The organism is Kribbella sp. NPDC056861, assembly GCF_040687575.1.
Classification (GTDB): Bacteria; Actinomycetota; Actinomycetes; order Propionibacteriales; family Kribbellaceae; genus Kribbella.
This window is the reverse complement of record NZ_JBFBNQ010000010.1, coordinates 111,985-169,354: the sequence shown is the minus strand read 5'-3', so window position 1 is coordinate 169,354 and position 57,370 is coordinate 111,985. Positions and strand designations below refer to the sequence as shown.

Sequence of the window (57,370 nt, the reverse complement as noted above, 5' to 3'; positions counted from 1 at the left end):
ACTGCCCTCGGTGCGGGCATCAGCTCTTCGCGGACCCGCGCTATGTGTCGTGGTGCGAGAAGTGCGACTGGAACGTCGACCCCCAACCCGGTCGTGCGGAGTCCCGAGCCCAGTTGGCGGCTCGAACTGGATCGGCGAGTGGCCGCCGAGTTGTCTCGCGAACTGGAGCGCGGCGCGATCCACCCTCCGGACCGGTCGCCGGCTCGAGCCGCCGCCTTCTTCCTCGCCCTCGTGGTCTTCGTGATTCCAGTACTGGGCCTGGCCGGTGTGGCGGCTCTGCTCATCTTCCTTCGCCCGTTGTGGTGGAGCATCCTGCTCGCGGGCATCGTCCTGTTCGTCACCGCGGCGTTTCGCCCCCGCGTCACGCATCTCCCCGCCGCGGCGCAACAGGTCTCCCGCCACCAGGCTCCCCGGCTGTACGACGTACTGGATGAGCTGACCGCCTTGCTTGGCGCGCGACGCCTGACTGCTGTCGCCGTGACCACTGAGCCGGTCATCTCCGTGATCCGGGTCGGCTGGCGCTTCCGTCGGGTGCTGCTGATCGGTATCCCGCTGTGGGCCGGGATGGACGCCCAGCAAAGGATCGCTGCGGTCGCTCACGAGATCTGCGACGACAAAGGCGCCCTGCACCAGACCGTACTGCGCGGCGCGCGTCACCTTCTCGATGAGCTGAGCCGATCGTTCACCGCGGGCCCTCTCGACGAGGTCCGGTACGACGTGGTCCGCCGGGCGAGCGGCGCCGACCTCGTCATCGTGGGAAGCACCGAGGACCAGGTCGTCCACTATTACCTGACCAAGGCGGCACATCTCGCCTTCGGACCGCCCGTCCGGGCCTATCACCGGTTGCTGGACCGACTCGACCAGGCCGGCCACCAGCGCACGGAGTACCTGATCGATCGCCAGGTTGCCCAGACCGCAGGCTCCGAGGCCGCAGCAGGAGCGCTGGAACGCGCCCTGATCGCCGACACCGTCTACCGAGCCCTGGAACGCGCGACTCGGTTCGACTCTGGCGTCGAGCCGCTGGAAGTGGTTCGTCGAAGCGCTGCCGACATTCCTCCCCACGAGCTGGCCCGGCGAATCCGGGTGAGCCGGCTCGGCAACACCCGCAGCGACGCGCACCATCCGCCGACCCACCTCCGCACCAAACTCCTCCGCCAACTCCCCGCCCCGGCGACCATCACCCTGACCGCCGCGGACCACGCAACTCTTGATCGAGAACTTGCTCCGGCTTTCACCGCCGCGGTCGGGGAGTTCGCGGTATTGGTTGCCGAAAGCTCCTAAATTCTCCGCTGCGTGTGGGGTAGGCCCGGACGGGGTACCAGGCCCGCATGTTCCCAGCAGAGAACCTCCGCGACTGGCAGGGCGAGAATGTCATTGACAACGAAGGTAAGAAGATCGGGGAGCTGGAGGCGGTCTATGTCGACACCGCCACCGACGTCCCCGCCTTCGTGACGGTCAAGATCGGCATCATCGGACGGTCCCGGCTGGCGTTCGTGCCCGTCGACGGCGCCACGGTGACCCCGAAGGCGGTCCGGGTGCGCTACCCGAAGAAGCTGGTCCACGACGCTCCCTCGATCGACACCGACGGCGAGCTGACCGGCGCGGAGGAGCCGCGGGTCTTCGCCCACTACGAGCTGCCCTACACCGCCACGTCGGAGGGCGAACGGCGTCTCGGCCGCCGCTGACTCGATTGATGACGGGGTACCGGCAGGTTTCCACTCCCCATCGTGAGGAACACCTGCCGTGAATGCCACCGAAGCCAGCGGTCCCGATGTCGTCGACGTCCTGACCGCCGACCACCGCGAGGCCGAGGAGCTGATCGCTGAGATCCTCGCCAGTCCGGACAGCAACCGGCAGCGAGACCTGGCCGACCAGTTGATCGCCGAGCTGATCCGGCACTCGGTCGCCGAGGAGATGTTCGTCTACCCCGCGATGCGCAAACACCTGCCGGACGGCGACAGCGCGGTCGACCACGACGTGGCGAAGCACAAGGAACTCGAGCTGTTGATGAAGCAGCTCGAGGGCGCTGACGCCGGCCAGCCGGACTTCCTCGGTCTGATCTCCCAGATCCAGGCGGTGCTGGCCGACCACGTCCGCGACGAGGAGAACGAGCAATTCCCGCAACTACGCGCGCATCTGCCGCAGCACGACCTGCTCAGCCTCGCCGAGCGCGTCGACCTGGCCAAGCAGGTCGCCCCGACCCGCCCTCACCCGGCCGCCCCGAACAGCGAGCTGTTCCACAAGCTCGTCGGCCCCGGGGTCGGCCTGGTCGACCGCCTCCGCGACCGCCTCACGGACCGCCCGACCTGACCCTCCGCGAGCTCACGCAGTACTGCGATCGCCCGGTAGTCCGCGGCATCGCGACACGACTCAGATCACCGAACGACCGGCGGCCAGCCGCTAATCTGCCGGAGAGGAATCGACCTGGCTGCCGGAGGACCACCGTGGCGAAGAAGCAAGCCGACCCGTTGCCGCAACACACAGTCGAGGAGATCCGCGCCGCGTGCGAGGCTCCCCTTCCCCCAGGCGTGGCGATGGTCCTGCTCAAGAAGACCGTCACCGGCCTGCAGATCCACGACGGCGGCGTCTCGGTCCTCGACCGCCCTGACCGCCCCTGGCGTCAGCTGCCGCCGGTGACGAAGGTGTCCCGCGGCGCGTTCATCCGCAGCCGCATCAGGCTTCGCTTCGCCGACGGCACCAAGGCCACGATCCGCCCGTACAAGCCGAAGTTCCGCTGCCTCCTCGAGACAGGCAAACGCGACAGCCTGAACCTCACCTCCACCAGCAGCGGCGATTCCCGCAGCAGCGACTCACCCCTGGACGCGATCGCCGCCGTCTTCGTCATCCTGGCGGCGCTGGTGCTGTTCCCGATCTCACTGTTCATGCTGGCCCGCGAACTACTCGGCGTCTCCGCCCGGGCCCAACAGGCAGCCGTATTGCTACCTCAACTTCAGGCCATCGCCCAGCCCAAGTAGCCCGCCGCCCGAACCTGAGGCACCCACATCTCCGCCGGTCAGTCGGTGGGGTCGGGTGGGGTGGGGAGGGTGCGGGCCAGGAAGTCGCGGAAGGCGCCTGCTGCCGGGGTGAGGGGGCGGTCGTCGAGGACTATCAGGCCGATGGATGGGTGGGTGAGGTGGGAGACGGGGTAGATCTCGACCGGGGGGCCGGGGGCGTGGGCCGCGGAGGCTGCGACTAGGGCGACGCCGAGACCGGCGGCGACGAGTTCGCGGATGCTGGCGGGGCTGTAGGTCTCGAACTCGATGCGCGGGACGAAGCCTGCGGCGGCAGCAGCCTTGGTGAGGATGTCGTGCAGCCCGCTGCCGGTCGGGAGGCAGACGAAGCTCTCGTTGCGGGCCGCGGCGAGGCTGCCGGCGGGGTCGCTGAGTCTGTGGCCCGGTGGGCTGACCAGGACCAGGCTCTCCTCGACCAGCGGTCTGGCGATGTACCGCGATGGCAGGTCGGCGTGGATCGGGCCGAGGACGACGTCGAGTTCGCCGTTGTCGAGGGCCTCGAGCAGGATCTCCATCAGGCCGGACCGCAGCGACAGGCCGAGGCCGGGGTAGCGGCGGCGGAAGTCGGCCAGCTGGATCGCCAGCTGGAGGGTGCCCATCACTTGGGTGGCGCCGATGCGCACCCGGCCCCGGAGTACGGAGGAGAGCTGCTCGAGCTCCGCGCGGGCGCCGTCCAGCTCGTCGAGAACGCGCCGGGTGCGGGCCCAGAACAACTCCCCGGCGTGGGTGAGGGAAACCCGCCGGGTACTGCGCTCGAGCAGCACGGTGCCGAGTTCGGTCTCGAGCCGCCGGATCTGCGCAGAGATCGCCGGCTGGGCTATGTGAAGACTCTCCGCCGCGCGGGTGAAGCCGCCCTGACGGACGACCGCGTCGAAGTAGACCAGCTGGCGTAGCTCCATCCATTCATCGTGGATCACGATAGATCGCAGCGCAAACCGGTCTTGGACTTATGTCTCGGCAGCCAGCACCGTTGACCCATGCAGCAAAGACACTTGGGACGTAGGGGATTCACGGCCGGGGCGCTGGGACTGGGATGCATGGGGTTCTCCCAGGGCTACGGACCGGCCGACGACGGGGAGTCGATCAAGGCACTGCACAGGGCGGTCGAGCTGGGGGTCGACCTGCTGGACACGGCGATGAGCTACGGCCAAGGGCACAACGAGCAGGTGGTCGCGCGGGCCCTGGCCGAGTTGGCCAACCGGGGGGAGGTGAAGGTGGCGACCAAGTTCGGCATCGTCCGGACCGAGCAGGGCGTCTCGCTCGACGGGCGCCCCGAGCACGTCCGCGGCTACTGCGACGCGTCGCTGGAACGCCTCGGTGTCGACGTCATCGATCTGTACTACCTGCACCGGGTCGATCCCGAGGTGCCGATCGGCGAGACCGTCCAGGCGATGGCCGAGCTGATCGACGCCGGCAAGGTCCGGTACCTCGGCGTCTCCGAGGTGACCGCGGAACAACTGCGGGCGGCCGACGCTGTCCACCCGATCACGGCGGTCCAGTTCGAGTGGTCGATGCTGTGGCGCGAGCCCGAGCTCGACATCATCCCGGCCGCCCGGGAACTCGGCGTCGGTCTGGTGCCTTACAGCCCGCTCGGACGAGGCCTGCTCACCGCCACCCTCGACCGCGACACCGTCGGCAGCAGCGACTTCCGGCGGACCGATCCGCGGTTCCTGGACGACAACCTCGAACGCAATCTGCGGCAGATCGAGGCGCTGCGCACGGTGGCCGACAGCCTGTCGATCACGCCCGGGCAGCTCGCGCTCGCGTGGCTGCTGGCCCAGGGGGACGACGTGGTCCCCATCCCGGGCACCCGCCGGCTCGACCGGATCACCGAGAACGCCGCCGCCGCGGAGATCGAGCTCAGCCCGGCCGAACTGGACCGGCTCGACCTGGCCGTCCGGCCGGACGCGTGGGCGGGGGACCGGCGCTCGTTCGCCGTACCGGCCACGACTCGCACCACCACCTGACCACCACCTCACACACGGCGGAGCCCGCCCGCCCGCCGGATCGATCATGACGACCAAGGGGAAGGCATCAATGATCACCGTTACCGCCGAACAGCGCGTCCAGCCCGGCAAAGAGGCGAAACTCGACGCCCTGATGGCCGGCCTGATGGACAACATCGCCCAGCACGAACCCGGCTGCACCCGCTTCGACTACGTGGTCGACGGGACCGACCCGACCCGGCGGCTCTGCATCGAGACCTACCGCGACGAGGTCGCCTTCGCCCAGCACGGCGCCAGCCAGTACCTCGCCGACTTCATCCCCGAACTGCTCGACTGCCTGGTCGAGCCACCGACGGTGGTCAAGTTCGGCGACCGGTTCGCGCCGACGGTCGAGCCGAGCTTCTTCCACACCGGCATCGTGGTTCCTGATCTGGACAAGGCGATCGCGTACTACGCGGACACCTTCGACCTGCGGTTCACCGAGCCCGGGGTGTTCAGCATCCCGCGCCTGGAGGACCCCGACCCGCACCCCTTCGAGCTCACCGCTGTGCTGTCGCGGACCGAGCCGCCGTACCTCGAGCTGATCCAGGCGAACGGCGACGGCATCGTCTCCGCGGACAAGTGCGGCCAGATCCTGTACCACGCGTACTGGGAGCCGGACATGGACGCGCGACTCGACTGGCTGCGCACCAGCGGCCCGGGGGTCGACGCGGTCTTCCGGATGGAGGAGGGCTCGACCCCGTTCTCGATGATCACCTCGCCCGATCCGTTCGGCAACCGGATCGAGTACGTCGGCACCGACGCCGTCGACCCGCTCACCGAGTGGGCCCGGACCGGCGTCCTGCCCGGAGGGGTCGGGGCCTGATGACCACACCATTGCCACCGGCAACGATACCGGACCGGGTGGCGAGCCGGCGCCGGCTGATCACCTTCCTGGGCATCTCGGCCGGCAACTTCCTGGTCCTGCTGGACACCTCGATCCTCAACGTCGCCCTGCCCGACGTGCAGCAGGACCTGCACGCCGCCGGCTCATTGCTGCCCTGGGCATCTGTTGCCTACACGGTGGTCTTCGCGGGCGTGCTGCTGGCGTCGGGAGCGGTCTCGGACCGCTTCGGCGCCGGCCGGCTCTACCGCTACTCGCTGATCGCCTTCGCCGTGATCTCGCTGCTCTGTGCGGCGGCGCCGAACATCGGAGCGTTGATCGGTGGCCGCGCGCTGCTGGGGATCGCGGCGGCCGGGATGGTCCCGGCGTCACTGGCGTTGCTGGTCGCGATGTTCCCCGAGCCTGCGGTCCGGGCGAAGATGATCGGCACCTGGGCCGCCGTCACCAGCAGCGGACTGCTCGCCGGTCCGTTGCTCGGCGGTCTGCTGGTGACGCTGGGCGGCTGGCGACTCGTGTTCCTCGTCAACCCGCCCATCGCGGTGCTGTCCCTGGTGCTGGTGCTCGGGGTGGCGAACGTCGTACCGCCGAAGGTCCGGCCGCTGGACCGGCCCGGGGTGACCTTGTCCGTTGTCCTGCTGGGTTGCCTGACCTTCGGGTTGATCGACGGCGGCACCAACGGGTGGGGTCGCCCGGCGCCACTGATCAGTCTCGCGCTGGCCGTCGTGGCGGTCATCGTGCTGGTCCAGGTCGAACGGCGAGCCGAACACCCGGTGCTGCCGCCGGCCCTGTTGGCCCGGGCCCAGGTGCGGCTCGACATCGTCGCGGCGACCGCGGCGACGCTGGTGTTCTACGGAATGCTCTTCATGCTGACCCTCTGGTACCAGCGGGAGCGGGGTTTCAGCGCGCTCGACACCGGTCTGGCCTTCGTGCCGATGACGCTGCCGATGTGCGTGCTGCCGATGGTGACCGGCCGGCTGATCGCGACCTTCGGCGCCCGGCGGCTGATCATCTTCGGGCTCAGCTGTGACGTCCTCGCCGGGCTGCTGCTGACCGGGGTCGGCGTGCACTCCTCGCTGCTCTGGATCGTCGTCGCGGAGATCGCCCTGGTCCTCGCCAGTACGACGGCGATCCCGGCGGCGACGGCCGACATGTCGGTGGCCGCGCCCACGGAGTACGCCGCCTCGGCACAAGGCGCTCTGAACGCCTCCCGGCAGGCCGGTGCCGCCTTGGGGGTGGCGGTCCTCGGCCCACTCACCTCGCTGCGTACGGCGGGCGTGATCCTCGCGGCACTGGCCCTGGTCGCCGTTTCGCTCTCGATCCCCGTCCGACGCCAGCAACAGTCGTGAACCTGGATCTGCTGCGGACGTTCCTCGCCGTTCACCGGGTCGGCTCGCTGACCAGGGCAGCCGCGCACCTCGGGCTGTCCCAGCCGACCGTGACGGTCCAGGTCAGGACCCTGGAGGAGAAGCTCGGGAAGCAGTTGTTCGTCAGACGCGCCGGCGGTGTCACACCGACCGGCGTGGCTGACGAACTGGCCGGTCAGCTGGGACGGCATCTGGACGCGCTCGACGAGGTGGTCGACCGGCTGCTGGTGACCGACTCCGGCAACCAGACGCTCCAGTTCGGCGGGCCACCCGACCTGACCACGGCGAAGGTGATCCCCGCGCTGGCCGGGCTGATCGAGCGCGGGCTGCGGGTACGGACCTCGTTCGGCCCACCGGATCAGCTGATCGAAGGCCTGGTGGCCGGCCGGCACGATCTCGTGGTCTCAACGGCCCGGCCACGGCAGGGCGGGCTCACGGTCGAGCCGTTCTTCGAGGAGGAGTTCGTGCTGGTCGCCGGCGCCTGCTGGGCGGCACAGTTGCCGGACGATGTCACCGCCGAGGGCGGCGCCGCGCTGGACCAACTGCCGTTGGTGTCAATCGGGGAGGGTCTGCCGATCGTCGGGCGGTACTGGACGACCGCCTTCAACCGCCAGCCACGGATGCGGCCGGCCGTCGTCGTACCGGATCTGCATGCGGCCCTGGCGGCGGTGACCGCCGGCGCGGGCGTGAGTGTGTTGCCCACCTACCTGGTGGCGGACGCGATCCGGTCGGAGCAGTTGGTGCGGCTCTACGATCCGGTGATCCCGCCGAGGAACATGCTGTACCTGGTCAACCGGACGGGACCGTGTCAACCACAGGTGAAGGTCGCGTGGCGTCATCTGATGACGGAGGCGAAGTTCTGGTAGGAGTAGCCATCGGGTTGCGGACAACCCGATGGCTACTTGCGGTTCAGCCGCCGAGCAGCTCGAGCGCAGCCTCCGCCACACCCTTGGCGGAGGCCGGGTTCTGTCCGGTGACGAGGCGCTCGCTGACCACGACACAGGGCTCGAAGTTCGGCTTCTTGAGGTGCTTGCCGCCGCGCTCCTCGAGCTTGTCCTGGAGCAGGAACGGGACGACCGCCGTCATCCCGACCGCGTCCTCCTCGTCGTTGGTGAAGCCGGCGAACTCCTTGCCGTCGACCAGGTACCGGCCGTTCGACAGCGTGATGTTCACCAGCCCGGCCGGCCCGTGGCAGACCGCGGCGACCACGCCGCCGGTCTCGTAGATCTCGCGGGCGAGGTCACTGAGGTCGGTCTGGTCCGGGAAGTCCCACATGGTGCCGTGGCCGCCGACGTACAGGACGGCCGCGAAGTCACCGGCCTTCACCTCGGCCGGGGTCGGTGTGGTCTGCAACTTCTGCTGGACGGCGGCGTCGGCGAGGAAGGCGTTCTGGACCTCGTCGGCCGGGTCGTGGCCGATCATCGGCGGCTTGCCACCGGCGATCGAGACGAAGTCGACCTGGTAGCCGGCCGCGGTGAACACCTGCCACGGGTGGGCGGCCTCGGGCAGGTAGTAGCCGGTCGGGCCACCGTGCTCACCGAGGTGGTCCTGGCTGGTCAGCGCGAGCAGCACGCGCTGCGGAAGATTCGGCATTAGTTACTCCTCATAGGCATGGGACAGCTCCCGACGGAGTCTAGGAAATCGTTGTGTTAATCACCAATACAATTCCTGATGGAAAGTCATCGAAAACCTGATCGCCATTATTGTGCGTACATTTCGGGACGTACCAGGCAAATGCAATCCACGACCACTGTGACCTCGCCCACAGATAATCTTCGGGGCACTGAGATATCTGTTGACCCGTCAGGCGGTCTATGGTTTCTTGAGTCGGGCCGAGTCGCAAGGCCCACCACCTCGGGGGAGGGCGCATCTGGACAAAAGCAAACATTTCCAGAAATTTCGAATCACCGTCGAAGCGACGCCGGAGACCACAATTCCGGCGCCCTGCTGCTGCATTCCCACTGCCCTGTGGGGCCGACCATGTGAGGTGTTCGTGACTGCATCATCGAGTATCGAGAGGATCGCGCCGGCGCTCGGCGCCGGACCGGAACCGGTCCGGTTCGAAGCCGGCAAGGAAGACATCCGGGAGCTCAAGCGGCTGGTCCGCCGGGGTGGCCGGCCGCTGAACGAACAGTTCGACGTAGACCTGCACCTGAACGAGATCATCCCCAAGCCCTGGGGGTACGAGTACCGCGCCTACGTCGACGACTTCTTCGACTTCTGGGCGCTGCACATCGACGCACCGCACGGCACGTCGATGCACGTCCACCCGCGCAAGCTGACCTATCTGCTGTGCCTTGGTGGGCAAGGCGTCACGACCGGACTCCGGCAGGAGGTCCCGGTCCGGGCGGGAACGATCATGCGGATCGCCGGCGGCGCCTTCCACGGCACCCGCAACACCGGCGACGAGCCGCTCGAGCTGATCGAGATCGAGGTGCCGCGGAACAAGTTCGACCTGCTCCGGCTGCGCGACGACTACGACCGGACCGGCAAGTCCTACGAGTCCGAGGCGATCGAGCGGCCCGAACACCCGATGCGCCGGGTGCCGCAGCAGGCCAACGCGCACCTGCGGGGCAGTACTCCGGACGGGCGCTTCGGCTTCGAGATCCGGACCGGGATGGATGTGTTCTACCGGCGCCGGCCGGCCGATCTGTTCTACGTGCCGTTGTGCGTGTCCGGCGTGGTGCGGCTGGACGTGGAGATTCTCACCAATACCAGCAGTGAAGTGGTACGTCCGGATGTCGAACTGCCGTACCTGTGCATTTCCCGACTTGCTTGACACCTGTTCACGGAGAGGTTCACACAAATGTCACACAGCGCGGTCATCATTACCGGTCCGGGATTCCAGGACCATGACGTGGTCTACACCTACTACCGGCTGATCGAAGAGGGCTGGGAGGTGGCGGTGGCCACCAAAGAGGGTGATCCGGTGATCGGGAAATACGGCGTTCCGTTACCGATGGACAAGACCGCCAAACCGCTCATCGCGTTCGACGACCTGGCCGACGGCGAATGGGACGCGGTGATTCTCACCGGCGGTCACGAGGCGCCCGACCGGATTCGGCAGGACCATCGGGTGCTCGACTTCGTCGCCGGGATGGACAACGCCGGAAAGGTGGTCGCCGGGCTCTGTCACGGTCCGTGGATCATGGTCAGCGCGGGCGTCCTCAAGGGCCGCACCGCGTGTGCCTACATCGGGCTGCGCGACGACGTGATCAACGCCGGCGCGACCGTCGTGGACAGCGACGTGATCGTCGACGGCAACATCATCACCTGCTCGTACTACGCCTACGTGGGCGCCTTCATGCGGGCCGTCTTCGAGACCGTCGAGAAGCCGGCGGCCTAGCGGTCCGATGCTGATCCTCGACTTCGACGGCGTCATCTGCGACGCGTTGGAGGAGTGCGCGCTGGTCACCTGGTTCGGACTTCGGGACCGGGTCCCGCCAGAGCCCGGTCCGGTCCTGCTGGACCAGGTGCCCGCCGCGTTCGTTCAGCGATTCGCCCATATCCGCAACTACTCGCGGCTGCTCGACCACTTCGCGGTGGCCGGATCGCCGGCCGCGGACGAGGTCCGGACGCAGGCCGACTTCGATCGGCTGTTCGCCTCCCTGGACCAGCGCGCGGTCGCCGAGTTCGTCACTCGCGCGACGGCCGTCCGCAACCGGCTCCGGGAGACCGAGCCCGACTTCTGGCTCGGTCTGCACACCCTGTACGACGGTGTGCCGCAACTGCTCAGGCGGCACGCGGGCAAGGTCGCCGTGGTGACGGCGAAGGACGAACCCTCGGTCTGGGAGATCCTGCGCCGCCATCGGCTGGACCGCACGGTGACGGCCGTCATCGGGGACTGTTCGCGCAAACCGGAGGCCGTCCGCAGACTCGCGCGGCAGGCCGGGGTCGCGCCGGCCGACGTGATCTTCATCGACGACAACCTGACCAACGCGGCGCGGGTTCGTAGTACCGGAGCGCAGGTGTTCTGGGCGCAATGGGGCTATCAGATCCCGGAGCACCGGGCCGAGGCAACGAGACAGGGCATTCGCTCGCTCGAGCTGTCCGAGCTCGGCTCCGTCCAGCTGGCCGCTTCCCAACCATCGAGACTTCGACAGATCGGAACCACTATGACGATGACCAAACCGGAGCTCCTCCGCCGCAACGGCCGGACCCGGACCAGCACGCCCGAACCCGAGCCCGAGACCCCGCTGATCCGCTCGATCGGCGTCCTGGCCTACGACAAGGTGAGCGAGCAGGACTGCCTGACCCCCTTGGAGATCTTCAAGGGCGCGGCGATGGTGGTCAGCGGCGCCATCTCGCCGTGGGAGCGGGAGACCGCCCCGGAGAGCCTCGAAGTACAACTCGTTGCCGTCACCCCGGGCGTCATCACCATGCAGATGGGCACCCAGGTCGTGCCGGACGCCGCCCTGGACGACACCCGCACCTACGACCTGCTCTACGTACCGGGCGGAGTCGGCTCCGGGGAGATGGCCAAGAACGAACGCGTCCTGGAGCTGGTCCGCCGGCACCACGACGAAGGGAAGGTCGTCGCCGCCAACTGCTCGGGAGTCGGGGTGCTGGCCCGGGCCGGCATCCTCGGCGGGAACCCGATCACCTGCGTCGCCGCGGTGGCCCGCGGACTGCGTGGCGAGGGCTACAACGTGCCGACCAGCCGGCGGATGTGGATCGGCAGCCCGGAGGAGCGGATCTGGACGGCCACCGGCTCGTACGGCGTCAACGGGAGCGCGGTCGCGATCGTCGCGCACTACCTCGGCCGGGAGGTCGGCACCATCGTCTCGATGATGTTCGACACCCTGAGCGGCCTCGGTGAGGTCATCTTCGAACCGGTCGGACCGGAGTTCTACGAACACCCCGAGCTGGAGAAGTCGTTCCAGGACCTCTTCGAGGACATGTTGCTGCCCGCCAGCTGAGCAACGCCGTGCCGTGCCTCCCGGCGCGGCACGGCACCACCCTCTTGCCACTCCGACCAGTGAGGTAGCCCGATGTCCCAGTCAGCCTTCTCTCCGACCCAGCGCCAGCCGGCCGCGGCCCGCGACCTGCACTGGATCCGCGGCGCGCTGCAGAGCGCCGTCTCGATCGAACACGCGACGATGCCGCTGTACTCCGCGGCGATGTACTCACTCGAGGTGCAGAACTATCCGGCGTACAACACGCTGCGGTCGGTGCTGATGGAGGAGATGCTCCACATGGCCGCGGCCTGCAACGCACTGGCCGCCATCGGCGGGTCGCCGCGGATCAGGCAGCTCGACCCGACCGCCATCCATACCGGCTTGGCCGGCACGGTCGCGCCGGGGCTGACCGCGAGGTTCGCGCGGTTGTCCCGCAAACAGCTCGACACCTTCATGCGGATCGAGTCGCCGGTGGAGCTGCTGCCGGCCGACCAGCAGGCTCTCAGGTATCCGACGATCGGCAGCTTCTACACCGAGATCAAGGCGGCGATCGAGGCGAACGTGGATCTCGTCGCCGGCGCGATCCGCGGTGGGCGGGTCGCCAACCAGGTCGGCGGGAACCTCGGCTATGCCGTGATCGACCCCAAGGGCAGCGACCCGGTCGGCCAGATCCTCGCCAGTCTCGACCTGATCATGGACCAGGGCGAGGGATTCGGCGCCAGCACGCTGTCGTCCGGAGCCGGTTCGCAGGACGAGCTGTCGCACTACGCGCGGTTCGCCGAGCTGAGGTTCGGCCGGACGTACTCCGGTCCCGACGACCCGGAGCTCGACACCATCACGGCGGAAGGGCAACGCCGCTACTTCCGGGGTGCCAAGATCGCCTGGCCGACGGTCATCAACTCCCTCGCCGTACCGGCCGACGGCTATGCCGCGATCCTGCGGCTCGACCCGAACGGTGTCGACGTACTACGTGAGCTGCGGGCCTTCGACGCGGCGTACACCCGGATGCTGGCCGCCCTCGACGACGCCTGGAACGGTCCGGCTGACCAGTCGTGGCCGAGTCTCGGCCGGGCGGTCTTCGAGATGAACGAGCTGCGGGTGATCTCCTGCTTCAACATCCTCCGGCAGCAGGTGCCGCCCGCGGTGGTGGCGAAGCTCGATGAGCTGTATCCGCTGGAGGCGGCTGAACTGCGGTCCCTGTCTGACTTCTCGGAACCCCTGTACTACGGACCGCGGTTCCTCAACACCAGCCTGAACCGGGGCCGGTGAGCGATGGGGCAGCGAGCGCTCTTCGTTCTCACCAGCCACGGAGAACTCGGGGACACCGGCCGGCCGACGGGCTTTCATCTCGGTGAGACCTCGCTGCCTTGGCAGGAGCTGACGGCGGCCGGCCATCGGATCGACCTGGCCTCGGTCGAGGGCGGCCGGCCACCGATGGTCGGCCACGATCCGGAACAGCCTTCGGAGGTTGCGTTCCTGGCCGATCCGCTGGTCCAGGTTGCCCTCGGCACCACGATCCCGGCCGATGAAGTTGATCCAGGCAACTATCGCCTGGTGTACTTCGTCGGCGGTCACGGCGGGATGTGGGACTTCCACGGCAATTCGGTGCTGCACACGATCGCCAGGTCGGTCTACGAGGCCGGGGGAGTGGTCGCGGCGATCTGCCACGGGCCCGCCGTACTGGTTGATCTCGAGCTGAGCGACGGCAGCCGACTGGTTACCGGCAAGTGGGTCACCTCGTTCCCGGAGGTCGACGAGGCAGCGCGGGGGCTGGATATCGTGGTGCCGTTCAGTCTGCAGGGTGCGCTGGAGGACAGCGGTGCCTTCTACAGCTCAGGGCCGGACAAGACGGCACACGTCGTCACCGACGGCCGGCTGATCACCGGCCAGAACCCAGCCTCGGCCGCCAAGCTGGCGAGATGCCTGGTGGACGTCTGGAACCGATGATGTCAATCGAGCAGCGGACCCGCCCAGCGCCAGTCGCGCTGTGCTCCCGGGTCCAGATACTCGACCCGCTGCACGTCCTCGTCGTGGTCGCCGTCCCTCGCCCAGGCGAGCGCTGCGGCGTGGTCGTCGAAGTCGCCCTCTTCGACGACGTTGCCCATGGCGTCCAAAAACCGGTAGGAGGTCATGTCCCGGATTCTCCTCTCCGCGCGCAGTGGGTCAAGATGGTTCGTGACCTACGACCCGAGTGACACCTTCGTGCACGTGCGGGGCGCCAGCGAGCACAACCTGCGCGACGTCGACGTCGACATCCCCCGCGATGCCATGGTCGCCTTCACCGGCGTCTCCGGATCCGGCAAGTCGTCGCTCGCGTTCGGCACCCTGTACGCCGAGGCGCAACGCCGGTACTTCGAGTCGGTCGCGCCGTACGCCCGTCGGCTGCTACAACAGGTGGGTGCGCCACACGTGCAGGAGATCACCGGACTCCCGCCGGCCGTCGCCCTCCAGCAGCGGCGTGGTGCGCCGAGCTCCCGGTCGACGGTCGGCACGATCACGACGCTGTCCAACCTGCTACGGATGCTCTACTCACGATCGGGGACCTACCCGCCTGGTGCCGCGCACCTGGCCGCCGAGGCCTTCTCGCCGAACACCGCCGCCGGCGCCTGCCCGCGCTGCCATGGGCTGGGCGTCGTACACGACGTGGCCGAGGACCTCCTCGTCCCGGACCCGTCGCTGAGCATCCGCGAGGGTGCGATCGCGGCCTGGCCCGGCGCGTGGCAGGGCGCCAACCTCCGCAGCATCGTGAGTGGTCTCGACATCGATATCGACAAGCCGTGGAGCAGGCTCAGGAAGAAGGACCGGAACTGGCTGCTCTACACCGACGAGCAGCCGTCGGTACTGATCAAGCCACAGCGTGACCGGGTCGACCACAGCTACTACGGGAAGTTCTGGGGCGCCCGCAAGCACGTCATGCACGTGCTCGCGGACTCCACCAGCGAGCGGATGCGCGAACGGGCGCTGCGGTTCGTGCGGAGCGTGCCCTGTCCTGAGTGTCAGGGCAGCGGACTGCGGCCAGAGGCACTCGCGGTCACCGTGGCCGGCTGCTCGATCGCCGAGGTCAACGCGATGTCGTTCGCCGAAGTGGTCACCGTACTGCGGCCCGTCGCCGAGCTGCCCGAGGAGACCAACGAGGTGGCGGTGCGGATCTGCGCCGACCTGGTCGCGCGCGTCGAGGTACTGCTCGACCTCGGCCTGGGCTACCTCAGCCTAGGGCGCTCCTCGACGACGCTGTCGCCCGGCGAGGCCCAGCGCCTGCGCATCGCGACCCAACTGCGGTCCGGCCTGTTCGGGGTCGTGTACGTGCTGGACGAGCCCTCGGCCGGACTGCATCCCGCCGATGCCGAGCCGCTGCTGGACGTGCTGGCCCGGCTCAAGGCGTCGGGCAACTCGCTCTTCGTGGTCGAGCACGACATGGACGTCGTACGACGTGCCGACTGGGTCATCGACATCGGGCCGGGCGCGGGGGAGGGCGGTGGCCGGGTGCTCTACAGCGGGCCGGTGGCCGGCCTGGAGGACGTCGAGGAGTCGGCCACGAGCAAGTACCTGTTCGGGCGCGCCGAGACCCTCGACCACACCCCACGGGCCCCGCACGGCTACCTGCACCTGCGCGGCGTCTCCCGCCACAACCTCACCGACGTCTCGGTCGACATCCCGCTCTGCGTGCTGACTGCGGTCACCGGCGTCTCGGGGTCGGGAAAGTCGACGCTGGTCACGCAGGTGCTCGCCGAGCTGGTACGCCGCCACCTGGGCCTGGCGCCCGATGACCCCGAACAGGCCGACCTCGAGATCGACGTGGAGGACGCGTCGGGACTCGAGTCGTTCGACCGTCTCGTCGTGGTCGACCAGCGCCCGATCGGGCGTACGCCGCGGTCGAACCTGGCGACGTACACGGGAATGTTCGACGCGGTGCGCAAGCTGTTCGCGGCGACGGACGAGGCGAAGGCCCGCGGCTACGGCGGCGGCCGGTTCTCGTTCAACGTCGCCGAAGGCCGGTGCGAGACCTGTCAGGGCGAGGGATTCGTGGCCGTCGAGCTGATGTTCCTGCCGGGGACCTATGCGGCGTGCCCGACCTGTCATGGCTCTCGCTACAACGCCGAGACGCTGGAGGTCACCTACGAGGGCAAGACCGTCGCCGACGTGCTGGCGATGACCGTCGACGTCGCGGCGAAATTCCTCGCGGACGTCCCCGCGGCCTCCCGGAGCCTCGAGACGCTGCGCGAAGTGGGCCTGGGGTACCTGCGGCTGGGCCAACCCGCGACGGAGCTCAGCGGCGGTGAGGCGCAGCGCATCAAGCTGGCCACCGAGCTGCAGCGCGCTCGCCGCGGGCACGCGCTGTACCTGCTCGACGAGCCGACGGCAGGCCTCCACCCTGCCGACATCGCCCTGCTGCTGCGGCAACTGCACCTACTCGTCGAGGCAGGCAACACCGTCGTCCTCGTCGAGCACGACCTCGACACGATCGCCACCGCCGACTGGGTCATCGACCTCGGTCCGGGCGGTGGCGACGCGGGCGGAAGGGTGGTCGCCACCGGCACCCCCGCCGACGTCGCCGCGACGGAGGGCAGTGCGACCGCGCCGTACCTCGCACGCCGGCTGGCCCATCAACCACCTGCAGTGTTCGGCGGTTGATGCTGTGGTGACCGGTCAGCCGGATTTGTCCTCGTGCCGCGTGGCGGGGTGTTAAAAGTCGCGAGAGCGGGCACCGTGGACGCGCGACGTCAGGACCGTGCGATCACGGTCCGCCGGGTACGGCGCGCGAGTACCGGCCGAGGACGGATGTGAGGCAGTGGCGTCGCTGCGGGTACGCCAGATCCTGCTCGAGGTACTGGCTGCCGACCAGCCGGATCCTGTCGGTCTCGACGGTGACACGGTCTGGCGCAGGTTGTGCATGTCGGCGACCAGGTCGGTGCCGGTCAGCGGAGCAGGTGTAGCGCTGATGACTCCGCGGGGCCACGGCGGAACGCTTGCTTCCACCGAGGGGCCGGCGGAGGTGATGGAGAACCTGCAGCAGACGCTCGGGGAAGGCCCGTGTCTGACCGCCTTCCACGACCGGCGTCCGGTGCTGGAACACGACCTTGCCCGGGCGACGGCTCGCTGGCCCGGGTTCGCGCCCGAGGCAGCCGGAGCCGGAATCGCAGCGGTCTTCGCGTTCCCTTTGCAGGTCGGTGCCATCCGGCTCGGCGTCATGGATCTGTACCGCGACACTCCTGGCCCGCTGGACAGCCTGCAGTTGGCCGAAGCGCTCGACTACGCGGCCGCCGCGACGACGATTCTGCTGGATTTGCAGTACGACGCTGCGCCGGGCGGACTGCACCCTCACCTGGCCGACGCCGCCGATTCTCACCGGTCGATCCATCAGGCTACTGGCGTCGTCTCCGTGCAGGCCTCGGTGAGCATCAACGAGGCGCTGCTGCTCCTGCGGGCCCGCGCCTACGCCGAGGAACGTCCGCTGGTGCAGCTTTCCGAAGACGTGGTCGCCCGGCGGGTGACCTTCCATCCCGAGGACGACCATCATGAATGAGCCCACCCGACGCACATGTCATCTCCTGGTCCGGAAAGGCGGCACCGAATGAGCAGGGAACAGCGCCTCGCGCAGGTGTTCGTCGAACTGGCGGACACCCTCGTCGACGACTTCGACGTCATCGACCTGCTGCACACCTTGTGTGAGCGCAGCGTCGAGCTGCTGCAGGCCGACGCGGCCGGCCTGATCCTGGCCGACCAGCGCAGCGTGCTGCACGTGATGGCGTCCACCAGCGAAGAGGCCAAGCTGCTGGAGCTGTTCGTGCTGCAGAACGACGAAGGCCCGTGCCTGGACTGCTACTCCACCGGCGAGCAGATGGCGAACATCGACCTCGACGAGGTGAAGGAACGCTGGCCCCGGTTCCGCGCCGCGACCCTCGCGGTCGGCTACCGCTCGACCCATGCGCTGCCGCTGCGGCTGCGTGGCCAGATCATCGGCGTACTGAACCTGTTCTGCGTCGAGCGGTCCACCCTCAGCGCCGCCGACGTCGATCTCGGCCAGGCGCTGTGCGACATCGCCACCGTCGGGTTGCTGCAGGAACGCACCGTACGCCGCGGCGAGGTGCTGGCCGAGCAGCTCCAGTCCGCACTGAACAGCCGCATCATGCTCGAACAGGCCAAGGGCGTCCTGTCCGAACGGGCCGGCATCGGTGTCGACGATGCTTTCGCGCTGATGCGAGCCCATGCCCGTCGCAACCACCTTCAGCTCGGCGCCGTCGCCGTCGCGATCATCGACGGCACGATCACGGCTGCCGAACTCGGTGCCGCCGGCAACTGATCGGCGTACGGCGACCCGGCCGCGTCCGGTGCGTGCTACCTGGGTCTGGGGCAGCAACGCAGCGGCTGTGCAGAGAGCGCTTACTGCGCCCTGGTCGACAGCAGGGGGAGACCCGTGCCGTTGTCCAGCGGGTTGCCCGGGTAGTTGTAGAACTTGCCCGGCTTGCTGCCCTTCTTGCCGAACCCGACCCCGACTGCCTCCAGGGCACGCAAGGCGTCGCCACCGGTTTGGTAGAGGAACGATTCGAACCCTCTGTCGTTCGGAGCATTGACGACGGTCGCGCCGAGTTTGCTCTGCGCGTCGCGGGCAAGGGCCCGGTGGACGGCTTCGGTTCCCAGCGCCTCCGCGCACAACCGGGCACCGAAGGCGTCACCGCTGCGGGCGAACGAGGTGACGCCGACGAGGTACGCGCTGATCTCGATGTCCTCGTCCTGCTCGATCGACTTGAACAGTCCGGCGCCGCCCTTGCCGAAGAGCTCCTCCGGAATCCAGATCCGCTTGGAGATCGGCTCGGCGCCGACCCGCTCCAGCCCACGGAGGTGGTAGTACTCCGAGGTGTTGGCGGACTTCAGTACCGGCAGGAACTTCGCCGAAGGAGTTCCTGGCGCACGACGAACGGCCTCACTCACGAACGTCACGCCGAACACCTCGAAGGTGGCCAGCACCGACTTGATCCGGTGAACCGAATCAGCCCGGCTGGACTTGCTGTCCGAGCCGTTGGTAGCGGCAACTGCCGGGGTGACCGCGGAGGCCAGCAACGCGCCGCCGCCGATCACGGCCAAGGCTTTGCCGGCCCGATCCAGCAGCGCACGACGAGTGGCGCTGTGCGGGACCGCCGCGTCGAACGCCTCCTCCACCGCGACGTAGTCCTTCTGGGTCACCGGTCTGACTTCATTGGAATCCGACATCGTGTTCTCCTCGTGTTGGCCACGGCTGGTTGGCCTTGGGTACCTGACTCACAGTAGGTAGCCGAGTGATCAACCAACAGTGGCGAATACGACGTCTTCGACATCGTTCCCGACATCCAGCTGTCGGACTCGACGCTGTCCGCGCCGAGCCCGAATCAACCTGTTGTCACGCCGTACGAACGCGGAAGATCGCGACCCGGGCCGAGTGGTCGTCGACGCTCATCGGGACGAGTTTGGTGTTGAGCAGCTGGATCTGGACCGAGCCGTTGCCGGGCAGCCAGTCGACCCGGTCGATGCCGTTCGGGAACGCCTTGCCCTCGTTGGGCTGGCCGGTGGCGGCGTCGAAGTTGGGGTTGTTGGTGTCGGCGGTCCAGAACACCGCGGTGCCGCGGTTGTGGTAGTTCATCACCCGCTGGCGGTGGATGGTCTTGTGCTGGTCCCAGTACACCCGGTTGGCGGCGCTCTGCTCGCCGTTGTAGGCGCCGGCCAGGTAGTGGGTGTTGAGGATCGCGAACTTCAGCGTCGGGTTCGCGTTGTGCTGGATGGTGACCTCGTTGATCCAGCGCGGCGGCGAGACGTTCGGTACGACGCCGTGCACGAAGGTGTTGACCGCGTTCACCACGACCCACGGCGCCGGCACCGAGATCGGTACCCGGTAGGACTGGCCGTCGTTGAGGAACGCGTTGTTGTAGGCGCCGCCGAAGTGCTGGTTGATCATGGCCGGCTCGCCGGTGTCGCCCTCGTTGATCTCCTGCCAGCCGACCAGCGGCCGCTCCGAGTCGGAGTTGTTGCGGACATCGCGGATCGCGGCTTCGCGGTTACCGAGGTTGCGCCGGCCGATGTTCGCCGTGACCACCGGGAGCCGGACCCAGGCGCCGGCAGCGGCGGCGGATCCGGCGGCCGCCGTACCGATCGCTGCCGCTCCGGCCAGCCCGCCACCGAGCGCGAGTGCCTGTCGTCTGCTGAACGTCTTCGTCATGAGGTGCCTCCACAAGAGTCCGGCCGGGGAGGGCCGGAGGGCGTGTGTACGGCATGACAACTTATGCGCTCGTGGTGCCAGGACCCCGAACTCGATCGAAATCGATCGATCACCCACGGTGACCAGACTCGCCGTACTCCGCGCGGAGTACGGCGAAGTGTCTGCCATGGCCAGACGTTTCAACCCCGCCGCCTTGACAGCGTGATCGCATGACATCTCAACTCCGGGCGCCCGACCACGCCGGTGCCGACAGCAGACTGAAAAGATCGCGAACCAGGACCGTGCTGCCGTGGTTCATGGTGGCTGTGTGGACCGGGCTGCTGGTGGCCGGCTTCTCACTCGCCGGAAAACTCGACTCGGTGACCCGCGACGGCCAGGCCGACTACCTGCCGGCCAGCGCCCAGTCGACCAAGGTGCTCGAAGCCGAAGCCAAGCTGCCCGGCGGCGAGGAAGGCTTGCTCGTGGTCGTGTACGAGAGACCTGACGGTCTCCAACCGGGCGATCGGGAGGCGGTCGTACGCGGCCATGCTGAGCTGGCGAAGCGATTCGGCAACGACATCGACGTACCGCCCGAGATCATCGACTCCGCCGACGGCACAGCGCTGATGTACGCGCTGCCGCTCGACCGGGAGGCGATCGCGGAGGAGGCCGGCGCCACCGCGGAGGCGCGTGCCCTGCTCACCGACCGGCCGAACGGGCTGAAGGCCTATGTCACCGGTCCGACCGCGCTGGGTGCGGACATGGACGAGGTCTTCGACGCCGTCGACGCGACGTTGATGCTCGCCACTGCCGTTGTGGTGGCGATCCTGCTGATCCTGACGTACCGCAGTCCGCTGCTGTGGCTGGTTCCGCTCACGGCGGTCGGCGTCGCGGCGATCATGTCGATGGGTGTTGTCTACGCACTCAGCCAGATCTTCGACTTCACCGTGACGAGCATGAGCTCGGCGCTGCTGATCGTCCTGGTCTTCGGCGCGGGCACCGACTACGCCTTGCTGCTCGTGTCGCGCTACCGCGAGGAGCTGTACCGGCACGAGCGGCCGATCGACGCGATGCTGGCGGCGCTGCGCGGGGCCGGCCCGGCGATCCTCGCTTCGGCAGCGACAGTGGTGGCCGGGCTGTTGTGCCTGTTGGCCGCGGATCTCAACAGCACCAGCGGTCTTGGTCCGGTGGGTGCTGCAGGCATCGGGTCCACGTTGCTCGTCATGTTGACGCTTTTCCCTGCCCTGTTGGTGGTCCTCGGGCGACGGGTCTTCTGGCCGTTCGTGCCGCGACTCGGGGCCGAGGCACACGCAGCTGGTACTCGGTGGGCTCGGCTCGGCGAACTGGTTGCGCGCCGCCGCGTCGTCAGCTGGGCGGTGCCACTGATGATCCTGGGCGGTCTCGCGCTTGGCGCAATGGGAGCCAGCGGCTCGCTTCCGCAGCTGGACCAGTTCGCGCGATCGACGCCGGAGTCGGTGGCCGGGGCGAAGCTGATCGAGGCGCGGTACCCCGACCAGAGCGGTCAGCCGCTCACCGTGATGAGTCGGCCGGACCAGAGCCGCGAGGTCCTGGCTGCCGTCAAGACCACACCGGGGGTCGCCGAAGCCGAGATCGGCCGGACCAGTGCCGACTGGGTGGAGATCTCCGCGATCCCGGTCGACCCGCCGGAAAGCGCGGGGGAAACGGCAACGATCAAGCGGCTGCGGGAGAAAGTGAACCAGGTGGCCGGCGAGGCCGTGCTGGTCGGTGGGCCGAGTGCCGAACGGCTGGACGAGGCCGAGACCAACAAGAGCGACCGTAATCTGGTGATGCCGCTGATCCTGCTGGTGGTGCTCACCATTCTCGGGCTGCTGCTGCGGGCGATCGTGGCTCCGCTGGTCCTGGTCGCCACCGTTGTGGTGTCGTTCTTCGGGGCCCTCGGGTTGTGCAATCTGGTGTTCGACCATGTGCTCGGTTTCGCCGGGTTGGAGTCGTCGGTGCCCTTGATCGGATTCCTTTTCCTGGTCGCGCTCGGGGTCGACTACAACATCTTCCTGATGACCCGGGTCCGTGAGGAGGCCGCCCGGCACGGCACTGTCGAGGGCACCAAGCGTGGCCTCGCGGTGACCGGTGGCGTGATCACCTCGGCCGGCGTCGTGCTGGCGGCGACGTTCGCGGTGCTCGCCACATTGCCGCTCGTGATGCTCGTCGAGGTGGGGATACTGGTTGCCGTCGGCGTGCTCATCGACACCTTGCTGGTGCGGTCGATCGTGGTTCCCGCACTGACGATGTCGCTGGGTTCGCGGATCTGGTGGCCCGGCAAGCTCCGGCGGATGGGACAGGACCGTGTCGATGACACTGTGTGAACGATGAGGGCGCTCCGTCCGTCAGCCGCCGACTGGCTGCTGACGGCCGCGGCGTTCGTGCTCGGCGTCGTCGTCGCGCTCACGCTGCAGGCCGTCGACTTCGAGGGCGAGCGAAGCGTGGACCTGTGGGCGATCGCGCTCCTGGGCGCGATGTCGGCGCCGTTGCCGGCCCGTCGGCACCGGCCGATTCTGGTCGTCCTCGCGGTCCTCGCGGTGTCGACGCCGTACCACGTCCTCGACTATCCCCATGAGGCCACGATGCCGGCCTCGCTGGTGGCGGCGTTCGCGGCGGCGCGTTACAGCGCACCGCCGCGGCGGGCCGCCGCTGTCCTGCTGGCAGTGGCCGCAGTGACCGTGCCGGTCCTCGCCGACGAGGCGTCGGGGGGACCTGGCGATGCACTTCTCGGCGTCGGCTGGCTGTTGATGGCCTTCTTCGCCGGGCTGGCGGTCCGCTTCCATGAGAACTGGAAGGCCGCCGTCACCGCACGGGTCGAGCAGGAGCGTGCCGACGAGGTCGAGCGGCGGGTCGCCGAGGAGCGGGTGCTGATCGCGGCCGAGCTGCACGACGTCTTGGCGCATGGCCTCGCGGTCGCCAACGTCCAGGCATCTGTCGCTGCGCACCTGATCGACCAGCTGCCGAGTCGCGGGGACGTGTCGCTGCAGGAGCTCTCGAGCACGCTGCACAACCTGTCGGACACGAGCCGGGCCACACTCCGTGAGCTGCGTGCCGTTCTGGACGTGCTGCATGGTGGCGATGCCGAGCCGACCGAGCCGGCGCCGCACATCGGCGAGCTGCAACGTCTGGTGGAGCTGGCCGAGGCGGCCGACGTCCGGGTCGACGTGGAAGCCGACGGGCTGCCGGACGAGCTACCGTCGACGGTGTCCGTGGTGGCCTATCGGATCATTCAGGAGTCGCTCACCAATGTCATTCGGCACTCGACGGCCAAGCACGCGACCGTCCGGCTCGACCAGGAAGGCCACCGGCTGCGGATCGCGGTCATCGACCACGGGCCCGCGCGAGTGAGTTCGACCGTGGCACCGGCCGGTTTCGGGATCGCCGGGATGACAGGGCGAGCACAGGCCGTCGGCGGCGAACTGTCCGCCGGCCCGGGGAGTTCCGGAGGATTCGAAGTACGGGCCAGCCTGCCGCTGCCGGAGAGCTGGCGGGTGCCGTCGTGATCCGGGTCCTGCTCGCCGACGACCAGACCCTGGTGCGCGGCGCGTTCGCGCTGCTGGTCAACTCCGCTGACGACATGGAGGTCGTCGGAGAGGCCGGTACCGGCGACGAAGCGGTGACGTTGACCCGGGACCTGCACCCCGACGTCGTCCTGATGGACATCAGGATGCCGAGCACCGACGGCATCGAGGCGACCCGGCAGATCGTCGCTGACGATGGATCGAGCCGCAGCAAAGTGCTGATCCTGACCACGTTCGAGACAGACACCAACGTCCTGCGTGGCCTTCGCGCGGGGGCGTGTGGATTCCTGCCCAAGGACACCCGCCCGGACACGCTGCTGGACGCCATCCGCACCGTCGCGGCGGGGGAGGCGCTGCTGTCGCCGGGCGCGACCAGAGCGGTCATCACCCGGGCGCTGAGTCGCCCGGACGCCCCTACCCCTGAGCGGCTCGCCAGCCTGACAGCACGCGAACGCGAGGTGCTCCAACTGGTCGCCGCGGGCCGCAGCAACCAGGAGATCGCAGCCGAGCTGGTCGTCAGCCCGTTGACCGCCAAGACTCACGTGGCCCGCATCCTGGCGAAGCTGGGCGCTCGTGACCGGGTCCAGCTCGTGATCGCCGCCTACGAAGCCGGCCTGCTCTAGTTGCCATGTGCATCGGCCTGCGAAGCCCCGCGGTTGATCCTGGGGCATGGCATGGTGTTCGCGGTCAGGACAAATGGTCCAACCCAGTCCGAAGGAACACTATGAGACTTCCGGAGAACACCTCGATCATCCTGACCGCCTGCTCGGTCAGCGGCGCCAAGGGAACGCCGTACAGCTGCGGCTCGAAGATCATCAAGGGCAACTGACCGCACCGCGGCCGCCGTACGACGAAAGCCTGCGTCGTACGGCGGTGAGCGCGACCGGCGGACGTCAACCGCGGAGTTGTTCGTTCATGATCAGGAACGCGCCGAGGCCGTGGAAATCGTTGGTGGCTCGGGTCCGGTCGACGTAGAACTGGTAGTCGCCGACGTTGGTCCCGACGCTGATGTCCTTGAGGTTGGTCCGGCCGTCGCCGCCGAGCGAGATCTTGGCCAGTACGCCGCGGTAGCCGCGATCCGCGACCGCCTGGTACGACGCGTCGACGTACCCGTGCTGCACCGCGCGGGAGATGACGAAGGTGTACATCGACGAGCAGGAGGTCTCGGTCCAGTTGCCGGCCTGGCTGCCTTTGTCGACGACCTGGAACCAGCGCCCGGTCGCCGGGTCCTGGTAGTTCGCGTACGCGGCCACGAGCTTGCGCAGTACTTCGATCAGTTCGGCGCGGCGCGGCTGGTTGGCTGGGACCGCTGCGAGGACGTCGATGACCGCCATCCCGTACCAGCCCTCGGCGCGGCACCAGACCTCCGGTGAGAGCCCGGTGGTCGGATCCGCCCAGGTTTGGGCGCGGGCTTCGTCGTACGCGTGCCGTAGCAGTCCGTTCGGGCGCTGCAGGTGGCTCGCATAGGTCAGCAGTTGGGCGACGGTCTCCTTACTGGTGTACGTCGAATCGCCGAACTCGCGCCCGTACTCGGCGAGGAACGGGTCGACCATGAACACCCCGTCACCCCAGAGTTGGTGCTGGCGGTAGTTGGCGTGCCAGAAACCGCCGTCGGCTGTCCGCGAGTAGGTGTTGAGCCGCGTGCGGATCTTGGTCGCGGCGACCTTGTAGCGGTTGTCGCCGGTCTCGTGGTGCAGTACGACGAGCAGCCGGCCGGAGAGCATGCTGTCGAGGTCGTTGAAGCTGTTGTTGATGTTCCCGGACGAGTCCACGAACCTGTCGACCCACGACTTGAGGTACGCGAGGTACTTCGGGTCGTGCGTGCGTTGGTAGACCAGATACTGCCCGTAGAGATACAGCCCGACCGGGTACGACCAGCCGCCGATGGTCGTCGGCTGGTAGCGGGCCATGGTGGAGTTGACCATCGCCACGGACCAGTCCGGCGTACCCGTGACGACGTCGAGGTAGTCCAGGTTCGGGGCGCCGTTGGCGGTGGTCGCCGTCACGCGGATCGTGTTGGTGCCCGCCTTGAGGTTCGCTGTGGTCACGACCGTCCGCCATTGCGTCCAGCCGCCGGTGGACGGAGCCGCGACGTTCTCGGTGATCAGGGTTCCGTTGGCGGTGATGTTCACCGCCCGGTTGGCCGTTGTGCCGTTGGCGTGGCCGAAGGACAGGGTGGCCGGCCCGGCCTGGGTGCGATTGACGGTCCATTGCACGTAGCTGCCGACCTTGTTCGGCGTGTTGACGAAGCCGGTGCCCGAGAAGCCGGTGTGGTCGGTGTCGATCGTGCTGCCGCTGGACAGGGTGGCCGACTCGGCCTCGAGCCGGGTGGCCGCGGCGGCGTCCACCTCGGCCTCGGCTTCGGCCGGCTGGGATGCGATCAGGGTGCTGGTCAGTACGGCTAGTGAAAGAGGTGCTATCAGGGCGCGGCGCAGCGATCGTGCAGGCATCTCGAGCTCCAAAACCGGGGGGCGGTGACCGACGCCTCGACTGTGATCGGAGCATCACGCTGTGTCAATAAGCTAATAGGTATTAGCTATGACGGATCAGCAGTTCGGTACGCCAGGAAGCTGCGCCGCGGGATGGTCGATGAAGATGTTCGAGATGTAGCCCTGCTGGTCACGCAGTCTCGACCACCAGTTGTTGGTGTGTCCTTCGGCCGTCACCGTGTCGCCCTGCTTCTGGCACTGGACGAACACCTGGGTCGGTCCGGTCAGCGTGGTGACGATCGGTGCGTTGAGGCGGGCGTCGGTACGCACCCTGACGCCGGAGCCGTAGGTGCTGAAGTTGTACGGGCCCGGCTGGGTGCCACCCATCAGAGCGGCGACGTCCGACCGCATCGAGTCGAGGTTGACGGCGTACGGATCGATCTTGCCGGTGGTGCTGGTTTCGCGATGTCCCCTGGCGTAGCTCGAGTCGCGCCCGAGCCGGGTCAGGACGGCGGCAGTGGCCTTGAGCGACGCGGTGTACTGCGCCGGGCTCATCGTCTGGTTGACGCCGTTGTAGTCGATCTCCCAGCCGATCAGCATCGTGTTGCCGTCGCCGGCCGGGATCGGGCCACTCACGCGGGCGGCGCCGGCGTGGTTGCAGCGCCCGGCCGAGATGACGTGGAAGACGCCGTTGTAGTCCACCAGCGCCTGGGCCAGTGGTCCTTGGAGGTCCGAGCGGCCGTTGATGACGACGTTCAGGGCCGGATGGGGGTTGGCGGCGCTGGAGGTGGAGGCCGCGGTGTGGTGCCACAGCACGCCGATCGGGTTGAAGGAGCCGGAGACGGCGCGGCCGAGCCAGTTGCCTTCCTCAACTACCTGTACGCCGGCCGCGCGGAGTACGTCCGCGAGCCAGGGAATGGTCGCCATCAGGACGCCTGGAACAGGTCAGCGGCGCATTCGATGACCTTGAGTCGGGGAGCGGCGGCTGCAGCCGGGCGGGTGGTCAGCGCCGCGGCAGTGACCACGGCGGGAACGCCGATGATCAGGCGGCGGCGAATTGGGCGGGCGGGGCGGCGAGCGTGCATCGGAACCTCCGGGGCGGATGCGCAAACGGGGCGGAAATCGATTTCTTGACCGAGTGTCGAGTGGCTTCCGCTCGCTGTCAACCGGTGTCGGCACGTTTCGACCAGGACGAAATCGCTGGCCGGCACCGCGCGTCGCCGGCGATCGGGTGCAGAATGGATCGACGCTTGATAAATCGATTTCCCGGGCGACGCCCATGGTCCGGCGGTGCAGTCCGAGCAGACTGTGGGTGAAGCCTGCTGAGGAGGACGGATGCTGTTCCGCGTGCTCGGACCACTGGCGATCGAAGGTGCCGAGCTGACAGCCGGCAAGCCTCGTCGGTTGCTGGTGGTGCTGCTGCGAGAGGCGAACACCTGGGTCGCGGTCGATCGGCTGGTGCACGAGGTGTGGGGCGACACGCCACCCTCGTCGGCCGAGGGAAATCTGAAGACCTACGTGAGCAGGCTGCGGGGGTTGTCGCCCGAGTTCACCATCGAGCGGTTGGCCGGTCAGTACCGCTTGACCGTCTCGCCGTCACAGCTGGACAGCCTGGTCTTTGCGGAGGCGGTGAAGTCCGGTGAGTTGAAGGGGGCGGAGGAATGGGAGCGGGTGCTCGGGCTGTGGCGCGGGCGGCCGTTCGCGACGCTGGACTGTGACGAGGTCGGTCCCGAAGAGGCCCGGCTGGTCGAGTTGCGGTTGGCGGCTCGTTCGTCGTACGCCGAGGTCCTGGTCCGGACCGGTCGGTTGGCAGAAGCGATCGCGGTACTGCGGGAGCTGACAGCCGAGGATCCGCTCTGCGAGTCGAGTTGGCTCGGACTGGTCGCGGCGTACGCGGAGGCCGGCCGGCGCTCCGACGCGCTGGCCGCGTTCCAGCAGGCCCGGCGCGCCATGATCGAGCATCTCGGAGTGGAGCCGGGATCGGCCCTTCAGCAGCTTCACGCGGCGCTGCTGCGAGACCCCGCGCTGCAGGAATCGCCTGCGGCGCACCAAACTCGTCGCCGTGATCGCCGTCCGTTGATCGCCTTGACGGCCGTGGTGGCGCTGATCGGCGTCTTCGTCGCCTTCACCGTACTGCGCCGGCCGGACGACTCGCCGCCTCGCGCGGCCGCGGGGCAGGGCGATTTCCTCTTCGGCATCGGCGATCAGGCGACCATCGCCCGGACCAGCAAACTCGCCCACCAGGCCCCGATCAGCATGCTCACCACCTGGTACCACGGCGCCAAGTCCCTGCCGGCCCTCGAGGGCTGGTCGGAACCGGTAGTCCAGAAGTCGTACGCCGACGGCTATGCCCTGCAGCTCATCGTCGGTGACTGGGACCCTCCGATCCCGGTCAGCACCAAGTACGGCGCGGGCTGCGGCAAGGCGTACCCGTTGTCGCCGGAGTTTCTCACCGACATGCGAACGCTGGCCAGAGTGTTTGCTGGAAGCAACCAGTCTCCCGCGCTCTACGTCACGCTGTTCAGCGGTGTCGACACCTACGGCTGCACGCCGGGGGACTACGGCGACGGCAATGCGGACACGAACTACTACCGGGCGCTGAAGGACCGGTACCGGGAGGTCCGGGAGATCTTCCGCAGCACCGCGCCGAACGCCCGGGTGGGCATCGCCTGGCACAGCTGGCCGATGACCACTCCGGACGGCGTGACGATGGTGAAGAAGTTCGCCGACGTGCTGAGCACCTCGGACTATCAGGCCGTCATCAGCTGGGAGCCCGACGAGAACGTCACGTACCTCAAGGCCGCCGTCAGGACGCTGTCTCCGTACGGGCCGGTGATGGTCGCGCAGTACGGCTCGGACGACATCCCGACCTCGGTGATGACCTCGGACCTCAACGCACTGCTGGCCCCGGCAGCTCTGTCCTCCCTCCGAGCGCAGGGCCTGTTCGCCTGGAACTTCGACACCGAACAGTTGCTCGAGCGGACACCGGGCGCCTACCCGACCGTTCTGGCGGCGGTCCGTCAGTCGTCCAGTTAGCTCGCTTGTACCTGCTGTGGACGGCCGCTGTACCTGCTGTGCGCACGATGGCTTCGATGTCCCTCTGATGAGACGGAGTCCGTTGTGAGACAAACCCGCCCCCGCTGGGCTGTTGCAGCCGCAACGCTCGCGATCCTCGGTGCAGGCCTGGCGGCCGGCCATGCCGAGGCAGGAATCACCCCGCAACCCACCGCCGACAACACCGCGTCGAATCCGGTCCTGGCCCAGAACGCCAACGGCTGGGGAACCCTGTCCGGCGGTACCGGCAGCCGGGTGGCAGTCAGCGGCCATCCAGTGGCGTCCTACGCCTACGACGTCACGCTGTCCGGAAGTGCGGCCGGGATCTATCTTCCGCAGCAAGCAGTGACAGCTGGTACGGCGTACACGTTCGCCGTCGACGCCAAGTCCAGTGGTCAGGTGAAGATCCAGGTCGACTGGTACGGCGCAGGCGACGCCTACCTCGGCAGCACCGAAGGCTCGGCCGTCGCGACAACCGCCTCGGCCTGGACGAAGGTATCGGCCCAGTTCACCGCCCCCGCCGGAGCCGTGAACACTCATCCGCTCGCCAGCGTCACCAGCGGCTCCGGGCACTGGCAGACCACCGCGGCCGACTACCGCACCTCCGGTGGCACTCCGCCGCCGACAGGAGGGTCCAGCGCCGCGGAGAAGTTCGGCTGGGGCACTCCGCTACCGGCCAGTGACGAGTTCAACTACACCGGCGCCCCGGACAGCACCAAGTGGAACGCCGCCGGCGAATGCTGGGCCGGTCACGCCGGCAACGGCCGCCGCTGCGCCTCGCGGTCGACCGTCGCCAACGGTTACCTCCGACAGACCGGCCTGGCCAACGGCGACTCCGCCTGGCTCGCCTCCAAGCTCAACAAGCAGTACGGCCGCTGGGAGGCGCGCATCCGGTCCAACCCGCAGGGCGCCAACAACGGACGCCAGTACCACCCGCTGCTGATCGTCTGGCCAGAGTCCGACCGCTGGCCCCAGGACGGCGAGTACGACTTCCTGGAGAACGGCGCACCCGGCCAGGCCTGCGCGGAGTCGTTCATGCACTACCCGCACAACGCCGGCATCGAGACCCAGCAGATCTTCGGCAAGGAGACGAACTGCGGCGCCGCGCTGACCGAGTGGCACAACGTCGCGCTGGAGTGGACCCCGAACTACGTGAAGGGCTTCATCGACGGCGTCCAGTGGTTCAGCTACACCGGCGGCGCGAACAGTGTCCGCCGCTGCATCCAGTGCATGCCCTCGGGCCATTTGACCATCCAGCTGGACAACTTCTACGGCGCCAACATGCAACCCGCGAGCTACGACGTCGACTGGGCACGCATCTACAACCTGTAATCCCTCCAGCTCCAACTCACAGATCGTTGCCTTAAGCAATGCCGGCTGTCGTGGTACGGCCAGTACCACGACAGCCGGCCTGCTCCTGGCGTCGGGAGTCAGCACATGGTCGGTGCCATCACCTCCTGCGGGCTGTTCCAGGTGGCGCAGCGGTACCCCGAGTGGCCGTACCAGTCGTGCCCGAACTCGTGCGCCGCGAGCAGCGCGCCGTCGCGGACACCGCCGAGGTAGAGCGCGATTCGTTGCCCTTGGCCCCAGTTGCACCCGACGATCCGGGCGCCTCCGTTGCAGTCGTTGATGTAGCCGTTGCGGCACTCGACCGGCGTACCGCTGCCCTCGGTCATGCCGGCCCACGCGGCCGCTCCGCGCCGGATGGTCGAGGCGTACGGCTGGCACGACGATGTGAGGTAGTAGCTCCGCCTGCTCGGCACCGACCAGCCGCCAGGCGGCGGCGCGAGCAGCTTGCCGAGAGCAGCCGCCGGCTGACTGAAATCAGCAACCGAGGTGCCGTGTCCCTGGCCGGCCTGGCCGTCGTCGGAGTGCCCGGTCTCGACCGTGGAACCAGCGGCCGCGACCGGGCTGTCGCGAAGCACTGTCGGTACTGCGCTGGTCGTCACCGCGGTGGCGACCAAGGCCAACACGGCTGTAGCAAGTAGCTTTCCAGACATCTGGATGCCTCCTGTGGGGCGGACGATTTCCGCCACGGTAGGAAGCCAGGTCACTCGGCGGCCAGACCCGTTCAGTCTTCGCTTTCACTTCCTCTCCCTATTCCGTTGAAGACGTGCTGGCGAAGGTAATAACTCAGCCTCCGCGTGATCAGGCCTGATTGGCATGTTCAGGCCAAAGCGGTCCTGTCGTTTCGTCCGCATCACATGCTGATCGGAACCGAGATCTTTCCCGACCGCCCAGGGAGAAATGATGAACGGATCCAGCGCTCTACCTCCACCGGCCGAACAACAGGCAGCGAATCGGCCGTCCAGGAGGCTACTGCTCAGCGCGGCAGTCGCGATCGGACTGGCGGGACCGGCCCTCGCCGTGAGGCCGGCCGAGGCTCAGGTCAAGACTCTGGAGTGCCTCGCTGATCTCGAGTGGTTCTGATGGTCGCCATCACGTGGCTCGCTGACGTACTGCGGGCCGCGGGAGTACAGGTCGTGGAGGAAGGCAACTGGCAGAGTCGCACCGCCGGTGGCACCTTCAATCCGATCGGTGTTCTGTGGCACCACACGAACGGCCCGACAACCAGTCCCAGCAATCCCGCCCCAAGCCTGAGCGTCTGCATCAACGGCCGCAGCGGGCTACCCGGCCCGCTGTGCCATGCGATGGTCGACTACAACGGCGTCTTCCACGTCATCTCGGCCAATCACGCCAACCATGCCGGAGATGCCAGGCAGAGTGGACCGATCCCCGCCGGAAGCGGGAACACAATGCTGATCGGCTGGGAGATCGACTACGTCGGAGACGATCCGGTCCGGCCGGACCAGGCGATGAGCGCGGCGCAGTACAGCGCATCGATCAAGGCGACCGCGGCGGTACTGAAGCGTCTCGGGAGAGATGCCAGTTACGCGCGCGGCCATCGGGAGACCAGCGTCACCGGGAAGATCGACCCCTCGTTCGTCGACCTCGACGCCATGCGGGCGGACGTGGCGCGGCAGCTGCAGGGCGGAGCGGACCGCCCGGTGATCGGTGACTGGAGCGGTGACGGCGTCGCAGACGTCGGTGTCTACCGTCCCAGCGAAAGCCGCTTCCACCTCCGTCGACCCGACGCCAGCACCTTCCATCTCGAGTGGGGTGCCGCCGGGGATATCCCTGTCACCGGTGACTGGACCGGGGATGGCGTCGCAGACGTCGGCATCTATCGACCTAGCGAGAGCCGCTTCCATCTCCGCCTGCCCAATGGTCAACCCAGCTACTTCCCTTGGGGCGCCGCCGGCGACATCCCGGTCACCGGCGACTGGACCGGTGACGGTGTCTGCGATCTCGGCATCTACCGTCCCAGTGAAAGCCGCTTCCACCTTCGTCTGCCCAATGGCCAACCCAGCCGCTTCGATTGGGGTGCCCCTGGCGACATCCCGGTCACCGGCGACTGGACCGGTGACGGTGTCTGCGATCTCGGCATCTACCGGCCCAGCGAAAGCCGCTTCCATCTCCGCCTGCCCAATGGCCAGCCCAGCTACTTCCCTTGGGGTGCCCCTGGCGACATCCCGGTCACGGGCGACTGGACTGGTGACGGCGTGTGCGATCTCGGCATCTACCGCCCGAGTGAAAGCCGCTTCCACCTTCGCCTACCCGATGGCCAACCCCGCTACATCTCGTACGGCATCGGCCAGTGACCGGGGGCAGCCCCGGGCGTATCGACCCCCGGGGCTGTCGACGCGATGCATCCCCTGCGCTCGAACGGCCGTCGAACGCATGGATGACTGGCGGTCACGGGGCCTCGGGGGCGGCTTGGCGGAGGTTGTCCTGGGGGATCCAGGCGATATGGCCGTCGCGGTCCCGGACTCGTCCGAGCCATTGGCCACCGTCGCGAACCCAGGCGTCCAGCTCACCCGACTCCCAGGCGGTCAGGTGCTCGACGCGTTGAGCGGGGTCGACGGTGCGTACTTCGTCGGCCGGCCGCGGTCCGTGAGCGTTGAACTGCAGGTCGAGGTCGGTCTTCAGTTGCTCGGCCGCGGCCCGTTCGAGGTTGGTGACGCGCCAGCCGTTGACGGCGCCGTCCCACACCCCGAAGGTGCCGGATCCGTCGTCTGAGAGTCGCACCGTGAACCGTCCAAGCATGGACCTACGGTAGCCCATCTTCGAACATATGTTCTAGTCTTGGGGGTGTCGACGGGAGGGGCACGGATGGGCTACAACAATCCACCGGTGAGGTGGTCGGAGCTGGAGCGTCGGCTGTCGAACCGGTCACGGCCGGGCAGTGACGGCGGCCGCCCCGCAGCCGGCGATGGTGGCGATTCCCCGGCATGGAGTCAGCATCGTGGCCCGTACGTTCCCGCCGCCGACGGTGAGTCGCCGATCGACCGAGCGGCTCGGCTCCGCGCGGAGGCAGTGCCGTATGCGGAGTTGCATGCGCATTCGACGTACTCGTTCCTCGACGGCGTGTCGCAGCCGGAGAAGCTGGTGGAGACCGCGGCCGAGCTGGGCCTGCAGGGTCTGGCGTTGACCGATCACGACGGTTTCTACGGCACGGCCCGGTTCGCCGAGGCCGCGACCGCGCACGGCGTGCCAACGGTGTTCGGCGCGGAGTTGTCGCTCGGGCTGTCGGGGCCGCAGAACGGGGTCGCGGACCCGGAAGGCAGCCATCTGCTGGTGCTGGCCGAGGGGCAGGAGGGTTATCACCGGCTCGCCGGCGCGATCACCGAAGCCCAGCTCGCGGGCGGTGAGAAGGGCCGGCCGGTGTACAACCTCGAGGAGCTGTCCGCTCGCGGTCGTGACCACTGGGTCGTACTCACCGGCTGCCGCAAAGGTGCGGTGCGGCAGGCGCTGGAGGTTGGGGGAGCGGCGGCCGGTCCGGCGGCTGCGGATCGTGAGCTCGACCGGTTGGTCGCGTTGTTCGGTGCCGATCGGGTGGTGGTCGAGCTGATCGACCATCAGCTGCCGGCTGACTCGACCCGCAACCGGATCCTTGCCGGCCTGGCCGCGGCGCGGGGGTTGGCGGTGGTGGCGACGAACAACGTGCATTACGCGAACCCGCGTGATCACCAGCTCGCTGCCGCGCTGGCCGCAGTACGGGCTCGGCGTGACCTGGACGCGATGGACGGGTGGCTGCCGCCGGCCGGGATGGCGTTCCTGCGCTCGGGTGAGGAGATGCGGCAACAGTTTCACCGGTATCCAGGTGCGGTGGAGTACTCGGTGCAGCTGGCCGAGCAGCTCGGGTTCGACCTGCGGAGGGCGAAGCCGCGGTTGCCGTTGCGGGATGTGCCGGAGGGGCAGACGCCGATGAGCTGGCTGCGGCACCTCACCTACACCGGCGCGAGCACCCGGTACGGCACCCGTGATCAGCGGCCGGACGCCTACGCGCGGCTGGATCGGGAGCTGGCGGTGATCGAGGAGCGCGGTTTCCCGGGCTACTTCCTGATCGTGTTCGACATCTGCCGGTTCGCCCGGAACAAGAGGATTCTCTATCAGGGCAGGGGATCGGCGGCGAATTCCGCGGTGTGTTACGCGTTGGAGATCACGGCGGTGGACTCCATTCTGTACGGGTTGCCGTTCGAGCGGTTCCTGGCCGCGACCCGGACCGAGGAACCGGATATCGACGTCGACTTCGATTCCGACCGGCGCGAAGAGGTGATCCAGTTCGTGTACGGCAAGTACGGGCGCCGCAACGCCGCTCAGGTCGCCAACGTCATCTCGTACCGGCCGAAGTCCGCGATCCGCGACGCGGCCAAGGCTCTCGGGTACTCCGTCGGGCAGCAGGACGCTTGGTCGAAGAACGTCGACGGCTGGTCACCCGACATCGCCGCCGGCAGCGGCGGAGACGGAGACATCCCGCCCCGCGTCGTGAACCTGGCGACCCAGTTGCTGAAGTTCCCGCGGCACCTCGGGATCCACTCCGGAGGGATGGTGCTGACCGAGCGGCCAGTGGGGGAGGTGGTGCCGATCGAGCACGCCCGCAAGGAGAATCGGACCGTACTGCAGTGGGACAAGGACGACTGTGCCTGGATGGGCCTGGTCAAGTTCGATCTGCTCGGCCTCGGCATGCTCGCCGCTCTCCAGTACTGCATTGACTTGGTGCGTGAGCACACCGGTGAGGAGTGGTCGCTGCACTCGATTCCGAAAGAAGAGGCCGGGGTCTACGACCAGCTCTGCCGTGGCGATTCGGTAGGGGTGTTCCAGGTCGAGTCCCGCGCTCAAATGGCCACTCTGCCGAGGTTGCTGCCGCGCCGATTCTACGACCTGGTCACCGAGATCGCGTTGATCCGCCCGGGCCCGATCCAGGGCGGCGCAGTGCACCCGTACATCCGGCGGCGTACCGGTGAAGAACCCATCACGTATCTGCACCCCAAGCTCGAGCCGGTGCTCGAGCGGACGCTGGGGGTGCCGTTGTTCCAGGAACAGTTGATGCAGATGGCGATGGCCGTCGGCGGGATCGACGGCGACGAGGCCGACCTGCTGCGCCGCGCGATGGGCTCCAAACGCGGCATCGAGAAGATCTCGTCGCTGAAGGCGAAGCTGCTCGACGGAATGGCCGCGAACGGGATCACCGGGGATCTCGCGTCGGAGATCTACGACAAGATCGAGGCGTTCGCGAACTTCGGGTTCGCCGAGTCGCACTCGATCAGCTTCGGGCTGCTCGTCTACACCTCGACCTGGTTCCGCCTGCACTACCCGGCCGCGTTCCTCGCCGCGTTGCTGCGGGCGCAGCCGATGGGGTTCTACTCCCCGCAATCGCTGGTCGCCGACGCCCGTCGGCACGGCGTCGAAACTCGCCGCCCCGACCTCGACCGTTCCGGCGTCAACGCCGACCTCGAGCGCCTGGTCGACGGCCAGGAACTCACCGGGCCGACCGGCGACCCGGCCTGCCTGGTCGACCCGCAACCCGTCGTCGGCCCGTTCGACCTGGATGCCCCGTTCACCACCAGCACCCACCGCCGCGACGGCGCCTACGCCGTACGGCTCGGCTTGACCGATGTCCGGTCGATCAGCGCGAAGGACGCCGAGAAGATCGTCGCCGAACGCGGCACGAACGGTCCGTACGCGTCGATGGCCGACTTGGTACGCCGTACCGGGATCACCGCCAAACAAGTCGACGCCCTCGCCACCGCCGGGGCGTTCGACTGCTTCGGCCTCGATCGACGCCAAGCGATCTGGCAGGCCGGCGCCGCGGCCGAGGAACGTCCCGGCCGACTGCCTGGCATCAGCGCGGTCGGAGCGCCGCCGATGCTGCCCGGGATGAGCGAGATCGAGACCGACATGGCCGACCTGTGGTCGACCAGCATCACCGCCACCGCCCACCCCGTCCAACGCATCCGCGGCTGGCTCCGCGACCAAAGCATCCTGTCCGCCGCCGATCTCCGCCAAGCCCGCGATGGCTCCCGGGTCCGGGTAGCCGGTGTCATCACTCACCGGCAACGGCCGGCCACCGCCTCCGGTGTCACCTTCATCAACCTCGAGGACGAAACCGGCATGTCCAACATCGTGGTGTCCATCGGCGCCTGGAACGCCAACGCCAAAACCGCCCGCACCGCGGCCGCCGTCATCGTCACCGGCCGGGTCCAACGCACGGGTCAGGTCGTCAATCTCAACGCCGAACGAATGCAGCCCCTCCCACTCGCCGCCAAGTCCAAATCCCGGGACTTCCGGTAAGGCTTATCACCAGACGAAGTCGTCGTTGGGCTTCGCCAGCGATCGCAGTTTCTCCTCGTCCGCGCTGCCGGGATCGGCGGTGAAGACGGCCAGGAACTGCGACCGGTCGGCGTCGACGACGAAGTCGCTGTTGAGTTCGAGCGGGCCTGCGTCCGGGTGGTTCAGGTGCAGCCGGGGCCAGTCCCGCTCGAAGACAGGGTGCTCGGCCCAGATCGCGGCGAAGTCCCGGCTCTTGCCGAGCAGGGTTTTCACCAACGCGTCCGCCTCCGGGGCCGACGGGTCGGCGCCGTGGGTGGCCAGTACCTCGGCCACGATCGAGCGGGCGATGATCGCGTGGTCCTCCGGTGCGTACAGCTCGCGCTCCTCAGGCTCGAGGAACCAACGGTAGGCCCAGTACCGGCGCAGGCCCCGGAAGCGGGAATGGTCGCCGAAGACGGTGACAGCCAGCCGGTTCTGGACGAGGGTCCGGCCCAGGTGGCTGCAGATCTGTGCCGGACTGTGTTCGAGTTGCCGCATAACCCGAACGAGACTGTCGGCCGGCCGGTCGTGTAGGTACTGCGGAGGGTTGGGGTAGCCGGCGATCCGGAACAAGTGGTTGCACTCGTCTCCCGACAGGCGCAAGGCCTCGGCCAGGGCATTGAGCAACTGCTCCGACGGCCGTGGGCCACGCTGCTGTTCCATCCGGCTGTAGTAGTCGGTCGACAGTCCGGCCAGCTCGGCGACCTCTTCGCGGCGCAGTCCACTCGAGCGGCGGCGGGGAGCCCGTGGCAGGCCGACGTCCTCCGGCTGTAGTTGCTCGCGGCGCGTCCGCAGGAAGTCCGCGAGCAGCGCTCGGTTCAGAGTGGGCTGGATCACAGGACAAAGTATCCCTGGTTGCCTCGGCCAACGGTTGATGTGGTTGAGCCCATGAAACGAACCCTTGTGATCACGGCGGCGATCGTGCCGCTGGCCGCGCTGATACCGGTCTCCGGCAGCTCGGCCTCGACCACCACGGCAGCCAGCACTGCCACGACCTGCTCCACCATCTCCATCAAGGCGCCGCAGGGCGCCCGGGTGGACTCGCTCTCCGCCGTAGACAAGCCCGGCGGGACGGTTGACGTCCCGCCTAACCCGCCGTTCCCGAGCGGCCCGGTTGCGGGCGTACCGGCGTACTGCGAGGTCACGGTTCAGCTGAGCCACCCTGGTGCGGGAGACCACGTGAAGACCGTGGTGTGGCTGCCGAAGACCGGCTGGAACGGCCGATTCCAGGCGCTCGGCGGTAGTGGGTACTTCGCCGGTGAGTTCGGTATCCCGTGGGCGAATGCAGTGAAGGCTGGATACGCCGTCGCCTCCACCGACGCCGGTGTCGGACCGTCCGGGTTCACCGCGGACCCCTGGGCGCTCAAGGACGGCGAGGTCAACCAGGCGCTCCTGAAGAACTTCGCGTCCCGCTCGGTGCACGAGTTGTCGATCGTGGGCAAGGCCGTCACCAACCAGTACTACGGACGCGCAGCGGCGTACTCGTACTGGACCGGCTGTTCCACCGGCGGCCGTCAGGGGTACCTGGAAGCGCAGCAGCATCCGGACGACTTCGATGGCATCCTCGCCCAGTCGCCGGCCGTCAACTGGGATCGCTGGACCGTGGGTGCGATCTGGCCGGCCGTGGTGATGAACCAGGAGAAGACGTACCCGACCGCGTGTGTGTTCGCCGAGTTCACCAAGGCCGCGGTTCAGGCCTGCGACGCCAAGGACGGCGTGCTTAACGGCGTCATCGACCAGCCGCAGAACTGCACCTGGGCACCCGATCGGCTGATCGGCAAGACCGTGCTGTGCGACGGCAAGCCGGTCGAGATCACCGCGGCCGACGCTCGCGTCGTACGCAAGATCTGGGACGGGCCGCGCGGCTACTACGGCCTGACCCGCGGTACGCCGTTCGACGGTCTGGCGACGACGCAGGCTGCCGAGCCGCACGCAGTACCGTTCATCGTGCCGGACAGTTGGGTGCGCAACTTCCTGAAGCTTGACCCGGCGTACGACACCAGCAAGCTCACCTACGCCCAGTTCGCCAAGCTGTTCCGGCAGTCGCAGGCGCAGTACAACCGCGTGATCGGTAGCGACAATCCGGATCTGTCGGCCTTCCAGCGTTCCGGCGGCAAGCTGCTGTCGTGGCACGGCCTGTCGGACTCGTTGATCCCTGCGCTGGGGACTGTCGACTATCGCAAGCGGGTCGAGCGCGAACTGGGTGGGAGCGCTCGCGTGAACGACTTCTACCGGCTCTTCCTGGCGCCGGGAGCTGGTCACTGTGGTGGCGGAATCACCCCGACGGATCCGCTGACTTCGCTGGTCACGTGGGTCGAGAAGGGTGAGGCGCCGAAGACGTTGCCAGCAGCAACTGCCGACGGAGCTGAGCAGCGGGATCTGTGTGCCTACCCGAAGGTCTCGCAGTACGTCGGACACGGTGACCCGAGGGTGGCGACCAGCTACCGCTGCAGCTGAGCCATCAGCGGTTGCGGTTCTCGAAGACGCCCTGGCTGAGCAGGGCGAGCTGCGTGCGGTTGTCACAGTCGAGCGTTGTCATCAGCCTCGACACGAGCCCTTTCACCGTTCCTTCACTGAGGTAGAGCCGGCGCGCGATCGAGGCGTTGGACAGTCCCTCGCCGAGGGCGACCAGGATCTCCCGGTCCCGATCGGGCAACCGGGCGATCCGGGGATCGAGTGGCGCCTGAGCCGGGGTCTGGAGACGCTGAAGTGTCTCGGGCGACAGCACCGATGCTCCAGTGGCCGCTGCCAGGACGAGATGGGCGAGTGCCTCGGGCGGGGTGCTTTTGAGCAGGTAGCCACTGGCGCCCACGGCCAAAGCGGCGCGAACCTGCTCGTCGGTGTCGAAGGTGGTCATCACCACGACGAACGGTGGGTTGTCGAGCTTGCGGATCTCGGCGGTGGCGCGGACGCCGTCGACGTCCGGCATCCGCAGGTCCATCAGGACCACGTCGGGCCGGTGACGCAAGACCTCTTCGACGGCTGCCGCCCCGTCCTCGGCGGTACTGATCACGTCGAGTTCGGGGCTGGCGGTCAGGATGGTCCGGAGGAACTCCAGCACCATCGGGTCGTCGTCGACCAGCAGGACCCGTACGGTCATTTCTCGGTCCGCTTCGGCAGGCGCACGCGGACAGCGTAACCGGCGGCCGTGGGGCGGGCGTCCAGTTCGCCGTCGAGAATCTCGATCCGTCGGCGCAGTGCGCTGAGTCCGGTTCCGTGGGCCGATGGTTCACCGTCTCCGGCGGCAGCCGGCGACTGGCCCGCTACGGCGCCGTCGTTGCTCACCGCAACTACCACGTCGTCGCCTATGACAACCTCTACTGCCGCAGTGCTGCCCGGCGCGTGCTTTCGAGCATTGGTGAGGCCTTCCTGGATCACCCGGTGCACGGCTCGCAGGATCGCAGGACTGAACTCGGCAGGCTCACCCGACACCGTGAAGGTGATCCGCTGTCCTGCTGCTCGGCCGTCGGCGACGAGTTCCTCAAGTGCCGCTGCGTGCATGCCTTGGGGTGTATCGGAGGCGGGGGTACGCACGGCAGTGACCAGTCCGCGCAGGTCTGCCAGTGCCGCCGTACCGAAGGCCGCGAGTTGTCGCCCTGTCTCCCGGCCAGCTGGATCGTTGGCGGTGAGGGCGAAGGAATTAGCGCGCAGGACCATCAGGGTGAGGTGGTGGCCGAGTGTGTCGTGGATCTGGGCTGCCAGTCGATCTCGGTCGCTGCCACGACGTGCTTGGTCGAGCGCCACCAGCTGGTCCTGGCGTGCGCGGCGGAGCCGGAGTGCGTAGGCGATCGTCACGGCGCCGAGGATCGGCAACACGGACCCAGCAGCCTGGACCGGGCCACGTTCAGTACCGACGACACCGACATACCCGATGGTGAACAGGCCGCAGAGCCAGAGCTGGAGAGGGGTCCGAGCGTGCTCGACAGCGCGGACTACCGACCAGGCCAAGGTGATCGGGATCCAGGCGGTGGCACCGAGGTCGAACAGGCCAGGCCACGGCGCCGGACCGGCAACCATGCCCGCGGCAACGATCGTCACGGCGATGACACCGAGGTGCGGCGAGGCGAGGGCGACCAGAGCAGTTGCGCTCAACTGGAACACGATGCCGACGATGAGCGCGGGGGAGGGCGGTCCGGGCAGGATGATCCCGATCGCGCCGCTGAACAGCGCGGCCAGCACCGAGACCGAGACGAGCACGCGCCGAACCATGGCTGCCACGGTAGCGGCTCGTCGGTACTCCGAACGCCTCACTTTCGTCCGGCGGGTCCGGACGAAAGTCAGTGCAACGGACCGGCGCGAAGTACCAGCATGGAGGTCATGATCTGGAAATCGCTCGGTGCCCTTGTCCTCGCGGCGACCACTGCCACAGTCGGCGGCCTGAGTGTGGTCGACGCGAGTCCGTCGACGCGGCCCGCGCCGGTGATCGCGACGACCGGCGGTGTGGCGCGCGGTACCAGCGACGGCTCCGTCGACCGGTTCTCCGGCATCCCGTACGCCGCGGCGCCGGTCGGCCCATTGCGCTGGAAGGCGCCGCAGCCGGCCAAGCCCTGGATCGGTGTCAAGGACGCCACCCAGCTCCCACCCGGATGCGCGCAGGCGGCGTTGCCCGGGGCAACAGAAGACTGCCTGTACCTGAACGTCACCCGGCCACACCGGCCGGCCGGGCCACGACCGGTGCTGGTCTGGATCCACGGCGGCGGCAACACCTCCGGATCGAGCGCCGAGTTCGATCCGGCCCGGATGGCCGAGCGGGGTGACGTGGTCGTGGTGACGATCAACTACCGGCTCGGTGTCTTCGGGTTCTTCGGTCTCCCGGGCCTCGCCGATTCGGGCGCGTTCGGGTTGCTGGACCAGCAGGCCGCGCTGCGCTGGGTCCACCGGAACGCCGTCTTGTTCGGCGGCGATCCCGGCAAGGTCACCATCTTCGGCGAGTCCGCAGGCGGTACCGACGTCTGCGCCAACCTCGTCTCGCCCGGAAGTCGCGGGCTGTTCCAGCGAGCCATCATGCAGAGCGGATCGTGTCTGCTCGGCGTGCCCACGTCGGTCGGTCCGGACGGCACCGTGCTCCAGGTCCGCGACGGAAGCCTGTTCAGCCCGGTGCGGACCCTCGCCGAGCGCGGACGAACAGTGGCTGCCCAAGTCGCAGGCGGCAAGTGCGCTCGTACTGCGAACCAGCTCACCTGCCTGCGCGGTCTCCCAGCGAGCCAGTTGATCGGAAACGAAGCCGGATTCGCACTGGGAGTTGGCGGGCGGTCCTTGCCCCTCGATCCGGAGGTCGCGCTGCGCACCGGCCGCTTCAACCGAGTCCCCGTCCTGTCCGGGAACACCACGGACGAGGCCCGGTTCACCACGATGTTCGTCCAGGCACTCACCGGACCGATCGATGCCGCCCGCTACCGTGCCCTGCTGCGCACCACCTTCGGCGACGACGCAGGCCGTATCGAGGCCCGGTACCCCGCCCAGGCGGACTCGGCACTCACCTTCGCGGCGGTCGACACCGACCGGGTGTTCGCCTGCCCGCAACTGGAAACGACAGCGGCGATCCGCCGCTTCACCCCGGCCTGGAGCTACGAGTTCGCCGACCGGACAGCGCCGACGTACACCCAGTTCTTCACCGACCTCCCGGCCGGCGCATCACATGCGTCCGAACTGGCCTACCTGTTCGACCTACGCACGCAAGCGCCGTACCGGGGGACTGAACCGACCGAACTCACCCAAGCTCAGCGACGACTGGGCGACCGGATGATCGGAATCTGGACCGACTTCGCGCGGACAGGCCGCGCCAACTGGCCGAAGTACGACGGGCGATTTACCCAGTCCTTGCAGCTCCACGGCAACCAGCCGGTCGATGCCGCACACGAACACCAATGCGACGTGTGGCGGTGAGGCTCGTTCGCAGCATGTGAACACCGCGTCGCCCTCACTGCGGTCGGTGCGACGAGCTGACCTGGTCCAGACCGGCCAGCACGGCGAGGAGCTCGGAGCGGCTGATGTCGTCGGTCTCTTCGATGTCGAGCCGGCGCAGGATCTGGAGTGCGGACCGAATGTTGATCCTGGCTTGATCCAGTCGTCCGGCGGCCTGTTGCGACTTGGCCAGATTGGCGTGGATCTCGGCGAGATGCGGTTGGTCGTCGAGATCGCGCGCCAGGTCGATGCCTTGCTGGTACGAACGGGAGGCGTCGTCGAAGTGCCGCAGATGTGTCTGGGCCTGGCCGATGGTGTCCCAGACGTACGATTCCAGCAGGCGATGGGTGCTGCGACCGCACAGCTCGAGTGCGCGCTGACCGGCTGTCAGTGCGTCCTCGGGACGGCCGACCCACAGATAGACCATCGCGAGCGTGTTGAGCTTCCTCGCCTCGGTCTCGTCGGTAGGGAGACGGCGTATCAGCTCGACGCTCTGCTCCAGTTGATCGACGGCTTGGTCGTACTGCCCGAGGTCGTAGTGACAGGTGGCCGCCATCTCCAGCACGTCCGCGCTGCCCTGGAGTGAGCCTTCCTGACCGAACAGCCGTGCGGCCTGCTCGAAATGCTCGATCGCGCGGTGGTTGTCGCCGAGGTGCCACCAGGCTGTGCCGACGGATTGCGCACTGTTGGCCTCCACCAGGCTGTCGGCGGTCCGGCGGGCACAGGCGAGACCTAGCTCGTGAATTCGGCGGACGTGGTGATAATCGCGCCGGAACAGGGAACCGATCGACAGCATCTGGCTGAGCTCGTAGCCGGTCCGGTCGAGCCCCATCGAGATCGCCAGCTGGATCGCCGGCAAGGCCACGGGGCGCACGGAGTCGAACCAGGCCATCGCCTGCCGGTCGTCATCGAAGTCGAGCGGGACGACGCTGTCGAGCAGCGGATCCAGGGGTGCCGACGGCTCGCCGCGGCCGCTGCCGAGCTTTCGCCGGCCGGCCCGGGCCGAGTAGATGTAGAAGCTGAACAGACGCCGTACTGCGCTGTCGCGGCCCGCCGCGTCATGCTCTTCGGCAAGCTCACCGGCGTACAGCCGAAGCAGGTCATGTTGCTCGTAACGGTCCGGGCGACGCTCCTCGAGCAGGTGGGCTTCGACCAGCCGGTTCATGAGCCGCCGTGCCTCGCTGGGGGTGATTCCTGCCAAAGCTGCCGCGGCTGGTGGGGTGATGTCAGGGGTGGGCAGGGTGCCCAGTAGCCGAAACAGCTGTGCTGACGCCGGATCCAGCGCCCGGTACGACCAGGAGAACACTGCTCGGATACCCGCCGACTCGTCGTCGAACTGGAGTGCGTCGAGTCGACTCTGCTCCTCCCGAAGCTCAGTCAGGAGTGCCGGCACCTGGTTGGGGCGGTCGCGGTCGTGATGCGAGGCAGCGATGCGGAGGGCCAGCGGTAGGTGCCCGCAGAGCTCCGCGAGCTCGGCAGGTCCTGCTTCGCCGTCCGCTGTTGCCGAGGTAGGCATCAGCCGCTCGATCAGTTCGATCGACTCGGCGGGCCTGAGCGCATCGAGGCCGATCTGGTGTGCGTCGTGATGCACAACCAGGCCGCGGAGCCGGTTGCGGCTGGTGACCAGGACCAGACTGGAGGAACCAGGTAGCAACGGCCGGACCTGGCCCGCGTTCAGTGCGTTGTCCAGCACGATCAGCATCCGCCGGTCAGCGAGGTGGGTGCGCAGTAGTGTGCTGCGCGCATCGATACTGGCCGGGATCTGGTCAACAGGAACACCCAGACCGGACAGCAGCAGGTCGAGCGCTGCACCCGGGGTCATCGGCGCACCCGGGCCGTAGCCGCGTAGGTCCAGGAAGAGCTGGCCGTCGGGAAAGCGATCGCGGACCAGGTGAGCCCAGTGGACGGCAAGCGCGGTCTTACCGACCCCGCCCGCGCCGTGCACGCCCGCGACCACGATGGGTCGTGCCCTCTGCGCACTGGGAAGGAGCCGGGTCAACGCGGCGAGGGCCTCATGACGGCCGGTGAAACACACGGTGCCCGACGGCAGTTGCTGCGGGACGCGCACCGATGCGATGGGGGAGTGGTCGTCGACCAGCAGTTCGGCGTACAGGCGTTGGAGTTCCGGTCCGGGGTCGACGCCGAGCTCGCCGGCGAGCGTCGACCGGATCGTCTCGTAGCTTTCGAGTGCCTCGGCTTGCCGCCCGGATCGGTCCAGCGCGATCAGAAGCCTGGCCCACAACGGCTCTCGCAGCGGATGCCGCGTGGTCAGCTCGCGCAGCCGAATCGTGGCCGCCGGCAACTGTCCGGCATCGATGAGTTGATCGATCAACTGCTCGGCGACCGTCAGGTAGTGCTCCACCAGGCGAGCGGACTCTGTCTGCGCCAGCCAATCCGGCCGGATTCCTTCGAAGGGCTGTCCTCGCCACAGCGCCAAGATCTCGGCAGCGGATGTCGGGTCGCCTGGTTCGCTGTTCGTCCAGCGCAGAAGCCTCAGCGCGTCCACGTTGTCCGGTTCGATCGCGAGGATGTACCCATCAGGCGCGGTGACGATGGATTCGGCGCCGATCAGCCGCCGCAGTCTGGTGACACAGGTTTGAACCGATCGCCGGACACTGACCGGCGGATCGGTACCCCAGACCGCGGCGCCGATCGTGTCCACCGACACGAACCGTCCCGCCGAGATGGCCAACACCGCAAGTAGCGCTCGCAGCCGATCGCTCGACACAGCGATCGGCTGTCCGTCGCGAAGTACCACCAGAGGTCCGAGAACTCCGACCTCGAGCCCGTTCATCGCCACCAGTCGCCCCCTCGAATCCGTACGCCGCCATTCATCGGTGACGATCGCGGCGCGACCCACAGCGACTCTAGGACTCCACGGGGCTAATCGAGCCTCGGTGGTTTCGCAGTCAACGGATCCGTTGGTCGATCAGCCGAGAGCCACCCGGAAGATCCGCTCGTTGCTGTTGTTGGGGACGCTGTCCTTGTCCCCGTTGTTGCTGGTCGTCAGCCACAGCCCGCCGCCCGGTGCCGGTTCGACCGTGCGCAACCTGCCGTAGGTCCCGGCGAGGAGGCTTTGCACGTTGGTCAGACCGCCGCCGCTGATGGTGGCGCGGTACAGGCGGCTCCCTCGCAGGCAGGAGATGTACAGAACGTCCTGCACGATGGCGATGCCGCTACAGGAGCCCTCTGCGGTGGGATAGGTCCGGATCGGTGCGCGGAAACCCGCTGTACCACAGGTGCCCGAGGTGCCCTCGCAGCTCGGCCAGCCGTAGTTGCCGCCCTTGACGATGATGTTCGTCTCGTCCATGACGGCGTTGCCGAATTCCTGCTCCCACAACCGGCCCTGCGAGTCGAAGGCGAGGCCCTGCGGGTTGCGGTGGCCGTAGCTCCAGACCCTGTTGCCGAACGGGTTGTCGGACGGCACGCTGCCGTCGGCGTTGATCCGCAGGATCTTGCCGCTGAGGTTGTTGAGGTCCTGCGCCCAGTCGCCGTTCTGGCCGTCGCCGGTCGAGACGTACAGCTTGCCGTCCGGGCCGAACCGCAGCCGTCCGCCGTTGTGGAACTTGTTGCGGGCGATCCCGTTGACCAGCACCTGCGGAGACCCACTCAGGAGACCGTTGAGGTAGCGAATCCGTACGACGCGGTTGTCGGTGGGGCTGGTGTGCATGACGTACAACCAGGGGTCGCTGCTGAAGTTCGGCGCGATGGCGATCCCGAGCAGACCACCCTCGCCGTCGGTGCTCTGCACGTTCGGGACCTGCCCGATACTGGTCTTGCTGCCGTTGGCGGGATCGAGCCGCACGATGTTCTGGGCGTCACGACGGCTGTAGAGCAGTTGCCCGTCCGGCAACGTCGTGACACCCCAGGGGATGTCGTTGTCCGTGGCGAGCTGACTGACCGAACAGATCGCGCTGCCACACGACGCACCGGTCGTGACAGCCACCAGGTTGCTGCGGGGTGAGACGTTCGATTGCGCGTCCCGCGCGACCACGTAGTACTCGTACCGCGTGTTGGCGGCCAGACCGCTGTCGGCGAAGATCGTCGTCGTACCGCTGACCGAACCGGCCTTCGCCGTACCCCTGAAGATGTCGTAGCCGGTGACCCCGACGTTGTCGGTCGATGCGGTCCAGCGCAGATTGACGGTCGTACCACTGGCCGTGCCGGTCAGGCCGCCAGGAGCGGTCGGCGGCTGGTTGTCAGCCTGACAGGGCGGGATTGCGATCGTGGCGGTGTTGCTGGCCTGGGAGACGTTGCCGGCAGCATCGCGGGCGTTGACGTACAGGCCCCAGGTCGCGTTCGCCACCACGCTCAGCTGCGTCGAGACGGTGCTGCCGGACACCGACTTCATCAGCTGCCCGTCGTGGTAGATGTCGTACGAGGTGACGCCGACGTTGTCGGTCGAAGCGTTCCAGGCCAACGTGACCGAGTTGCAGGTCAAATTGCTGGTACGAGCGTTGCCGGGTGCGGTGGGTGCCTGGCTGTCCGCGCCGCCCTGCGTCCAGCGCTGGTTGGACCCGCCGTTGCAGGTCCACAACTGAACCACGGAGCCGGGCGCAGTACCGGCGGCCACGACATCGAGGCAGAGCCCCGAGTTGGTCGCGGTGATCGTGCCGTTGGCATTGAGACGGAACTTCTGGTTCGTCCCGCCGTGGCAGGTGTAGCTGCTGACCGCCGTCGGGGCGGTCGTACCACCGGCCTTGGCATCGAGGCAGCGAGTGCCGTCGAAGGTCCGCATCTCACCGGCCGCGGTGAAGTCCCAACTCTGATGACTACCTGCATGACAGGTCCAGATCTGGATGGGTGTGCCCGGCGTCGTACTCGCGTCCTTGACGTCCAGACACAACCCCGACCCGGCGCCAACCACGGGGTTGCCGATCGCGGCCGTAGCCGGTCCGCTGAAGATCAGAAATGTCCCTATCATCGCCGCAACCAGCAACAGCACGCCGACGGGCCGCAGTTGACGGTTCGGCCCGCCTTTGCGCAAGCGTCGCGTGCTCGGATGACTCGCTTCGTTGGTCATGTGCTCTCCTCGGGGGCGGTGCGAGGGGCCGGCTCGATGGACGCAGCCGGCAGATCACTAAGCAGCATGACAGTTCACGAGGACAATGCGGACGGTTGCCCCTCGTACCTTCTTGACCTTGATGAAGCCTGATCGTCTGAGGGCCGCGTAGGCCGCCTCGATGGTTCGCCGGTCACTTCCGGTCGTCGTGGCCAGTTCGTTCTCGGACGGAAGCATGTCGCCCGGGAGAAACTCGCCTTCGTGAATTCGGTACTGGAGATCGGCGGAGAAGGCCTTGGCGAGCGGCTGACCCTCGTTGAAAGGGATGTACTGACCGGCCAGAACGCCCACTACCGGAGGCTCGGTCGCGGCGAAACGCGCGCAGGTGTCGAAGATCGGGCAGCGGGTTCGGCACTGCTGGACGAGCTCGCGGATGGTTTTGAGCGGGGTCTCCTCGTCGGCGTCCCAGTCGGACGGGTCGCGGCGGCAAGGGGTGGGCTCGACCATGGCGTCGTACAGGTCGTGGGCAGTGGAGTCGATCATGCGCGTGTGGTGGCGCCCCAGTCGTGGGCGGGGACGTCGCGGATGTGTTCGGTGAATTCCCAGAGGTGGTTCTCGTGGTCGTGGGCGAGGTACTGGCGTAGGCCCCAGGGTTTGTCGCGGGGTTCGTGGAGGACGCGAGCGCCTTCGGAGACCGAGGTGGCGTAGTGCTTGTCGACGTTGTCGACCCAGACGATCAGTTGGGCTGCAGCGGGTACGCCGGGCGAGGGGATGGTGAGGCGGTCGCCTGCTTTGGCGAGCATGACGACGCCGTTGCCGGTGTCGAGGTCGGCGTGGTGGACGGTGCCGTCGACTGTTTGGCGGAGTAGTTCGCGGAAGCCGAAGACTCGGGTGAGCCAGTTGATGGCGGTTGGTATGTCGGTGTAGGCGAGTTCGACGACTACGCCGGGGAATCCAGCGGCGGGGTTGTACACCGGTACCTCCCGGTCAGGTCAGTGGGTGGCCGGCGCGCGAGGGCCGGCCACCGGGTGGCTTCAGTGGGTGAGCAGGGGAGTGGCGGGGACGTGGCCGCGGAGGGAGTAGGGGTCGAGTACGTCGTCGGGGTGGCACTCGATCGAGAGCTTGGTGCCGAGGCCGAGTTCTGTCGCGGCCTTCATGATCACGTCGAGGGCCAGGTGGTCTTCGAAGGCGACGCCGGTGGAGTCGAAGACGGTCAGGGACTCGCGGTGGTGGGCCCATTCCTCGGGGTGTGCGCACAGGTAGGCCAGGGAGGGGCCGATCTCGTCTTCGGCCAGTTGCTGGCATTCGCCTTCCTGGCGGGCCTGTTCGCGGTGGTCGACGCAGACCAGGGCGCGGCGCAGGAGGCTGACGGGGAGTTCGGTCTTGCCGATCTCGTCGGCGCCGAGGGAGTTGATGTGCAGGTGGGGGCGATGATCGCCGTCCGGGAAGACGGGGCCTGCTCCGACGGGGACGGAGGTCGCCGTGCACAGGACATCGGACTGGGCCAGGATGCGTTCCGGGGAGGCGAGTTCGATGTCGAGTCCGAGGAAGGCAGCGCGGGCGACGAAGCTCTTGGCGTGGGCGTCTTCGATGTCGTGGACGAGCACCTGCTGGATGTCCATCACCAGGCTCAAGCCGTGAAGTTGGGTGACGGCCTGGGCACCGGTGCCGATCAGGCCGACGACCTGTGAGTCGGGGTGCGCGAGGCGTCGGGTCGCGACGGCGCTGGCTGCTCCGGTGCGAAGTGCGGTGAGTAGTACGCCGTCGGTGAGCGCGACCAGCCGGCCGGTGTTGTCGTCGATCCGGGCGACGGTGCCGAGGATGGTCGGCAGGTCGTGGTCGTCGACGTTGTGGGGGCTGTAGGAGACGGTCTTGACGGTCACCCCGAGGTCGGGGTCGCGGTGCGGCATGATCTCGATGACGCCGGGGATGTCACCGGTTCTGGTGAAGCCTGAGCGCATGGGCGACTCGGCGCGACGGCCGTGGCCGAGCTCGGTGAAGCCGTCTTCGAGCGTGGCGATCAGGCGCTGCATCAGCGCGTCCCGTCCGACGACGTTGAGCAGCCGCACCATGTCGTCCTGGCAGAGCAGCCAGGTGTCCATCAAGATCACTCCTCTGGTTGGTGTCGAAAGTCAGGACGTCCGGCGGGCGGCCAGGGCGCGCAGGGCGACCTTGTCGGCCTTGCCCACCGGAGTGCGGGGCAGTTCGGCAACCGGCACGAGCTTGTCCGGGATCTTGTAGGTGGCCAGGCCACGGTCGCGCAGGAAGGCCTTCAGGGCGGGGAGTTCGACGGTCTCGTCCCGCAGTACGACGAAGGCGTACGTGCGCTCGCCCAGGGTGGCGTCCTCGACTCCGATCACCGCGGCATCGCGGACGCCGGGGTGTGCGACCAGTTGTTCTTCGACGTCCTCGGCGGGCACCTTGTCGCCGGCCCGGTTGATCACGTCCTTGAGCCGGCCGACCACGACGATGTTGCCGTCCGGGCCGCGTCGTACCAGGTCGCCGGTGCGGAAGAACCCGTCCGGGGTGAAGGACCCGACGTTCTGCTGCTCGGCCCGGTAATAGCCACGAATGGTGTAAGGGCCGCGAGTGATCAGCTCGCCGTCGACATTGTCCGGTACTTCGTTGCCGTTGTCATCGATGACTCTGATCTCGTCGTGCGGCGCCATCGGGCGGCCCTCGGTGTTGAGGATCACCTCGTCCGGGTCGTCGAGCCGGGTGTAGGTGAGCAGCCCCTCGCCGACACCGAACCACTGACTCAGCTCGCAGTTCAGGAACTTGCGGGCCTCCTCGGCCTGTCCGGGGGTGAGCTTCGAACTGCCGATCTGCAAGTGCACCGTGGACAGGTCGACCGGAGTTCGTTGCGCATGGTCGATCCACAGCCGCACCGTCGCGGGGACGAGCGTCGTGAAAGTGACCCGCTCCTCGCGGATCAGGTCGAACAGCTCAGCCGGCCGAGGGGTCGAGGCGAGCACCACCTTGCCACCGACCAGCAACGTGCCGAACAGCCCAGGACAGCCGAGCGCGGAGTTGTGCGCGACCGGGTTCACAGCCAGGTACGTCGAACCGCTGTCGACCCGCAGCGCCGCCGCGCTCGCCAGCATGTTGTACGCGTAGTCGTCATGGGTCCGGGGGATCAACTTCGGCAGGCCCGTCGTCCCGCCCGACAACAGGAACAGCGCGGGCTCTGACGGATCAACGACCGGATACTGCGTCTCAGGAGCGTTGTCGCCGAGCTCATCAGCGATCACCAAATGCTCCACGCCCGGCACGTCGTGCTGCACCTCACGCGCGAGTTCCCGGTAGTCGAAGCCGCGGAACTCGCTCATCACGACCAGCGCGACGGCGCCGGAGTGGGAACACAGGTGCACGAGCTCGTGCTTGCGATGCCCGGGCAACGCCATCACCGGAATCGCGCCCAGCCGGAACAACGCGAGAACGACCGTCGCGAACTCAGGGACGTTGGGCAGCTGGACGACGACCCGGTCGAGCGGGCCGATGCCACGACTCGCGAACTCTCGCGCCACGAGGTCCGCCCGCACGGCGAGTTCGGCGTACGTCAGCCGTTGCTCGCCGCACACGATGGCGACCTTGTCGGCGAATGCGGCGCACGCCTCCTGCAGCAGCTCGCCGAGCGGCCGCCCTTGCCAGTAGCCCTGGCGGCGGTAGTGCTCGGCGAGTTCGTCGGGCCAGGGTACGCAGCCTTCGAGCATCTCGGCTCCCGATCAGACTAGAGATCGAACGTGGGTCAGCGGTGTCAAAGGACATCGGTTCTTCACCGTCGGGCATCAGCCGCCGCACGCCAACCGTGCTGACAGAGACGCGACAGGAGTCCCTTGTGGGCTTGGCGAATCGCCCTGGCCCTGTCCGGTTTCTGTCAGCCTGGTGGCCGCGGATCGCAGGCTTTCCTAGGATCCCCGGCAGGTGAGGTGTCCGTTTTCTCGCGCCGACTGATCCAAGGAGTGAACCCTTGTCCACCACGGTTCCGGAGTTGTTCGAGTCGACAGTTGCCCGATTCCCCGATCAGCCGGCGGTGATCTTCGGTGACAGGAGTTCGAGCTACGCCGAGTTGAACGCGCGGGCGAACCAGCTGGCCAGACGGTTCGTGGCCCTAGGGATCGGGCCGGACTCGCTGGTCGCGGTCGCGGTACCGCGGTCGGACGAGCTGATCACGGTGCTCCTTGCCGTGTTGAAGGCCGGCGGGGCGTATCTTCCGCTCGACCCGACCTATCCCGCTGATCGGCTGGCGTACATGATCGCCGACGCGAGTCCCGCTCTCCTGGTCCGGACCAGCGAGGTCTCCAGCCTGAGCGATGAACTGGCGGAGTACGTGGTCGACGAGCCCGAACTGCAGGCGGACAGGCAGCAGGAGGCGACCGGTGACCTCACGGACGCCGACCGGTTGTCGCCGCTGTACGCGTCGCACTTGATGTACGTGATCTACACATCGGGCTCGACCGGTACGCCGAAGGGCGTGGCCGTGAGTCACGCGGGTACGGCGGACATGATCGCCACCCACGCGGACAGAATCAGCCCCGGTCCTGGCGATCGTGTCCTGCAATGGGCATCGATCAGTTTCGACGCGGCGTTCTGGGACATCACGCTCGCGCTGCTGTCCGGCGCGGCCTTGGTGATGGCAGCCGCGGACGATGTCCTGCCCGGTGATCCGTTGCGGGACACGCTGCTCAAGTACGAGGTCACCCACGCGACCCTTCCGCCGGTGGCGTTGAGCGTCACCGATGCCGAGGGTGTGCTCGTTGGTGGCACCGTGATGTCGACCGGAGATGCCTGTACGCCGACTCTGGTCCGCAAGTGGGCGCCCGGGCGTCGGCTGTTCAACGGCTACGGGCCGACCGAGGTGACCGTAGGGTCGACGCTCAGCGGCCCGGTGGATCCTGCCGACGACGAGATCACCATCGGCACAGCCTGGACCGGCGAGACGGTGCAGGTGCTCGACGATCGTCTCCAGGTGGTTGCCGGTGGCACCGAAGGTGAGTTGTACCTGGCCGGCCCGGGCGTGGCCCGTGGCTACCTCAATCGACCGGGCATCACCGCGACTCGCTTCGTGGCCGATCCGCAGGGCGAGCCCGGCAGCCGGATGTATCGGTCGGGTGACCGTGGCTCACGTCGTACGGACGGGGAGTTGTTGTTCGCGGGCCGTGCCGATGCCCAGGTGAAGGTTCGTGGCTTCCGGGTCGAGCTGGGAGAGGTCGAAGCGGCTCTGGCTGGTCACCCGGCCGTTGCGCTCGCAGTCGCCGCGGTGGAGGGCGACCTGGCCGACGCTCGCGTGGTCGCCTATGTGACGACCTCACCGGGTCAGCAGATCACCGCCCCTGAGTTGCGCCACCACGTCGGCCTGTCGTTGCCGGACCACATGGTTCCGTCGACGGTCACCTTGCTGGACCACCTCCCGACCACGTCGAACGGGAAGATTGACCGGGCAGCCCTGCGGACCGAGACCGCCGAACCTGTCGCCCGGCAGCACACCTGGCAGGAAGGCACGCCGTACGACGAGGTGCTCTGCGGCTTCGTCGCCGAACTGCTGGACCTGCCGGTGGTGACGTCCGACCAGAACTTCTTCGAGATCGGCGGACACTCGGTGCTGGCGACGAAGCTGGCCGGCCGGATCCGTCAGGACCTCGGGATCAAGGTTCCGATGCGGTCGCTGTTCGAGGCGACCAGCATCGCGGAGCTCGCACTGGTGGTCGAGAAGGCCGCCTGACCGGCGGCTACGGCCTGCTCACCGGAAGACGGTGGGCAGGCTGCTGTAGCCGAAGAGGAAGTTCGAGTAGATCCGCGGCGGCGTGCCGGCCAGTTCGATCGTTTGCACCGACTCCGCGAGCGCGGACAACAGCGCCCGCAGCTCGGCCCGGCCGAGGAACGCGCCGACACAGAAGTGCGGCCCGTGGCCGAAGGTGAGGTGCTTGTTCGGCTGCCGGGCCAAATCGAAGTCGCGCGGATTGCTGAACACCGTCTCGTCGTCGTTGGCCGAGGTGTTCCACAGGGACACGATGTCGCCGGCCCGGATCGGCTGGCCCGCGATCTCCAGGTCGGCGACCGCGGTCCGGGCGAAGTGCATCGCGGGGGTGACCCAGCGCAGTACTTCTTCGACCGCACCTTCGAGGGAGACCGCGCCGGCTCGCAGCGCGGCCCACTGACCGGGGTTCTCGGCCAGTGCCTTGACCGCTCCGATGGCCGACATCCGCGATGACTCGTCGCCGCCGAGGATCAGGCTGTAGCAGTTCAGCGCGACTTCCTCGTCGCTGAGCAGTTCGCCGTCGACCTGGGTGGTCGCGATCATCGTGATCACGTCGTCGCCGGGGTTGTCCCGCCGGTACTTCGCCAGATCCATGAAGTAGGCAACGATGTCGTTGCGGGCGATCAGCGAGTCCAGTTCGTCGGCCTCCTCGGAGTCCGTGGACAGCGCGAGCTTGTTCCATTTGAGCAGCTCGGCGCGGTCACCGTCCGGGATCGAGAGCAGGTCGCAGATCGTCGTCAGCGGGATGTGTTCGGCGACCTCGGTGGCGAAGTCGAAGGAACCCAGCTCGGTCACGTCGGCGACCAGCCGGCGGGTGCGTTGCTCGACTCGTTCGACCACCGGCCCGAGGACCCTGGGGGAGAACGCACGCAGCATGAGGTTCCGCAGCTGCTGGTGGCGTGGGCGATCCGTGACGGCGAGCATCTTGCCGCCGGCGGAGTCGTTGCCGTGCAGCAGGATGTCGAGAACGGTGCCGCGGGCCGAGCTCAGCTGCTTGGCGTTGCCGTAGGCGGACTGGATGTCGGAGAACCGGGTGACGACCCAGAAGCCGGGTAACCCGTCGGGGGAGTCGTGCCAGTAGATGGGATGCTCCGGCCGGACCTGCTGCCAGTAGTCGCGGGCGTCGTGCCGGACGAAGGTCGCCGGATCCGTGAGATCGAGAAACTCGACGGGACTCATCTGCGACTCCTTCGACCGAACCATGGATGCGGGCAGCAACCGACAGCCTGACAAGGAGGTTCGGCCGGTCCGGGGTCTCTTGCGTAGTTCTTTCACCGGATGACTGAGAGCCGAAAGATTCTGGCCCGGCCCACCCGGAAGGGTGCAACGCTCGAACTCCGATCGACATGGTTGAGCGCGAGGTGGAGGTCATGGCCCGTACCGCAGGTCGTAGCTGGTTGCGGCGGTCGCCCGTCGTCCCGACGCCGGCCGTGAGGCTGGTCTGCTTTCCGCATGCTGGTGGTTCGGCCGCGAGCTATGCCGGTTTCGCCCGCGAGCTGCCCGCACGGGCCGAGCTCGTCGTCGCGCAGTATCCCGGGCGTGGCGACAGATTCGCCGAGCCCGCGGTCGAGGACGTACGACGGATGGCGGCGCACGTGAGCGCGGAGTTGCTGGCGCTCGAGCCTGCGTCGATGGTGTTGTTCGGGCACAGCCTCGGCGCATTGGTTGCCTACGAGACCGCGCTCGCCTTGCAGCGCAGCGGAGTACGGGTCGAGCAGCTTGCCGTCTCCGCATCACCGCCGCCACGGCTGGCCGGTGGTGGGGACACGCACCTGCAGGACGACGACGAACTCTGGTCGACTGTCTGCGGATTCGGCGGAGTCGAGCCGGAGATCGCCGCCGACGAGGATCTGCGCGACATCCTGTTGCCGATCCTGCGCTCGGACGTGCGGGCCAACGAGCTGTACGAGCCACTCGCTCAGTCCTCGCCGCTCAGCTGTCCGGTGCTCTGCTATCACGGCATCGGGGACCCGCTGATCGACGAGGCACAGTTGGTCGAGTGGGGCGAGGTCAGTACCGGCCCGCTCTCCGTACGCCGTCGCCCAGGCGGGCACTTCCATGTCTTCACCGAGATCGGTGACCTGATCGAGGACGTGTTCGCCGGCGTACCGATCGAGGCGCTGCAGCGCCGGGCGGTGTCATGAGCATCTCCGGCCGTTCCGTCATCGTCACCGGCGCGGGCTCCGGCATCGGCCGGGCGATCGCAGAGCACTTGGCCGGCGCGGGCGCACTGGTGACCATTGCCGGGCGCCGGGAGGCAGCGCTCAAGGAAACGGCTGCCGGTATCGAAGCCGAGGTCGCGATCGTGGCCGCTGACGTCGGCGCGCCAGGTAGCAGCGACAAGATCGTTGCCGCCGCCGTCGAACAGTTCGGCCGGCTGGACGGGCTGGTGAACAACGCCGGCCTGGCACGCTTCGGCCGGATCGAGGAGATCGACACAGCGGACCTGGACGCGATGTGGGCGGTGAACGTGCGCGGTCCCGCGCAGCTGATCCGATCCGCGGTGCCTCACCTGCGTGCTGTCAAAGGCTCGATCGTCAACGTGTCATCCGTGGCCGGTGCGCTGTCGATGCCGGGCCGGTCGTTCTACGGCGCCAGCAAGGCGGCGCTGAACAGCCTGACCCGTTCGCTGGCCCGCGAGCTCGCGCCGGAGGTGCGGATCAACGCCATCCTGCCGGGGCCGGTCGACACACCCATGTGGCAGGACCTGGGCCTGACCGAGGAGCAGACCGCCACGTTGCACGACAACCTGCTGGCCGGTACGCCGATGGGCCGGTTCGGTGAGGGCGACGAGGTCGCACGCTGGGTGTCCTGTCTGCTGGATCCGGATTTCGCCGGCTGGATCACCGGGGTGCTGCTCCCGGTGGACGGCGGCCGTACGACGTGAGTCGTGCCGAGTAGGCGCAAGCAGCAATGTCTCGACCCGAGAAGTGACCGCGTAGCTGACCACGAGTTGGGGACCGAAGCGATGAGCCATCCACCTGTAGCCACAGCCATTCCGTCGTCGTCGCTGCACGAGATCTTCCGTGCGGCCGATGCCCGTGAGCTGGCCACCGGATCACCGGTGACCAGACTTCACGTGGGGGAGCCGTACTTCACCCCACCGGCCGAGGTCGCGGAGGCCATCGCCGAGGCTCAGCGAGCCGGCCGAACGTCGTACACGGATGTCGAGGGCCTGCCGGAGTTGCGGCGTCTGCTGGCCGCGAAGCTGGAGCTGGAGAACGGCATCGACACCCCGATCTCGCGGATCTTCGTCACCCCGGGCTCCTGCCAGGGACTGCAGGCGTTGTTGCTCTCGATGGCCGAGCCGGGGACCGAGATCCTGCTCCCTGATCTGCACTGGCCGATCCACGTTCAGCAAAGCCTGCTGGCCGGTCTGCGGCCGGTCTTCTACTCGCTCGACGACAGGTACTTCCCGGATCTCGACTCGATCGCCGAGGTCTCCGGATCGAACACCCGCATCCTGCTGGTGAACTCACCGGCCAATCCGACCGGCGCTGTGCTGGAGCCCGAGCGGATCGCGGGACTGCTCGCGCTGGCCCGGGAGCGTGGCTGGCAGGTGATCAGCGACGAGGCCTACGAGCATTTCGTCTACGAAGGCAACCATGTGTCGCTGGCCGCGAGCGAGCGCGAGCTGCCCGCGGACGAGCGGATCGTGCACAGCGTCTTCACCTTCTCCAAGAGTCTGGCGATGACGGGCTATCGGCTGGGTTATGTCGTGACAGCGACGGATGCCGCCGCCGCCGGGATCAGGGTGGT

At 67.9% G+C, this 57,370-nt stretch carries 48 protein-coding genes (1 of these 48 cut by a window edge); 29 read left to right on the top strand and 19 right to left on the bottom strand.

Going from position 1 to position 57,370, the window contains the following annotated elements:
* Positions 1-138 precede the first annotated feature (138 nt).
* The 4 genes from AB0P21_RS39745 (at position 139) to AB0P21_RS39730 (ending at position 2,975) form a co-directional block, all read left to right on the top strand.
* The gene (locus AB0P21_RS39745; RefSeq protein ID WP_363704430.1) at positions 139-1,281 is read left to right on the top strand and encodes a M48 family metallopeptidase; all 1,143 of its coding nucleotides are present in this window, start codon (positions 139-141) and stop codon (positions 1,279-1,281) included.
* Between the two features lie 47 nt (positions 1,282-1,328).
* Positions 1,329-1,685, top strand: a complete 357-nt coding sequence (locus AB0P21_RS39740; RefSeq protein ID WP_363704428.1) for a PRC-barrel domain-containing protein — start codon at positions 1,329-1,331, stop codon at positions 1,683-1,685.
* A 58-nt stretch (positions 1,686-1,743) separates the two neighbouring features.
* On the top strand, positions 1,744-2,310 hold the full coding sequence (locus AB0P21_RS39735) for a hemerythrin domain-containing protein (RefSeq protein ID WP_363704426.1): 567 nt from the start codon (positions 1,744-1,746) through the stop codon (positions 2,308-2,310).
* 134 nt (positions 2,311-2,444) lie between these two features.
* A complete protein-coding gene (locus AB0P21_RS39730) occupies positions 2,445-2,975 on the top strand; it encodes a hypothetical protein (protein WP_363704424.1) in 531 nt (176 codons plus the stop codon).
* Between the two features lie 38 nt (positions 2,976-3,013).
* Here AB0P21_RS39730 and AB0P21_RS39725 read toward each other — a convergent pair whose 3' ends face one another.
* A complete protein-coding gene (locus tag AB0P21_RS39725; protein WP_363704422.1) occupies positions 3,014-3,910 on the bottom strand; it encodes a LysR family transcriptional regulator in 897 nt (298 codons plus the stop codon).
* 78 nt (positions 3,911-3,988) lie between these two features.
* Between AB0P21_RS39725 and AB0P21_RS39720 the strand changes: the two genes are divergently transcribed.
* From AB0P21_RS39720 to AB0P21_RS39705, 4 genes are read left to right on the top strand one after another with little or no spacing between them, the layout of a single operon-like run.
* Positions 3,989-4,978 (top strand): aldo/keto reductase, encoded by a 990-nt coding sequence (locus tag AB0P21_RS39720; protein ID WP_363704420.1) that lies wholly within the window; start codon positions 3,989-3,991, stop codon positions 4,976-4,978.
* A gap of 46 nt (positions 4,979-5,024) precedes the next feature.
* On the top strand, positions 5,025-5,822 hold the full coding sequence (locus AB0P21_RS39715; protein ID WP_363704418.1) for a VOC family protein: 798 nt from the start codon (positions 5,025-5,027) through the stop codon (positions 5,820-5,822).
* Positions 5,822-7,186, top strand: a complete 1,365-nt coding sequence (locus AB0P21_RS39710; protein ID WP_363704416.1) for an MFS transporter — start codon at positions 5,822-5,824, stop codon at positions 7,184-7,186. The genes AB0P21_RS39715 and AB0P21_RS39710 overlap by 1 nt, the downstream gene beginning before the upstream one ends.
* Positions 7,183-8,070, top strand: coding sequence for a LysR family transcriptional regulator (locus tag AB0P21_RS39705; RefSeq protein WP_363704414.1), 888 nt, complete (start codon positions 7,183-7,185; stop codon positions 8,068-8,070). Before AB0P21_RS39710 ends, AB0P21_RS39705 begins: the two co-directional genes overlap by 4 nt.
* Before the next feature lie 43 nt (positions 8,071-8,113).
* Here AB0P21_RS39705 and AB0P21_RS39700 read toward each other — a convergent pair whose 3' ends face one another.
* The gene (locus AB0P21_RS39700) at positions 8,114-8,797 is read right to left on the bottom strand and encodes a type 1 glutamine amidotransferase domain-containing protein (protein WP_363704412.1); all 684 of its coding nucleotides are present in this window, start codon (positions 8,795-8,797) and stop codon (positions 8,114-8,116) included.
* Between the two features lie 400 nt (positions 8,798-9,197).
* On the opposite strand from AB0P21_RS39700, the gene AB0P21_RS39695 reads away from it, so the two are divergent.
* The 5 genes from AB0P21_RS39695 to AB0P21_RS39675 all read left to right on the top strand — a co-directional run bounded on the left by AB0P21_RS39695 (position 9,198) and on the right by AB0P21_RS39675 (position 14,049).
* On the top strand, positions 9,198-9,983 hold the full coding sequence (locus tag AB0P21_RS39695) for a cupin domain-containing protein (RefSeq protein WP_363704410.1): 786 nt from the start codon (positions 9,198-9,200) through the stop codon (positions 9,981-9,983).
* Between the two features lie 27 nt (positions 9,984-10,010).
* A complete protein-coding gene (locus tag AB0P21_RS39690; protein ID WP_363704408.1) occupies positions 10,011-10,550 on the top strand; it encodes a type 1 glutamine amidotransferase domain-containing protein in 540 nt (179 codons plus the stop codon).
* A 7-nt stretch (positions 10,551-10,557) separates the two neighbouring features.
* Entirely contained in the window at positions 10,558-12,123 is a 1,566-nt protein-coding gene (locus AB0P21_RS39685) for a DJ-1/PfpI family protein (RefSeq protein WP_363704406.1), read from the top strand.
* 72 nt (positions 12,124-12,195) lie between these two features.
* Positions 12,196-13,371, top strand: a complete 1,176-nt coding sequence (locus AB0P21_RS39680; RefSeq protein WP_363704404.1) for a ferritin-like domain-containing protein — start codon at positions 12,196-12,198, stop codon at positions 13,369-13,371.
* Between the two features lie 3 nt (positions 13,372-13,374).
* On the top strand, positions 13,375-14,049 hold the full coding sequence (locus AB0P21_RS39675; protein ID WP_363704402.1) for a type 1 glutamine amidotransferase domain-containing protein: 675 nt from the start codon (positions 13,375-13,377) through the stop codon (positions 14,047-14,049).
* A gap of 2 nt (positions 14,050-14,051) precedes the next feature.
* Here AB0P21_RS39675 and AB0P21_RS39670 read toward each other — a convergent pair whose 3' ends face one another.
* The gene (locus AB0P21_RS39670; protein ID WP_363704400.1) at positions 14,052-14,234 is read right to left on the bottom strand and encodes a hypothetical protein; all 183 of its coding nucleotides are present in this window, start codon (positions 14,232-14,234) and stop codon (positions 14,052-14,054) included.
* Here AB0P21_RS39670 and uvrA point away from each other — a divergent pair.
* From uvrA to AB0P21_RS39655, 3 genes are all read left to right on the top strand, one after another.
* A complete protein-coding gene (uvrA, locus tag AB0P21_RS39665; RefSeq protein WP_363704398.1) occupies positions 14,233-16,734 on the top strand; it encodes an excinuclease ABC subunit UvrA in 2,502 nt (833 codons plus the stop codon). The two genes, AB0P21_RS39670 and uvrA, sit on opposite strands and share 2 nt — an antisense overlap.
* Positions 16,735-16,831: 97 nt before the next feature.
* A complete protein-coding gene (locus AB0P21_RS39660) occupies positions 16,832-17,626 on the top strand; it encodes a GAF and ANTAR domain-containing protein (RefSeq protein WP_363704396.1) in 795 nt (264 codons plus the stop codon).
* Between the two features lie 48 nt (positions 17,627-17,674).
* Entirely contained in the window at positions 17,675-18,403 is a 729-nt protein-coding gene (locus AB0P21_RS39655) for a GAF and ANTAR domain-containing protein (protein WP_363704394.1), read from the top strand.
* A gap of 80 nt (positions 18,404-18,483) precedes the next feature.
* Here the strand turns inward: AB0P21_RS39655 and AB0P21_RS39650 are convergent, their stop codons facing one another.
* Positions 18,484-19,311, bottom strand: a complete 828-nt coding sequence (locus AB0P21_RS39650) for a hypothetical protein (RefSeq protein ID WP_363704392.1) — start codon at positions 19,309-19,311, stop codon at positions 18,484-18,486.
* Positions 19,312-19,477: 166 nt separating this feature from the next.
* Positions 19,478-20,290, bottom strand: a complete 813-nt coding sequence (locus AB0P21_RS39645) for a hypothetical protein (protein WP_363704390.1) — start codon at positions 20,288-20,290, stop codon at positions 19,478-19,480.
* Between the two features lie 209 nt (positions 20,291-20,499).
* Between AB0P21_RS39645 and AB0P21_RS39640 the strand changes: the two genes are divergently transcribed.
* From AB0P21_RS39640 to AB0P21_RS39630, 3 genes are read left to right on the top strand one after another with little or no spacing between them, the layout of a single operon-like run.
* The gene (locus tag AB0P21_RS39640; protein ID WP_363704388.1) at positions 20,500-22,614 is read left to right on the top strand and encodes an MMPL family transporter; all 2,115 of its coding nucleotides are present in this window, start codon (positions 20,500-20,502) and stop codon (positions 22,612-22,614) included.
* 3 nt (positions 22,615-22,617) lie between these two features.
* Positions 22,618-23,793, top strand: coding sequence for a histidine kinase (locus AB0P21_RS39635; protein ID WP_363704386.1), 1,176 nt, complete (start codon positions 22,618-22,620; stop codon positions 23,791-23,793).
* Positions 23,790-24,434: a response regulator transcription factor gene (locus AB0P21_RS39630; protein ID WP_363704384.1), complete on the top strand. Its 645-nt coding sequence runs from the start codon at positions 23,790-23,792 to the stop codon at positions 24,432-24,434. The genes AB0P21_RS39635 and AB0P21_RS39630 overlap by 4 nt, the downstream gene beginning before the upstream one ends.
* Positions 24,435-24,704: 270 nt before the next feature.
* Here AB0P21_RS39630 and AB0P21_RS39625 read toward each other — a convergent pair whose 3' ends face one another.
* The gene (locus AB0P21_RS39625; RefSeq protein ID WP_363704382.1) at positions 24,705-26,261 is read right to left on the bottom strand and encodes a glycoside hydrolase family 88 protein; all 1,557 of its coding nucleotides are present in this window, start codon (positions 26,259-26,261) and stop codon (positions 24,705-24,707) included.
* Positions 26,262-26,357: 96 nt separating this feature from the next.
* A complete protein-coding gene (locus tag AB0P21_RS39620; RefSeq protein WP_363704380.1) occupies positions 26,358-27,167 on the bottom strand; it encodes an amidase in 810 nt (269 codons plus the stop codon).
* 408 nt (positions 27,168-27,575) lie between these two features.
* Here AB0P21_RS39620 and AB0P21_RS39615 point away from each other — a divergent pair, with 408 nt between their 5' ends.
* Both AB0P21_RS39615 and AB0P21_RS39610 read left to right on the top strand, forming a co-directional pair.
* Complete coding sequence (locus AB0P21_RS39615) at positions 27,576-29,276, top strand: BTAD domain-containing putative transcriptional regulator (RefSeq protein WP_363704378.1); 1,701 nt, start codon at positions 27,576-27,578, stop codon at positions 29,274-29,276.
* 84 nt (positions 29,277-29,360) lie between these two features.
* Positions 29,361-30,626, top strand: coding sequence for a family 16 glycosylhydrolase (locus AB0P21_RS39610; RefSeq protein ID WP_363704376.1), 1,266 nt, complete (start codon positions 29,361-29,363; stop codon positions 30,624-30,626).
* A 98-nt stretch (positions 30,627-30,724) separates the two neighbouring features.
* Here the strand turns inward: AB0P21_RS39610 and AB0P21_RS39605 are convergent, their stop codons facing one another.
* Positions 30,725-31,294: a hypothetical protein gene (locus AB0P21_RS39605; RefSeq protein WP_363704374.1), complete on the bottom strand. Its 570-nt coding sequence runs from the start codon at positions 31,292-31,294 to the stop codon at positions 30,725-30,727.
* A 483-nt stretch (positions 31,295-31,777) separates the two neighbouring features.
* Between AB0P21_RS39605 and AB0P21_RS39600 the strand changes: the two genes are divergently transcribed.
* Positions 31,778-32,956 (top strand): N-acetylmuramoyl-L-alanine amidase, encoded by a 1,179-nt coding sequence (locus AB0P21_RS39600; protein ID WP_363704372.1) that lies wholly within the window; start codon positions 31,778-31,780, stop codon positions 32,954-32,956.
* Between the two features lie 94 nt (positions 32,957-33,050).
* Here AB0P21_RS39600 and AB0P21_RS39595 read toward each other — a convergent pair whose 3' ends face one another.
* Positions 33,051-33,401, bottom strand: coding sequence for a hypothetical protein (locus AB0P21_RS39595; RefSeq protein ID WP_363704370.1), 351 nt, complete (start codon positions 33,399-33,401; stop codon positions 33,051-33,053).
* 66 nt (positions 33,402-33,467) lie between these two features.
* Between AB0P21_RS39595 and AB0P21_RS39590 the strand changes: the two genes are divergently transcribed.
* Positions 33,468-36,929 (top strand): error-prone DNA polymerase, encoded by a 3,462-nt coding sequence (locus tag AB0P21_RS39590; protein WP_363704368.1) that lies wholly within the window; start codon positions 33,468-33,470, stop codon positions 36,927-36,929.
* 6 nt (positions 36,930-36,935) lie between these two features.
* Here AB0P21_RS39590 and AB0P21_RS39585 read toward each other — a convergent pair whose 3' ends face one another.
* Positions 36,936-37,784: a helix-turn-helix transcriptional regulator gene (locus AB0P21_RS39585; protein WP_363704366.1), complete on the bottom strand. Its 849-nt coding sequence runs from the start codon at positions 37,782-37,784 to the stop codon at positions 36,936-36,938.
* Positions 37,785-37,835: 51 nt separating this feature from the next.
* Between AB0P21_RS39585 and AB0P21_RS39580 the strand changes: the two genes are divergently transcribed.
* Positions 37,836-39,404, top strand: coding sequence for a tannase/feruloyl esterase family alpha/beta hydrolase (locus AB0P21_RS39580; RefSeq protein ID WP_363704364.1), 1,569 nt, complete (start codon positions 37,836-37,838; stop codon positions 39,402-39,404).
* Between the two features lie 4 nt (positions 39,405-39,408).
* On the opposite strand, the gene AB0P21_RS39575 is transcribed toward AB0P21_RS39580, so the two are convergent.
* Positions 39,409-40,047, bottom strand: a complete 639-nt coding sequence (locus AB0P21_RS39575; RefSeq protein WP_363704362.1) for a response regulator transcription factor — start codon at positions 40,045-40,047, stop codon at positions 39,409-39,411.
* Positions 40,044-41,156, bottom strand: a complete 1,113-nt coding sequence (locus AB0P21_RS39570) for a histidine kinase (protein ID WP_363704360.1) — start codon at positions 41,154-41,156, stop codon at positions 40,044-40,046. The genes AB0P21_RS39575 and AB0P21_RS39570 overlap by 4 nt, the downstream gene beginning before the upstream one ends.
* Before the next feature lie 108 nt (positions 41,157-41,264).
* Here AB0P21_RS39570 and AB0P21_RS39565 point away from each other — a divergent pair, with 108 nt between their 5' ends.
* The gene (locus tag AB0P21_RS39565; RefSeq protein ID WP_363704358.1) at positions 41,265-42,833 is read left to right on the top strand and encodes a carboxylesterase family protein; all 1,569 of its coding nucleotides are present in this window, start codon (positions 41,265-41,267) and stop codon (positions 42,831-42,833) included.
* A gap of 34 nt (positions 42,834-42,867) precedes the next feature.
* Here AB0P21_RS39565 and AB0P21_RS39560 read toward each other — a convergent pair whose 3' ends face one another.
* From AB0P21_RS39560 to AB0P21_RS39535, 6 genes are all read right to left on the bottom strand, one after another.
* Positions 42,868-45,645 (bottom strand): BTAD domain-containing putative transcriptional regulator, encoded by a 2,778-nt coding sequence (locus AB0P21_RS39560; protein WP_363704466.1) that lies wholly within the window; start codon positions 45,643-45,645, stop codon positions 42,868-42,870.
* Positions 45,646-45,780: 135 nt separating this feature from the next.
* Positions 45,781-47,874 (bottom strand): PQQ-dependent sugar dehydrogenase, encoded by a 2,094-nt coding sequence (locus tag AB0P21_RS39555; RefSeq protein ID WP_363704357.1) that lies wholly within the window; start codon positions 47,872-47,874, stop codon positions 45,781-45,783.
* Positions 47,875-47,931: 57 nt separating this feature from the next.
* On the bottom strand, positions 47,932-48,396 hold the full coding sequence (locus AB0P21_RS39550; RefSeq protein ID WP_363704355.1) for a GntR family transcriptional regulator: 465 nt from the start codon (positions 48,394-48,396) through the stop codon (positions 47,932-47,934).
* On the bottom strand, positions 48,393-48,827 hold the full coding sequence (locus AB0P21_RS39545) for a VOC family protein (protein WP_363704353.1): 435 nt from the start codon (positions 48,825-48,827) through the stop codon (positions 48,393-48,395). Before AB0P21_RS39545 ends, AB0P21_RS39550 begins: the two co-directional genes overlap by 4 nt.
* Positions 48,828-48,887: 60 nt before the next feature.
* On the bottom strand, positions 48,888-49,955 hold the full coding sequence (locus tag AB0P21_RS39540; RefSeq protein ID WP_363704351.1) for an ornithine cyclodeaminase family protein: 1,068 nt from the start codon (positions 49,953-49,955) through the stop codon (positions 48,888-48,890).
* Positions 49,956-49,985: 30 nt separating this feature from the next.
* Entirely contained in the window at positions 49,986-51,566 is a 1,581-nt protein-coding gene (locus AB0P21_RS39535; protein WP_363704349.1) for an AMP-binding protein, read from the bottom strand.
* Between the two features lie 257 nt (positions 51,567-51,823).
* On the opposite strand from AB0P21_RS39535, the gene AB0P21_RS39530 reads away from it, so the two are divergent.
* Entirely contained in the window at positions 51,824-53,575 is a 1,752-nt protein-coding gene (locus AB0P21_RS39530; protein WP_363704347.1) for a non-ribosomal peptide synthetase, read from the top strand.
* A gap of 18 nt (positions 53,576-53,593) precedes the next feature.
* Here AB0P21_RS39530 and AB0P21_RS39525 read toward each other — a convergent pair whose 3' ends face one another.
* On the bottom strand, positions 53,594-54,790 hold the full coding sequence (locus AB0P21_RS39525) for a cytochrome P450 (protein WP_363704345.1): 1,197 nt from the start codon (positions 54,788-54,790) through the stop codon (positions 53,594-53,596).
* Positions 54,791-54,981: 191 nt separating this feature from the next.
* Here AB0P21_RS39525 and AB0P21_RS39520 point away from each other — a divergent pair, with 191 nt between their 5' ends.
* The 3 genes from AB0P21_RS39520 to AB0P21_RS39510 form a co-directional block, all read left to right on the top strand.
* Positions 54,982-55,755, top strand: a complete 774-nt coding sequence (locus AB0P21_RS39520; RefSeq protein ID WP_363704343.1) for an alpha/beta fold hydrolase — start codon at positions 54,982-54,984, stop codon at positions 55,753-55,755.
* Positions 55,752-56,498 carry an SDR family oxidoreductase gene (locus tag AB0P21_RS39515; protein ID WP_363704341.1) on the top strand — a complete coding sequence of 249 codons (747 nt, stop codon included), beginning with the start codon at positions 55,752-55,754 and terminating at the stop codon, positions 56,496-56,498. The genes AB0P21_RS39520 and AB0P21_RS39515 overlap by 4 nt, the downstream gene beginning before the upstream one ends.
* A gap of 81 nt (positions 56,499-56,579) precedes the next feature.
* Positions 56,580-57,370, top strand: the 5' portion of a protein-coding gene (locus tag AB0P21_RS39510) for a pyridoxal phosphate-dependent aminotransferase (RefSeq protein WP_363704339.1). 439 nt of this gene lie beyond the right edge of the window; 791 of the gene's 1,230 nt are visible here — the first part of the coding sequence; its start codon is at positions 56,580-56,582; its stop codon lies beyond the right edge, outside the window.

What these genes read in the sequence shown, in the direction of transcription:
- uvrA (WP_363704398.1), top strand. Translation starts at nt 14,233, where the DNA reads ATGTCCCGGATTCTCCTCTCCGCGCGCAGTGGGTCAAGATGGTTCGTG.
- AB0P21_RS39550 (WP_363704355.1), bottom strand. Translation starts at nt 48,396, where the DNA reads ATGATCGACTCCACTGCCCACGACCTGTACGACGCCATGGTCGAGCCC.
- AB0P21_RS39595 (WP_363704370.1), bottom strand. Translation starts at nt 33,401, where the DNA reads ATGCTTGGACGGTTCACGGTGCGACTCTCAGACGACGGATCCGGCACC.
- AB0P21_RS39715 (WP_363704418.1), top strand. Translation starts at nt 5,025, where the DNA reads ATGACGACCAAGGGGAAGGCATCAATGATCACCGTTACCGCCGAACAG.
- AB0P21_RS39670 (WP_363704400.1), bottom strand. Translation starts at nt 14,234, where the DNA reads ATGACCTCCTACCGGTTTTTGGACGCCATGGGCAACGTCGTCGAAGAG.
- AB0P21_RS39635 (WP_363704386.1), top strand. Translation starts at nt 22,618, where the DNA reads ATGAGGGCGCTCCGTCCGTCAGCCGCCGACTGGCTGCTGACGGCCGCG.
- AB0P21_RS39640 (WP_363704388.1), top strand. Translation starts at nt 20,500, where the DNA reads ATGACATCTCAACTCCGGGCGCCCGACCACGCCGGTGCCGACAGCAGA.
- AB0P21_RS39575 (WP_363704362.1), bottom strand. Translation starts at nt 40,047, where the DNA reads ATGACCGTACGGGTCCTGCTGGTCGACGACGACCCGATGGTGCTGGAG.
- AB0P21_RS39620 (WP_363704380.1), bottom strand. Translation starts at nt 27,167, where the DNA reads ATGGCGACCATTCCCTGGCTCGCGGACGTACTCCGCGCGGCCGGCGTA.
- AB0P21_RS39535 (WP_363704349.1), bottom strand. Translation starts at nt 51,566, where the DNA reads ATGCTCGAAGGCTGCGTACCCTGGCCCGACGAACTCGCCGAGCACTAC.
- AB0P21_RS39565 (WP_363704358.1), top strand. Translation starts at nt 41,265, where the DNA reads ATGATCTGGAAATCGCTCGGTGCCCTTGTCCTCGCGGCGACCACTGCC.
- AB0P21_RS39680 (WP_363704404.1), top strand. Translation starts at nt 12,196, where the DNA reads ATGTCCCAGTCAGCCTTCTCTCCGACCCAGCGCCAGCCGGCCGCGGCC.
- AB0P21_RS39515 (WP_363704341.1), top strand. Translation starts at nt 55,752, where the DNA reads ATGAGCATCTCCGGCCGTTCCGTCATCGTCACCGGCGCGGGCTCCGGC.
- AB0P21_RS39615 (WP_363704378.1), top strand. Translation starts at nt 27,576, where the DNA reads ATGCTGTTCCGCGTGCTCGGACCACTGGCGATCGAAGGTGCCGAGCTG.
- AB0P21_RS39570 (WP_363704360.1), bottom strand. Translation starts at nt 41,156, where the DNA reads ATGGTTCGGCGCGTGCTCGTCTCGGTCTCGGTGCTGGCCGCGCTGTTC.
- AB0P21_RS39555 (WP_363704357.1), bottom strand. Translation starts at nt 47,874, where the DNA reads ATGACCAACGAAGCGAGTCATCCGAGCACGCGACGCTTGCGCAAAGGC.
- AB0P21_RS39650 (WP_363704392.1), bottom strand. Translation starts at nt 19,311, where the DNA reads ATGTCGGATTCCAATGAAGTCAGACCGGTGACCCAGAAGGACTACGTC.
- AB0P21_RS39560 (WP_363704466.1), bottom strand. Translation starts at nt 45,645, where the DNA reads ATGAACGGGCTCGAGGTCGGAGTTCTCGGACCTCTGGTGGTACTTCGC.
- AB0P21_RS39725 (WP_363704422.1), bottom strand. Translation starts at nt 3,910, where the DNA reads ATGGAGCTACGCCAGCTGGTCTACTTCGACGCGGTCGTCCGTCAGGGC.
- AB0P21_RS39685 (WP_363704406.1), top strand. Translation starts at nt 10,558, where the DNA reads ATGCTGATCCTCGACTTCGACGGCGTCATCTGCGACGCGTTGGAGGAG.
- AB0P21_RS39645 (WP_363704390.1), bottom strand. Translation starts at nt 20,290, where the DNA reads ATGACGAAGACGTTCAGCAGACGACAGGCACTCGCGCTCGGTGGCGGG.
- AB0P21_RS39720 (WP_363704420.1), top strand. Translation starts at nt 3,989, where the DNA reads ATGCAGCAAAGACACTTGGGACGTAGGGGATTCACGGCCGGGGCGCTG.
- AB0P21_RS39525 (WP_363704345.1), bottom strand. Translation starts at nt 54,790, where the DNA reads ATGAGTCCCGTCGAGTTTCTCGATCTCACGGATCCGGCGACCTTCGTC.
- AB0P21_RS39605 (WP_363704374.1), bottom strand. Translation starts at nt 31,294, where the DNA reads ATGTCTGGAAAGCTACTTGCTACAGCCGTGTTGGCCTTGGTCGCCACC.
- AB0P21_RS39675 (WP_363704402.1), top strand. Translation starts at nt 13,375, where the DNA reads ATGGGGCAGCGAGCGCTCTTCGTTCTCACCAGCCACGGAGAACTCGGG.
- AB0P21_RS39520 (WP_363704343.1), top strand. Translation starts at nt 54,982, where the DNA reads ATGGCCCGTACCGCAGGTCGTAGCTGGTTGCGGCGGTCGCCCGTCGTC.
- AB0P21_RS39590 (WP_363704368.1), top strand. Translation starts at nt 33,468, where the DNA reads ATGGGCTACAACAATCCACCGGTGAGGTGGTCGGAGCTGGAGCGTCGG.
- AB0P21_RS39625 (WP_363704382.1), bottom strand. Translation starts at nt 26,261, where the DNA reads ATGCCTGCACGATCGCTGCGCCGCGCCCTGATAGCACCTCTTTCACTA.
- AB0P21_RS39700 (WP_363704412.1), bottom strand. Translation starts at nt 8,797, where the DNA reads ATGCCGAATCTTCCGCAGCGCGTGCTGCTCGCGCTGACCAGCCAGGAC.
- AB0P21_RS39655 (WP_363704394.1), top strand. Translation starts at nt 17,675, where the DNA reads ATGAGCAGGGAACAGCGCCTCGCGCAGGTGTTCGTCGAACTGGCGGAC.
- AB0P21_RS39540 (WP_363704351.1), bottom strand. Translation starts at nt 49,955, where the DNA reads ATGGACACCTGGCTGCTCTGCCAGGACGACATGGTGCGGCTGCTCAAC.
- AB0P21_RS39580 (WP_363704364.1), top strand. Translation starts at nt 37,836, where the DNA reads ATGAAACGAACCCTTGTGATCACGGCGGCGATCGTGCCGCTGGCCGCG.
- AB0P21_RS39740 (WP_363704428.1), top strand. Translation starts at nt 1,329, where the DNA reads ATGTTCCCAGCAGAGAACCTCCGCGACTGGCAGGGCGAGAATGTCATT.
- AB0P21_RS39710 (WP_363704416.1), top strand. Translation starts at nt 5,822, where the DNA reads ATGACCACACCATTGCCACCGGCAACGATACCGGACCGGGTGGCGAGC.
- AB0P21_RS39690 (WP_363704408.1), top strand. Translation starts at nt 10,011, where the DNA reads ATGTCACACAGCGCGGTCATCATTACCGGTCCGGGATTCCAGGACCAT.